Origin of the sequence: Corynebacterium sp. (genome assembly GCF_030532965.1) — a bacterium.
Classification (GTDB): domain Bacteria; phylum Actinomycetota; class Actinomycetes; order Mycobacteriales; family Mycobacteriaceae; genus Corynebacterium.
The window spans coordinates 1-57139 of the sequence record NZ_JAUNKC010000007.1; the positions used below are offsets into that span (position 1 = coordinate 1).

The 57139-nt window shown below is 55.1% G+C and carries 57 protein-coding genes (1 of these 57 cut by a window edge); 8 read left to right on the forward strand and 49 right to left on the reverse strand.

Going from position 1 to position 57139, the window contains the following annotated elements; genetic code table 11:
- Window positions 1–128: 128 nt before the first annotated feature.
- From rplQ to Q4D85_RS04925, 20 genes are all read right to left on the reverse strand, one after another.
- On the reverse strand, window positions 129–635 hold the full coding sequence (gene rplQ / locus Q4D85_RS04830) for a 50S ribosomal protein L17 (RefSeq protein ID WP_303198609.1): 507 nt from the start codon (window positions 633–635) through the stop codon (window positions 129–131).
- Between the two features lie 72 nt (window positions 636–707).
- A complete protein-coding gene (locus tag Q4D85_RS04835; protein WP_047261200.1) occupies window positions 708–1724 on the reverse strand; it encodes a DNA-directed RNA polymerase subunit alpha in 1017 nt (338 codons plus the stop codon).
- Between the two features lie 63 nt (window positions 1725–1787).
- Window positions 1788–2393, reverse strand: coding sequence for a 30S ribosomal protein S4 (gene rpsD / locus Q4D85_RS04840; protein WP_303198610.1), 606 nt, complete (start codon window positions 2391–2393; stop codon window positions 1788–1790).
- A gap of 22 nt (window positions 2394–2415) precedes the next feature.
- A complete protein-coding gene (rpsK, locus tag Q4D85_RS04845) occupies window positions 2416–2820 on the reverse strand; it encodes a 30S ribosomal protein S11 (protein ID WP_047261198.1) in 405 nt (134 codons plus the stop codon).
- Window positions 2821–2823: 3 nt separating this feature from the next.
- On the reverse strand, window positions 2824–3192 hold the full coding sequence (gene rpsM, locus Q4D85_RS04850) for a 30S ribosomal protein S13 (RefSeq protein WP_047261197.1): 369 nt from the start codon (window positions 3190–3192) through the stop codon (window positions 2824–2826).
- A 174-nt stretch (window positions 3193–3366) separates the two neighbouring features.
- On the reverse strand, window positions 3367–3588 hold the full coding sequence (gene infA / locus Q4D85_RS04855) for a translation initiation factor IF-1 (RefSeq protein ID WP_303198614.1): 222 nt from the start codon (window positions 3586–3588) through the stop codon (window positions 3367–3369).
- A gap of 135 nt (window positions 3589–3723) precedes the next feature.
- Window positions 3724–5190, reverse strand: coding sequence for a hypothetical protein (locus Q4D85_RS04860; RefSeq protein ID WP_303198616.1), 1467 nt, complete (start codon window positions 5188–5190; stop codon window positions 3724–3726).
- Window positions 5157–5600, reverse strand: coding sequence for a hypothetical protein (locus Q4D85_RS04865; protein WP_303198617.1), 444 nt, complete (start codon window positions 5598–5600; stop codon window positions 5157–5159). Before Q4D85_RS04865 ends, Q4D85_RS04860 begins: the two co-directional genes overlap by 34 nt.
- A 74-nt stretch (window positions 5601–5674) precedes the next feature.
- Window positions 5675–6403, reverse strand: coding sequence for a L,D-transpeptidase (locus Q4D85_RS04870; RefSeq protein ID WP_303198618.1), 729 nt, complete (start codon window positions 6401–6403; stop codon window positions 5675–5677).
- A gap of 176 nt (window positions 6404–6579) precedes the next feature.
- Window positions 6580–7374 carry a type I methionyl aminopeptidase gene (gene map / locus Q4D85_RS04875; protein WP_303198619.1) on the reverse strand — a complete coding sequence of 265 codons (795 nt, stop codon included), beginning with the start codon at window positions 7372–7374 and terminating at the stop codon, window positions 6580–6582.
- 95 nt (window positions 7375–7469) lie between these two features.
- The gene (locus tag Q4D85_RS04880; protein ID WP_303198621.1) at window positions 7470–8015 is read right to left on the reverse strand and encodes an adenylate kinase; all 546 of its coding nucleotides are present in this window, start codon (window positions 8013–8015) and stop codon (window positions 7470–7472) included.
- A gap of 1 nt (window position 8016) precedes the next feature.
- Window positions 8017–9336, reverse strand: a complete 1320-nt coding sequence (gene secY, locus Q4D85_RS04885) for a preprotein translocase subunit SecY (protein WP_303198622.1) — start codon at window positions 9334–9336, stop codon at window positions 8017–8019.
- Between the two features lie 242 nt (window positions 9337–9578).
- Window positions 9579–10364, reverse strand: a complete 786-nt coding sequence (locus Q4D85_RS04890) for a formate/nitrite transporter family protein (protein ID WP_303198623.1) — start codon at window positions 10362–10364, stop codon at window positions 9579–9581.
- 384 nt (window positions 10365–10748) lie between these two features.
- Window positions 10749–11195, reverse strand: coding sequence for a 50S ribosomal protein L15 (gene rplO, locus Q4D85_RS04895; RefSeq protein ID WP_303198624.1), 447 nt, complete (start codon window positions 11193–11195; stop codon window positions 10749–10751).
- A gap of 3 nt (window positions 11196–11198) precedes the next feature.
- Complete coding sequence (rpmD, locus tag Q4D85_RS04900; RefSeq protein ID WP_047261187.1) at window positions 11199–11384, reverse strand: 50S ribosomal protein L30; 186 nt, start codon at window positions 11382–11384, stop codon at window positions 11199–11201.
- Between the two features lie 5 nt (window positions 11385–11389).
- A complete protein-coding gene (gene rpsE, locus Q4D85_RS04905) occupies window positions 11390–12010 on the reverse strand; it encodes a 30S ribosomal protein S5 (protein WP_047261186.1) in 621 nt (206 codons plus the stop codon).
- Between the two features lie 37 nt (window positions 12011–12047).
- Window positions 12048–12452 (reverse strand): 50S ribosomal protein L18, encoded by a 405-nt coding sequence (rplR, locus tag Q4D85_RS04910; protein ID WP_303198627.1) that lies wholly within the window; start codon window positions 12450–12452, stop codon window positions 12048–12050.
- Between the two features lie 3 nt (window positions 12453–12455).
- Entirely contained in the window at window positions 12456–12992 is a 537-nt protein-coding gene (rplF, locus tag Q4D85_RS04915; protein WP_047261184.1) for a 50S ribosomal protein L6, read from the reverse strand.
- Between the two features lie 13 nt (window positions 12993–13005).
- A complete protein-coding gene (gene rpsH / locus Q4D85_RS04920; RefSeq protein ID WP_047261183.1) occupies window positions 13006–13404 on the reverse strand; it encodes a 30S ribosomal protein S8 in 399 nt (132 codons plus the stop codon).
- 319 nt (window positions 13405–13723) lie between these two features.
- The gene (locus tag Q4D85_RS04925) at window positions 13724–14935 is read right to left on the reverse strand and encodes a phosphatase PAP2 family protein (protein WP_303198628.1); all 1212 of its coding nucleotides are present in this window, start codon (window positions 14933–14935) and stop codon (window positions 13724–13726) included.
- Window positions 14936–15283: 348 nt separating this feature from the next.
- Here Q4D85_RS04925 and Q4D85_RS04930 point away from each other — a divergent pair, with 348 nt between their 5' ends.
- Together Q4D85_RS04930 and Q4D85_RS04935 are read left to right on the forward strand one after the other, a co-directional pair.
- On the forward strand, window positions 15284–17521 hold the full coding sequence (locus tag Q4D85_RS04930) for an HtaA domain-containing protein (RefSeq protein ID WP_303198630.1): 2238 nt from the start codon (window positions 15284–15286) through the stop codon (window positions 17519–17521).
- Window positions 17522–17601: 80 nt separating this feature from the next.
- Window positions 17602–18804: a hypothetical protein gene (locus Q4D85_RS04935; RefSeq protein ID WP_303198632.1), complete on the forward strand. Its 1203-nt coding sequence runs from the start codon at window positions 17602–17604 to the stop codon at window positions 18802–18804.
- Between the two features lie 59 nt (window positions 18805–18863).
- Here Q4D85_RS04935 and Q4D85_RS04940 read toward each other — a convergent pair whose 3' ends face one another.
- The 14 genes from Q4D85_RS04940 to Q4D85_RS05005 all read right to left on the reverse strand — a co-directional run bounded on the left by Q4D85_RS04940 (window position 18864) and on the right by Q4D85_RS05005 (window position 32681).
- A complete protein-coding gene (locus Q4D85_RS04940; protein WP_303198634.1) occupies window positions 18864–20150 on the reverse strand; it encodes an ABC transporter permease in 1287 nt (428 codons plus the stop codon).
- Window positions 20147–20872: an ABC transporter ATP-binding protein gene (locus Q4D85_RS04945; RefSeq protein ID WP_303198770.1), complete on the reverse strand. Its 726-nt coding sequence runs from the start codon at window positions 20870–20872 to the stop codon at window positions 20147–20149. The genes Q4D85_RS04940 and Q4D85_RS04945 overlap by 4 nt, the downstream gene beginning before the upstream one ends.
- 167 nt (window positions 20873–21039) lie before the next feature.
- A complete protein-coding gene (locus Q4D85_RS04950; protein WP_303198635.1) occupies window positions 21040–22893 on the reverse strand; it encodes an efflux RND transporter periplasmic adaptor subunit in 1854 nt (617 codons plus the stop codon).
- A 363-nt stretch (window positions 22894–23256) separates the two neighbouring features.
- Window positions 23257–23892, reverse strand: coding sequence for a hypothetical protein (locus Q4D85_RS04955; protein ID WP_303198636.1), 636 nt, complete (start codon window positions 23890–23892; stop codon window positions 23257–23259).
- A 137-nt stretch (window positions 23893–24029) separates the two neighbouring features.
- The gene (locus Q4D85_RS04960; RefSeq protein ID WP_303198637.1) at window positions 24030–26033 is read right to left on the reverse strand and encodes a sucrose-specific PTS transporter subunit IIBC; all 2004 of its coding nucleotides are present in this window, start codon (window positions 26031–26033) and stop codon (window positions 24030–24032) included.
- 121 nt (window positions 26034–26154) lie between these two features.
- Window positions 26155–27624: a GH32 C-terminal domain-containing protein gene (locus Q4D85_RS04965; RefSeq protein WP_303198639.1), complete on the reverse strand. Its 1470-nt coding sequence runs from the start codon at window positions 27622–27624 to the stop codon at window positions 26155–26157.
- Window positions 27625–27670: 46 nt separating this feature from the next.
- Window positions 27671–27892 (reverse strand): hypothetical protein, encoded by a 222-nt coding sequence (locus tag Q4D85_RS04970; protein WP_303198641.1) that lies wholly within the window; start codon window positions 27890–27892, stop codon window positions 27671–27673.
- Window positions 27893–28076: 184 nt separating this feature from the next.
- A complete protein-coding gene (locus Q4D85_RS04975; protein ID WP_303198643.1) occupies window positions 28077–29273 on the reverse strand; it encodes an alpha/beta hydrolase family protein in 1197 nt (398 codons plus the stop codon).
- A gap of 71 nt (window positions 29274–29344) precedes the next feature.
- Window positions 29345–30421 carry a pentapeptide repeat-containing protein gene (locus Q4D85_RS04980; RefSeq protein ID WP_303198644.1) on the reverse strand — a complete coding sequence of 359 codons (1077 nt, stop codon included), beginning with the start codon at window positions 30419–30421 and terminating at the stop codon, window positions 29345–29347.
- A gap of 8 nt (window positions 30422–30429) precedes the next feature.
- Window positions 30430–30930 carry a DUF4303 domain-containing protein gene (locus Q4D85_RS04985; protein WP_303198646.1) on the reverse strand — a complete coding sequence of 167 codons (501 nt, stop codon included), beginning with the start codon at window positions 30928–30930 and terminating at the stop codon, window positions 30430–30432.
- A 154-nt stretch (window positions 30931–31084) separates the two neighbouring features.
- On the reverse strand, window positions 31085–31645 hold the full coding sequence (rplE, locus tag Q4D85_RS04990) for a 50S ribosomal protein L5 (RefSeq protein ID WP_303198647.1): 561 nt from the start codon (window positions 31643–31645) through the stop codon (window positions 31085–31087).
- A gap of 2 nt (window positions 31646–31647) precedes the next feature.
- A complete protein-coding gene (gene rplX, locus Q4D85_RS04995) occupies window positions 31648–31962 on the reverse strand; it encodes a 50S ribosomal protein L24 (RefSeq protein WP_303198649.1) in 315 nt (104 codons plus the stop codon).
- Between the two features lie 3 nt (window positions 31963–31965).
- Window positions 31966–32334, reverse strand: a complete 369-nt coding sequence (rplN, locus tag Q4D85_RS05000) for a 50S ribosomal protein L14 (protein WP_047261173.1) — start codon at window positions 32332–32334, stop codon at window positions 31966–31968.
- Window positions 32335–32546: 212 nt separating this feature from the next.
- Entirely contained in the window at window positions 32547–32681 is a 135-nt protein-coding gene (locus tag Q4D85_RS05005; RefSeq protein ID WP_303198651.1) for a hypothetical protein, read from the reverse strand.
- Between the two features lie 1095 nt (window positions 32682–33776).
- On the opposite strand from Q4D85_RS05005, the gene Q4D85_RS05010 reads away from it, so the two are divergent.
- Window positions 33777–35225 carry a sugar transferase gene (locus tag Q4D85_RS05010; RefSeq protein WP_303198652.1) on the forward strand — a complete coding sequence of 483 codons (1449 nt, stop codon included), beginning with the start codon at window positions 33777–33779 and terminating at the stop codon, window positions 35223–35225.
- Here Q4D85_RS05010 and Q4D85_RS05015 read toward each other — a convergent pair.
- From Q4D85_RS05015 to Q4D85_RS05025, 3 genes are all read right to left on the reverse strand, one after another.
- Window positions 35222–35932, reverse strand: coding sequence for a WecB/TagA/CpsF family glycosyltransferase (locus tag Q4D85_RS05015; RefSeq protein ID WP_303198653.1), 711 nt, complete (start codon window positions 35930–35932; stop codon window positions 35222–35224). The genes Q4D85_RS05010 and Q4D85_RS05015 overlap by 4 nt on opposite strands.
- On the reverse strand, window positions 35932–39258 hold the full coding sequence (locus Q4D85_RS05020; RefSeq protein WP_303198655.1) for a fibrinogen-like YCDxxxxGGGW domain-containing protein: 3327 nt from the start codon (window positions 39256–39258) through the stop codon (window positions 35932–35934). Before Q4D85_RS05020 ends, Q4D85_RS05015 begins: the two co-directional genes overlap by 1 nt.
- A gap of 214 nt (window positions 39259–39472) precedes the next feature.
- The gene (locus Q4D85_RS05025) at window positions 39473–40948 is read right to left on the reverse strand and encodes an oligosaccharide flippase family protein (protein WP_303198658.1); all 1476 of its coding nucleotides are present in this window, start codon (window positions 40946–40948) and stop codon (window positions 39473–39475) included.
- Window positions 40949–41052: 104 nt separating this feature from the next.
- On the opposite strand from Q4D85_RS05025, the gene Q4D85_RS05030 reads away from it, so the two are divergent.
- Window positions 41053–41610, forward strand: a complete 558-nt coding sequence (locus tag Q4D85_RS05030) for a hypothetical protein (protein WP_303198659.1) — start codon at window positions 41053–41055, stop codon at window positions 41608–41610.
- Here Q4D85_RS05030 and Q4D85_RS05035 read toward each other — a convergent pair.
- From Q4D85_RS05035 to Q4D85_RS05060, 6 genes are read right to left on the reverse strand one after another with little or no spacing between them, the layout of a single operon-like run.
- Window positions 41531–42832: an O-antigen ligase gene (locus Q4D85_RS05035; RefSeq protein ID WP_303198661.1), complete on the reverse strand. Its 1302-nt coding sequence runs from the start codon at window positions 42830–42832 to the stop codon at window positions 41531–41533. The genes Q4D85_RS05030 and Q4D85_RS05035 overlap by 80 nt on opposite strands.
- The gene (locus Q4D85_RS05040; RefSeq protein WP_303198662.1) at window positions 42829–43953 is read right to left on the reverse strand and encodes a glycosyltransferase family 2 protein; all 1125 of its coding nucleotides are present in this window, start codon (window positions 43951–43953) and stop codon (window positions 42829–42831) included. Before Q4D85_RS05040 ends, Q4D85_RS05035 begins: the two co-directional genes overlap by 4 nt.
- Window positions 43950–45125 carry a hypothetical protein gene (locus Q4D85_RS05045; RefSeq protein ID WP_303198664.1) on the reverse strand — a complete coding sequence of 392 codons (1176 nt, stop codon included), beginning with the start codon at window positions 45123–45125 and terminating at the stop codon, window positions 43950–43952. Before Q4D85_RS05045 ends, Q4D85_RS05040 begins: the two co-directional genes overlap by 4 nt.
- A 2-nt stretch (window positions 45126–45127) precedes the next feature.
- Complete coding sequence (locus Q4D85_RS05050; protein ID WP_303198771.1) at window positions 45128–46009, reverse strand: glycosyltransferase; 882 nt, start codon at window positions 46007–46009, stop codon at window positions 45128–45130.
- Window positions 46010–46013: 4 nt separating this feature from the next.
- Window positions 46014–46745 carry a CDP-alcohol phosphatidyltransferase family protein gene (locus tag Q4D85_RS05055; RefSeq protein ID WP_303198666.1) on the reverse strand — a complete coding sequence of 244 codons (732 nt, stop codon included), beginning with the start codon at window positions 46743–46745 and terminating at the stop codon, window positions 46014–46016.
- 5 nt (window positions 46746–46750) lie between these two features.
- Entirely contained in the window at window positions 46751–47185 is a 435-nt protein-coding gene (locus Q4D85_RS05060) for an adenylyltransferase/cytidyltransferase family protein (RefSeq protein ID WP_303198668.1), read from the reverse strand.
- Window positions 47186–47440: 255 nt separating this feature from the next.
- On the opposite strand from Q4D85_RS05060, the gene Q4D85_RS05065 reads away from it, so the two are divergent.
- Complete coding sequence (locus Q4D85_RS05065) at window positions 47441–48616, forward strand: HNH endonuclease signature motif containing protein (RefSeq protein WP_303198671.1); 1176 nt, start codon at window positions 47441–47443, stop codon at window positions 48614–48616.
- On the opposite strand, the gene Q4D85_RS05070 is transcribed toward Q4D85_RS05065, so the two are convergent.
- Window positions 48561–49196: a metallophosphoesterase gene (locus Q4D85_RS05070; protein WP_303198673.1), complete on the reverse strand. Its 636-nt coding sequence runs from the start codon at window positions 49194–49196 to the stop codon at window positions 48561–48563. The two genes, Q4D85_RS05065 and Q4D85_RS05070, sit on opposite strands and share 56 nt — an antisense overlap.
- Before the next feature lie 59 nt (window positions 49197–49255).
- Here Q4D85_RS05070 and Q4D85_RS05075 point away from each other — a divergent pair, with 59 nt between their 5' ends.
- The 3 genes from Q4D85_RS05075 to Q4D85_RS05085 all read left to right on the forward strand — a co-directional run bounded on the left by Q4D85_RS05075 (window position 49256) and on the right by Q4D85_RS05085 (window position 52445).
- Window positions 49256–49660, forward strand: a complete 405-nt coding sequence (locus Q4D85_RS05075) for a hypothetical protein (protein WP_303198674.1) — start codon at window positions 49256–49258, stop codon at window positions 49658–49660.
- 77 nt (window positions 49661–49737) lie between these two features.
- The gene (locus Q4D85_RS05080; RefSeq protein WP_303198676.1) at window positions 49738–51045 is read left to right on the forward strand and encodes a hypothetical protein; all 1308 of its coding nucleotides are present in this window, start codon (window positions 49738–49740) and stop codon (window positions 51043–51045) included.
- 11 nt (window positions 51046–51056) lie between these two features.
- The gene (locus tag Q4D85_RS05085) at window positions 51057–52445 is read left to right on the forward strand and encodes a hypothetical protein (protein ID WP_303198678.1); all 1389 of its coding nucleotides are present in this window, start codon (window positions 51057–51059) and stop codon (window positions 52443–52445) included.
- Here Q4D85_RS05085 and aldA read toward each other — a convergent pair.
- The 5 genes in view from aldA to Q4D85_RS05110 are tightly spaced (at most 22 nt apart) and all read right to left on the reverse strand, a layout consistent with a single transcriptional unit that may run on beyond the window.
- Window positions 52442–53878 carry an aldehyde dehydrogenase gene (aldA, locus tag Q4D85_RS05090; RefSeq protein ID WP_303198680.1) on the reverse strand — a complete coding sequence of 479 codons (1437 nt, stop codon included), beginning with the start codon at window positions 53876–53878 and terminating at the stop codon, window positions 52442–52444. The genes Q4D85_RS05085 and aldA overlap by 4 nt on opposite strands.
- Window positions 53879–53887: 9 nt before the next feature.
- Complete coding sequence (locus Q4D85_RS05095; protein WP_303198681.1) at window positions 53888–54862, reverse strand: LacI family DNA-binding transcriptional regulator; 975 nt, start codon at window positions 54860–54862, stop codon at window positions 53888–53890.
- 22 nt (window positions 54863–54884) lie between these two features.
- Complete coding sequence (locus Q4D85_RS05100) at window positions 54885–55304, reverse strand: RbsD/FucU family protein (RefSeq protein ID WP_303198682.1); 420 nt, start codon at window positions 55302–55304, stop codon at window positions 54885–54887.
- 20 nt (window positions 55305–55324) lie between these two features.
- Complete coding sequence (locus Q4D85_RS05105) at window positions 55325–55978, reverse strand: class II aldolase/adducin family protein (RefSeq protein ID WP_303198683.1); 654 nt, start codon at window positions 55976–55978, stop codon at window positions 55325–55327.
- 2 nt (window positions 55979–55980) lie between these two features.
- On the reverse strand, window positions 55981–57139 hold the 3' portion of the coding sequence (locus Q4D85_RS05110) for a rhamnulokinase family protein (RefSeq protein ID WP_303198684.1). The gene runs 233 nt beyond the window's last position; only the last 1159 of its 1392 coding nucleotides appear in the window; its start codon lies beyond the right edge, outside the window; it ends in the stop codon at window positions 55981–55983.

Genomic DNA, 57139 nt, shown 5'->3' on the forward strand with positions numbered 1-57139 from the left:
GCACAACACCGAAAAAACCACACAAAACCACCACCACCGGTAGGAAGTCAACCGCCAGCGAAGAATTCGTCGTAAAGCAAAAAATCCTTCCCAACCTCAATCGGTGGGAAGGATTTTGTTAGAGAGTTTTACTTCTCTTCGGTGGTTTCCTCAGCGTCGGTAGCTTCGGTTTCTTCAACCTTTGCTTCTTCTTCGGCTGCTGGAGCTTCCTCGGCCTTGTCTTCGGCAGCCTTGGATGCGGCTGCGCGTGCGGCGCGGGTAGCTTCGGCGGAAACGGTCTCTTCGAGAACCAGGGAGATCTGGCTCATTGGAGCGTTGTCGCCCTTGCGGTTTTCCAGTTTGATGATGCGGGTGTAACCACCCTCACGGTTTTCAAACTTAGGAGCGAGCTCGTCGAAAAGGTGAGCAACAACTTCCTTGTTGGCGATCAGCTTCAGCACGTTGCGGCGGTCGGCAAGGGTGCCAGCCTTCGCTTTGGTGATGAGCTTCTCAGCGTATGGACGCAGCATCTTTGCTTTTGCGTCAGTGGTTTTGATAGCGCCGTGGGTGAACAGCTGTTGCGCGAGGTTAGACAGAATGTGCTTCTGGTGGCTCGCGGAACCGCCGAGACGGGCGCCCTTCTTTGGGGTAGGCATTAGATGTACTCCTCGTGTACAGAATTAATGAGCGCGTAGGGCATAAAACTTCATGCCCTTAGACTTGGCGATTTACTCGTTGTCGTCCGGATCAGTGTCGATGTAGTCGCCGGTTTCGGCGTCGTAACCTTCAAGCTGAGTCGGATCGAAATCTTCAGGCGCATCCTTCAAAGTAAGACCCAAGCCGGCGAGCTTGATCTTGACCTCGTTGATGGACTTCTGGCCGAAGTTGCGGATGTCCAACAGGTCGGACTCGGTGCATTCGGCAAGTTCGCCAACGGTGTGAATCTCTTGACGCTTCAGGCAGTTGTAGGAACGAACCGAGAAGCGCAGGTCTTCGATTGGCATGCTGTAGGCGGCGATGTATTCGGTTTCCTGTTGGGAAGGGCCGATTTCGATGCCTTCAGCGGCGGTGTTCAGCTCGCGTGCGAGGCCGAACAGTTCAACGAGGGTTTTGCCAGCAGATGCCAGGGCGTCACGCGGTGCGATGGAGTTTTTGGTCTCCACGTCGATGATGAGCTTGTCAAAGTCGGTGCGCTGCTCAACACGAGTAGCTTCGACCTTGTAGCTGACCTTCAGCACTGGGGAGTAGATCTGGTCAACTGGGATGCGACCGATCTCAGTGGTGCCAGAGAAGGTGGTGGCGGGAACGTAGCCGCGGCCGCGTTCAACAACCATTTCGATCTCCAGGCGACCCTGCTCATTGAGGGTTGCGATGTGCATATCCGGGTTGTGGATTTCCACACCAGCTGGTGGCTCGATGCTGCCAGCGGTGACAACGCCGGGGCCTTCGGCGCGCAGGTACATAACAACCGGCTCGTCGGAGTCGGAAGAAATGACCAAGCCCTTGATGTTTAGAAGGATGTCGGAAACATCTTCTTTAACACCAGTAATGGTGGTGAACTCATGGAGAACACCATCAATCTTTACGCTGGTAACTGCTGCACCGGGGATGGAGGACAGCAGGGTACGGCGCAATGAGTTACCGAGGGTGTAGCCGAAACCTGGCTCCAACGGTTCGATGACGAACTTGGAACGAGCCTCGGATACGAATTCCTCGGTAAGGACTGGGCGCTGTGAAATGAGCATGTAACTCTCCTATGTGTGACGACCGCTATTTGACGTCTGCGTGGGCGGAAAGGATGAAAAAGATTACTTGGAGTAAAGCTCGACGATAAGCTGCTCGTTGAGCGGAATGTCGATCTGAGCGCGCTCGGGCAGCTGATGCACGAGGATGCGCAAGTTAGCGGGAACAACCTGAAGCCATGCAGGTACGATTGCGTCGGTCAGGTTCTCCTGTGCTTCTTCGAACCACACCATCTTCTGCGACTTCTCGCGAACGTCGATGATGTCGTACTGGGAAACACGGTAGGAAGGTACGTTGACCTTCTTGCCGTTTACCAGGAAGTGGCCGTGGGAGACCAACTGGCGAGCTTGACGACGAGTGCGTGCCAGGCCTGCGCGGTAAACAACATTGTCGAGGCGGGATTCCAGCAGGATGACCAGGTTTTCACCGGTCTTGCCTGGCAGGCGGTTAGCCTCGGCGTAGTAACGACGGAACTGCTTTTCCAGAACGCCGTAGGTGTACTTTGCCTTCTGCTTCTCCTGAAGCTGGAGCAAGTACTCAGATTCTTTGATGCGGTTGCGGCCAGCCTGCCCTGGTGGGTATGGACGGCGCTCGAATGCCTTGTCTCCGCCGACCAAGTCGACGCGGAGGCGGCGGGACTTACGGGTTACTGGACCGGTATAACGTGCCATTGTAAGTTACCTTTTCCTTTCCTTAAACGCGACGACGCTTCGGTGGACGGCAGCCGTTGAATGGCTGTGGGGTCACATCCGAAATCTTGGTGACCTCTAGGCCAGCAGCCTGGAGGGAACGGATAGCGGTCTCGCGGCCCGAACCTGGACCTTTAACAAAAACTTCAACCTGCTTCATGCCATGATCCATTGCCTTGCGAGCAGCGTTTTCAGCAGCAAGCTGTGCGGCGAATGGGGTGGACTTCCTAGAACCCTTGAAGCCAACGTGGCCGGAGGATGCCCAGGAGATAACAGCACCAGCTGGATCAGTGATGGTCACGATGGTGTTGTTGAAGGTGGACTTGATGTAAGCGTGGCCTTGAGCCACGTTCTTCTTTACAACGCGACGGCCAGTGCGGCGTGCGCTAGAGCGTGCTTTAGGAGGCATAGATTACTTCTTCTTTCCGGCGATGGTCTTCTTCGGACCCTTGCGTGTACGCGCATTGGTCTTGGTGCGCTGGCCGCGAACAGGCAGGCCACGACGGTGGCGCAGACCCTGGTAGCAGCCGATTTCAATCTTGCGGCGGATGTCAGCCTGAACCTGGCGGCGGAGGTCACCCTCGACCTTCCAGGTTGCTTCGATGACGTCACGCAGAGCAGCGATCTGCTCGTCGGTCAAGTTATCAGTGCGCAGGTCCGGGGAGATGCCGGTCTCCTTGAGCAGCTGTGCGGCACGGGCTGGCCCGATGCCGTAGATGTAAGTAAGTGCGACTTCCATGCGCTTATTGCGTGGAAGGTCAACACCAGCAAGACGTGCCATGAGGCGATACCTTTCCGGTTGTTACGGTGGTTTTCTCCAAGCTCGTCCTCACCAATTACCGCTTTGCCCGGACGGATGCCGGACGATGGGGCAAGATACATGAGGCTTCGGCCACCGTCGCCGAAGGTGTGGGTGGCACTAGAAAGCGCCACTAAAGCAAGGAGGCTTATATGTTTATTTGTAGCGGTAAACGATGCGGCCGCGAGTCAAGTCGTAGGGGGACAATTCCACTACAACGCGATCCTCAGGCAGAATACGGATGTTGTGTTGGCGCATCTTGCCACTGATGTGCGCAAGAACTTCGTGTCCGTTGTCCAATTCGACTCGGAACATAGTGTTCGGCAAGGGTTCAACAACGCGACCCTCGACCTCAATGGCGCCTTCCTTTTTAGCCATATCCTCTGCAATTCCCCAGCTTAAAAGCCAGTTCGTGGGTTTACTTCTACCATGATGCGGACACACGTATCCGACACCATTTGTCCATACTACACACAACCTGCATAAATGCCCAAAAATATGTGCCGAACTTCACTAGCCACCGCCGACTGGGAAACTGTTCTCATCCGCGTCACGGAAAAGCTCGTGAAGCATCACATTGTAACCAGCAACAGAATTGACATCAGTGATAGAGACGGTCGGTGAGAACGTGGTTCCGTTTTCATCGATGATCAACCGACGATGGTCGTAGATTTTTAGCGAGGATTCCTCAGTGCTAGGCCAGCGTCGCCCTGGGAATCTAGCCCCCTCCGATGTACAAGGTTCGGTAAGAACTGCATGCATTTCTGTTCCGAAGCTAACTACACTTTTATGGTCAGTTCCACAGATATTGGCTTCGGGAACAATATTGATTAATGGGGATGTATCCATGTGTTCCATTTTCCAGTGAATGTAAACATCGCCATTAACGGCCTCGTCGACAAGCGCTGCCTCGTAACCTTTTCCGTAAAGATTGTTGCGAAGGTGTTCAGCATCCAGCCGACATTTGTATTCCATCCTGCGTAGTGGCATTCTTTCATACGACGGAGCGGAACAATTAATAAGTAGGTAAAGTTTCTGCTGGTCTAGTTGCGGCATGAGGGTTTCCCACGTTTCTGAATTCGAATGCGCCACAAAGTCGAAGCTACGTGGTAACCCTGAGTAGTTACGTAGGGACAGACCTTCACCGTGTCGAATTTCGTAATCATAAAACTTCTTAATCCCAAACCCCGCAACGAGTAGAACGACGATGCTAACGAGGGAGAGAAATATCTTCGTGTTTCGTCTTCCCTTGCGAACTTCTCTGACTTTATGCTGGCGATGGACTCGTTCATGAAGATTATCTCGTGCAAAACAATAAAATCTGTTGACGGGATCAAGCACAAATTGAGCCACTTCATGTGGCGCTGCGTAAAACACTGGCACCGAATCGGGCAGGAAGTCTTTCGCAATAGACGCTTCTTTTTCATCAGAGTAAAAGACCCAGATTTCGCGTTCCTGCTCGGTACAAAGCGAGACGTGTCGCCGCACAATGGGCGGCAAATCAGCTTTCGCATTAAATGGTTGACGTCCGCCTGCTTTAGACATCACCTCGCCATGATCAAGATTGATCAAAACGACGCCAATATCTTGCGCCCTATCCTCCCAGAGATCATCGTCGAAAAATGTTTTCCCGGCGAACAAATAATGGTGCTTTCGAAAAACATCGATCAAGGAAATAAATCGAACGTCCTGATAGCGAAGATCGTATAATCTTGCCTTCCGTTCCAAGCGATTCTTTTCGTTTTCAGTGATCGCCAGACTTGGAACTATAAACACTAACCTGCGGAACTGGTAGGTGCCTGAGGTTTTCGCGCATTTATCGATCACATCAGGCAGATTTTCCCCTTTATGATACATGTCAATGAAGCTGGCGAAGGTGTAGTCAATTTTCCACTTTCGCCTAATCTCGGAAAATTGCAGACTTACAGCAGCCTGGACAGATTTTCCTACATAGATCGCGATGTCCCATTCTTTCGCCACCTAATCGCCGCCTCCTTGATCTTTGCCACCACGTGCGCTACTGCCATGACGATTCGCCACCGAAAATGGTGTCGTTGCTGCCCGTAAAACGGAAACCTCGATACCCGCACTGGAATATCGTCGATGAGCCACAGTTTAGCGCCCGATTGCAGCAAAAACAGCGCTTTATAGTCGGATACGGCGACGGAAACTGGTTGCGTTTTCAGCCGGTGGTAATAAGGCCCTATCCGCCACGGCGTACCTACCAGCCAGACCACCACGTTTTTATTATTCAGGTCTAGGCTCGCCAACCTCTTTGCAGCTTTATCTGGTTCGGCTACGTCAATCAGCACGACCGTCGCATCGCTTGGTTGGCCCTGCCGTACCCGCATGTCCACCACTGCTTGGTGGACTAGTTCTTCCGCTGTCATTTTCCGCCCCACAAAGTACAGAAAGGCCTTCCCGCTGGTGGCAGGAAGGCCAGTATGCTCATGTCAGCCGCAGATTAGTAGACGTAAACGATGTCTCCCGGCTTTAATTCGTTGAAGTACTGCACGGCATCGTTGTGGTTGAGGTGGATGCAACCGTGCGACCACAAATTCACGTCACCCTCATGGAAGGCAATGCCGTTGTGGGTGAAGTACACCGAGTATGGCATCGGTGCATTGTTGAATTCCCGCGAGATTTCGTCTTTAACTTTGCGGTTCACGCGGTGGGTACCCTTCGGGGTTTCCCAGCCAGGTGCGCCGGAGGACATAGGCCGTTCGCCGCCCCATGCGACACCGTTCTTCTGCAACCAGGTGCGCTGTTTGGTCAAATCGATACACGCCGCGGCGTGCTTCGGGCAGGAACCGTAGTCAAAGTTTGCGCGGGCTTGTTCCAGCCGCTCCGCCTCGGCACGCATCCGTGCTTCCTCAGCTTCGCGGTTCTTCTGGTCAATCATGCCTGGTGCCACTGCATTGGCTACGCCGTCGACCGCGTTCTTGGCGTTCTGGGCGGACTGTGGGTCAAGCACGCGTTCCGCTTCGGAATGCAGGTGATTGCGGGCGTTCCATACGTCTTCTTGCAGCTTCGCAGTCAGATCAGAGGAGCTTGGTACGCCTGGGATCATTTGGGCGGAAGCTACAGCTGGGGTGGTGACCGTAACGGCAGTAATGGAAGCGGCAATTGCTGCGGCTTTGGAAAAGCGACGGAGTGCGGAGAACACACGAGTAGAACGCGGCTTAAAAGACATGGTGACTACTATAGCCGTTGAGTGAGAAAAATCATCGCCTCGAAACCACATATGAATCGTATTTCACAATCACCACAGCCGTTCCCGCAGGCAGACACACTACTTAAGAAATTATTACATTACGGTCACAAAATTTTGACGCCCCCATAGCGGGGACGTTACGTGCACAAAATTTACTACCTGCGTGGCGTAAGAATCCGCGGGCCGCTGGAAGTAGCGGCAACCGTGTGTTCCCAGTGCGCCGCAAGCGAACCGTCATCGGTGACCACCGTCCAGTCGTCGTCAAGCACGATGGAATCGACGCTCCCCAGCGTCAGCATCGGCTCAATGGCAAGCACCGAACCCTCTTGGATCACAGGGCCCTTGCCGGGTTTTCCTTCGTTGGGCAGCCACGGCTCTTCGTGCATGGTGCGGCCGATCCCGTGCCCACCGTAGCCGTCGACGATGCCAAGTTTCACACCCCACCGGCTCTCGGCAGCTCGGGTGGCTACTTCTAGCGCGTAAGAAACGTCCGTGAGGCGGTTTCCGGGGATCATCGCTTTAAGCCCCTCCGACAGCACCCATTCGGTGGCCTCGTTTAATGCTTGCGCCTCGGTACTTAGGGTGCCGATCCCGAAGCTCCAGGCGGAATCCCCCACCCAACCTTCGTAGGTTGCGCCGCAGTCGATGGACACCAAATCGCCCTCGCGAAGAATCCGGGACTTGTCGGGAATGCCGTGGACGATTTCGTCGTTAACGGATGCGCAGATCGACGCCGGGAACCCCTCGTATCCTTTGAAGGTGGGGATCGCACCAAGCTCCCGGATGGTTGTCTCGGCGACTTCGTCCAGATCGCCGGTGCTTATGCCGGGTTTGGCCGCCGCCTTCACCGCCTGCAGTGCCTTACCGACGATCTCTCCTGCCGCCTGCATAGCGTCCAATTCCGCAGGTGTTTTAGCCGCGATTGCTTTTCGACGTTTCCGAAACCCCATAACCTCACTCTTCTTAAGTAAATAACGAAAGCCGGAGCCACAGCAGTAAAAGCTGCACTCCGGCTAAAAGCTTAGATCCGACCTACGCCTGAAGGCTACTTGCCCAATGCCTCAAGGGTACGTGCGTTGATCTCTTCTACGGTACCTTCTGCCTTAATCGCGATGATCTCGTCACCGTAGTGATCGATCAGCGGTGCCGTCTCGTCGCGGTAGACCTGCAACCGGGTACGGATTGTTTCCTCGTTGTCGTCCGCCCGACCGCGAGCCAACATCCGTTCCACCACAACGTCTTCCGAAACCTGGAAGTTAACCACACCGTTTAATTCAGTGCCGAATTCTTTCATGAAATCGTCCAGGATTTCCGCCTGTTCCACCGTGCGTGGGAAACCATCGAGCAGGAATCCATCACGTGCGTCATCCTCTTGCAGGCGAGCCTTGACCATGCGTGCGGTCACATCGGTTGGAACCAATTTTCCGGCGTCGAGGTATTGCTTCGCCTCTACCCCCAAGGGGGTACCTTCGCCAATATTCGCCCGGAATAAGTCACCGGTGGAAATGTGGGGAATGCCGAGTTTTTCGGAGAGGATGGCAGCCTGGGTGCCCTTGCCCGCACCGGGAGGGCCGAGGAGAACGAGTCGCATTTTACTTCAGAAGTCCTTCGTAATTACTTTGCAGGAGCTGGGATTCGATCTGCTTTACCGTGGTCAAAGCAACCGAAACCATAATCAGAATCGCGGTACCACCGAATGGCGTTGCTCCCGCTTGGGCGTTAACGCCGAGTTCCAACATGATGTTAGGCAGTACAGCGATAATTCCAAGATACAGGGAACCGACGAACAACAGGCGGTTCATAACAAAACTTAAATATTCTGCGGTTGGGCGACCCGGCCGAATACCAGGAATGAAGCCACCGTATTTCTTCATGTTCTCAGCCTGCTCGTTCGGATCGTACTGAACCGAAACGTAGAAGTAGGAGAAGAAGATAATCAGCGCGAAGTACAACACGATGTACTGCCACGAAGACGGCGTTTGTAAGTACTGAATGACGTTTCGCTGCCACCAGTTATCAGGAGCCTCGACGGACGAAGAGTTCACAATCTGGGTAATCAATACCGGCATGTAAATCAGGGAGGATGCGAAGATCACGGGGATAACGCCACCCTGATTAACCTTCAGCGGCAGGTAAGTAGAGGTGCCGCCGTACTGACGACGACCCACCATGCGCTTTGCATACTGAACCGGGATTCGGCGCTGACCCTGCTCGACGAAGACCACGCCCACCACGAGGATAATGACAGCGATGAGAACACCGGTGAAGACCAGCCCACCGGAACCGGACAGGATGTTCGCGCCGTCGGCAGGCAACCGGGTAGCGATACCGGCGAAGATCAGCAAGGACATACCGTTACCGACGCCCCGTTCAGTGATGAGCTCGCCCAGCCACATCACCAAAACCGCACCTGCGGACATAACCAGAACCAGCAGAATCAGATCAAAGATGGTGCGGTCCGCAACCAGAACCGGAACGCCCTGACCCAGGAGCTGTTCCCGGTCAGCCAGCGCGACGATACCTGCAGACTGCAAGAGAGCCAGCGCCAACGTGAGGTAACGGGTGTACTGATCCATCTTGGCTTGGCCGGTTTGGCCTTCCTTCTTCAGCTCCTCGAAACGCGGGATAACCACGGTGAGCAGCTGGACGATAATGGAAGCCGTAATATAAGGCATCACACCGATGGCGAAGATGGACAATTGCAGCAACGCACCACCGGAGAACAGGTTAATCAGCGAGTAAACGCTGGAAGAATCTGACGTAAGGTGCCGAATACGGTCAGAGATCGACGCGTAATCAACGCCCGGGGACGGGATTTGGGCACCGATGCGGTAGAGAATTATCAACGCAATAGAAATCAGAATCTTCTTGCGTAGATCCACATCCTTAAATGCCTGAAGAATGGCGGACACTAAAGCCTCCTGGCTCCCACCAGCACCGCTCACATGGGTTTCGTTACACGCTGCAGTAGGAAAAATTCGACTGTGAAATTTTTCCGAAAACTTCCGGAAAAAGTGGACAAGATTGACCTTGCTACTCTACCACCTGTCACAAACCAAATCCCAGTCAGCAAAACCGAAAACATCCGAAGAGAAACCTTAACGCGGAATAAATATATCTTTTCGCCCCCAAAAGTGGCCGACGAAAACCACCCTTAGTCGCGATACGACGCGTCGGTGTTATTCAACCACGCGTACACCAAACCAATGAGCACACCACCGCCCACGAAGTTACCCAACCACACCAACGTCCAGTTGATAGCGATATGGGACGCCGTGAAAAACTCCGGCAGCGGATCGGCACTGAATCCGACGATATTCACCAGCGAAAAATTGGCGATGACGTGCTCAGTACCCAGCCCCACGAACATGCCAATCACGAACATCAACATGAAGAACTTTGCCGTGTAATCCTTAAGCACGGCGACCCCCACCATACCCATGTTGACCACAAAATTCGCCACTATGCCCTCCACAAATAGTCCCATCGGATCTTTGTGCAGCTTTTTATTAATCAGCGTCGACACAAACGACGAATCAGTCACGGCGGAAAACGCCTCGGCAAAACCTAGGGCAAAACCAACCAATAGCGCCCCCACCAAATTGAATACGGTGCAGACCACAAGAAGCTTCACCGCCACCGGTGCCGCCACGGTTTTGCGGTACAGCCCATAGACCATATACATCATGTTTCCGGTGGCTAATTCCGCGCCCAATAACACTATGGTGGCAAGACCGATAAAGAAGAACATCGCAAATACGGGCCCGCCTAGGCCTGGCGCTAAGTTTTCTACCCGCTGCGCCATCACCGCTGAGAACGCGGTGCCAAGCGTCAAATACACCCCGGCCAGAACACTTCGCACCGCATAACGGCCGAATTGGCGTTCCAGCAACTGCGTTTTCTTTACTACCATCGCATCTGCGGTGTCGTTGAGGCTCATGTGGTTCTACCCCTTGTACGCGAAAAGCCATAGCGCAACGAAAGATTGCACCAGGTTCAAGTCTTACCGCACCGGCAACATAATAGAAAATTTCCGTCGCCTAGATCGTTAAATCATTGACTACGGAAATTTTCTCAAGCTTTTAGTCGTCTTTTGATTCTTCTGAGAACTCAAAGCCAAACCTTGGTCGTGGATACTGACGAAAATAAGCCTCTGGGTCAGCGCGCAGAAAAGCCAAACGCTCTTTGTACAGCACGTCAGTGATTACGGACTTTGGAGCGAAGCGGAGCTTTCTTACGCACATCCCTCCACCGCCCCGTCGACAAGCAAAAAACGCCAAGCGGATCATACCAGCCTGGCGTTTTACGTGTCCGAGTATCTTAACTACTTGGTGGTTACGGAACCACCAGCAGCTTCGATCTTCTCCTGTGCGGACTTGGAGAATTTATCAGCGGTGACGTTGAGCTTAACGGTCAGTTCGCCTTCGCCAAGAACCTTAACAGGCTTCTTTGCGCGAACCAGGCCAGCTGCAACGATGTCAGCAACGGTAACGTCGCCACCGTTAGGGAAAGCCTTCTCGAGGTCAGCAACGTTGACTACCTGGAAGATAACCTTGTTGCGGCTCTTGAAGCCCTTCAACTTAGGCAGACGCATGTGGATTGGCATTTGGCCACCCTCGAAAGCAGCCGAAACTTGCTTACGAGCCTTGGTACCCTTGGTACCGCGACCTGCGGTCTTACCCTTGGAAGCTTCACCGCGGCCTACGCGGGTCTTAGCTTTGTTTGCGCCTTTAGCTGGGCGCAGATCGTGGAGCTTGATTACATCGCTCATGTTTTACTCCCCTGCCACTTCTTCGACAGACACCATGTGACGTACGACCTGGATCATGCCGCGGGTCGAAGGTGTGTCTTCGCGGACGACGGAGTGGCCGATGCGCTTGAGGCCCAATGCAGCGATGTTCTTACGCTGCTTAGGGTTAGCACCAACCAGTCCCTTGTTTTGGGTGATCTTGAGGGCCATTAGCTTTAAGCCTCCTGTCCTGCGCGGATGCGCAGCATACGAGCTGGGGCAACCTCTTCGAGGGTCTTGCCGCGACGGGCAGCGACCTCTTCAGGGCGAACCAGCTGCTTCAAGCCAGCAACGGTAGCGTGCACCACGTTGATAGCGTTGTCGGAGCCAAGCGACTTACACAGGATGTCCTGGACGCCTGCGCATTCGAGCACTGGACGTGCAGCACCACCAGCGATAACACCGGTACCGGCGGCAGCTGGGCGCATCATAACGATGCCGGCTGCTGCTTCACCCTGAACTGGGTGGGTGATGGTGCCGCCAACCATTGGGACGCGGAAGAAGTTCTTGCGAGCCTCTTCAGCACCCTTTTGGATTGCAGCTGGGACTTCCTTAGCCTTGCCGTAGCCAACGCCAACCATGCCTTTACCGTCGCCAACGATGACGAGAGCGGTGAAGCTGAAGCGACGACCACCCTTAACAACCTTGGATACGCGGTTGATGGTTACGACACGCTCGATGTACTGGGAGCGCTCGTCTTGCTGCTGGTTACGACGATCGTCGCGGCGACCGCCGCGGCGCTCGTTCTTGTTCTCATCGGCGGAGCGTCCGCCGTCACGCCGTTCACGTCCGGACATTAGGCGTTCCTTCCGTTGTTGTTGATAGAGGTGATCATTAGAACTTCAAACCACCTTCACGAGCTGCGTCGGCCAGTGCGGCAACACGGCCGTGGTATTTGTAGCCAGCACGGTCGAAAACGATCTTTTCGATGCCAGCTGCCTTGGCGCGCTCAGCAATGAGTTCGCCAACCTTAGCTGCCTTTGCCTTCTTGTCACCGTCGATGCCAGCAACAGCTGCTTCCATGGAGGAAGCGGCAGCCAGGGTGTGACCAGCGAGGTCGTCGATAACCTGGACGTGCATGTGGCGGGAGGTACGGTGAACGACAAGACGCGGTGCCTCTGGGGTGCCCCGCAGCGTCTTGCGGATACGGTTGTGGCGGCGTGCGCGAGCTTCGCGACGGCGGGTGGAGATGTCCTTGCCAACCGGCGTGCGCTTGTTGTTGTTCTCGTTGTTGCTCATTGCTTACTTACCCGTCTTTCCGACCTTGCGACGGATCTGCTCGCCTTCGTAGCGAATACCCTTGCCCTTGTAAGGATCGTCCTTACGGAGCTTACGGATGATGGCGGCGATCTGTCCGACCTTTTGCTTGTCGATACCGGAGACGGACAGCTTGGTGTTGCCGTCCACGGCGAAAGTAATACCCTCCGGTGCCTTGATCAGCACTGGGTGAGAGTAGCCGAGGGAGAACTCCAGGTCCTGGCCCTTAGCCTGAACACGGTAACCAACACCGAAGATTTCCATCTTGATGGTGTAGCCTTCGGTCACACCAACAACGAGGTTGTTAACCAAGGAGCGGGATAGGCCGTGCAGAGAACGGTTCTTGCGGTTGTCATCCGGACGGGTGACAACGATCTGGCCGTCTTCGAGAGCAACTTTGATTGGCTCAGCAACAGTGTGGGACAGGGTACCCTTTGGACCCTTAACCTCAACGAACTGGCCGTCAATCTTGACCTCTACGTTTGCAGGGACAGCGATAGGCTGCTTACCAACACGTGACATTATCGCTCCTCCCTTACCAGACGTAGGCGAGAACTTCTCCGCCTACACCCTTCTCGTAAGCCTGACGGTCGGTGAGCAAACCTTGGGAGGTGGAGATGATAGCCACACCCAGGCCGCCGAGAACCTTCGGCAAGTTGTTGGACTTTGCGTACACACGAAGACCTGGCTTGGAAACGCGGCGAACACCAGAGATGGAGCGCTCGCGGGATGGGCCGTACTTCAGTTCAAGGGTCAAGGTCTTACCAACCTTGGCGTCCTCAACGGTGTAATCAGCAATGTAGCCTTCGGACTTCAAGATCTCAGCAATGTTTGCCTTGAGCTTGGAGGAAGGCATGGATACGGAGTCGTGGTGTGCGTGGTTTGCGTTACGCACGCGCGACAGCATATCCGCAATTGGATCTGTCATGGTCATAAAAGTGACCCATAAGCCTTTCTCGTCGCGGTTCCTCCCACCTTCAAAAGCGTCACCGCATATTATCGGCCACTTTTCGCGCCCCAAGCTCAATAGCTGGGGTGCTCGCTGCCACATTTTAAGCGGTCGCACAAGGCGGGGGGCCTACAACAATGTAGGTGAATAAATGTCTAAACTCGGATGCGATTAAACCCAGGAAAAGGGCATAAAAGTCCGAGGGGATACTTTACACTTGCAGCGCCAGCTATTGCAACTAGCGTCCGCTTGTCGACGCGACCAGCGCCGCGGCCTCCCCCACTGCCTTGGTTTCATTACGCGGTTACGGGGTCACCTTAAGATTTCCGTTCGCGTCAATGGTGTAGTTTGCGGTGAAAGCCCGTCCGAGATTAAGCCGCTGCCAGGAACCGGTGCCTCGTTGATTATCTAGAGGGTGGCCTGCTGGAAGTGCGGTCTGCCGCAGAATTTCCGCACGCTGGTGATAGTTAAGCTCCGGAAACCGTTCCGATAGAAGGTCCGGCGCTTGTTGCGGCACCACCATCGGCGCATCGGGTGCCCAGATGGTCGGGAAATTGTAGTGCAGTTTTTCCGTGTAATCGGTTAACAAATCGGCGTTGCCTGTCGGCGCGGGCAGGCATTCTGCGAGGGGTTTTCCGCAACGCCACTGCAATTCCGCCCGGATTTCTTCGCCCGCAGCACGCAATGCGGCTTTCATCTTGGGATCATTCCACCGATCCGCAGCCGCGGCAGTTCCGGTCATCCTGCCGCCAATCACATCGAGTGGATAATGCACCCCCAGCACGATTCGGCTGTGCCCGGCAGATGTCGCGCGAGCCAAAAGTTGCGGGGCTGCTTCCGGCAGGATGACGGCTAATAGCGTCGCAGCCCAGGTCACCTGGTTGGTGTGCCCGGACGGGAAGGATTGGGAGGTTGGGTAGATGTCGCGTTCGGGGATGGTCATGCGATGTACCTGCTCCGGCGCAACGATAAACGGACGCTTATAGTTAAAGACCCGCTTTTCGACGAAGGTGGAACTGGCGATCCCACCGGCACGGGCGAACCAACCGCCGTCGAAAAGCATTTGCGTCTTAGGCAGTCGGTTATCCCGAATCGCCGCCCTAAAATGCGCCCCTACCTCAGGGCCAAACGCCTCCGATAGCGGCGTTAACACCCCGGAGAAATCCGCCAAAGCATCCTGTTGCGCTTGGGCTACTCGTGCCGGATCGGCCAGTGCTGCATTATTCTCCGCGATTACGAGCTCGAGGTTCCGGCGCAGGGTCTCTGGATGCTTGGAACGAATCTCATTGAACACGTCCACCACCGGAACGTAGCCGCCGCCAGGATAGGAAGAGACGTCGGAGACGTATCCCACATAGTCCGCGACCGTGAAGGGAACCGGAACTGGTGCGTGCGGAAATTCGACAATAGGGCCCTGACCTGGCAAATGTTGTGGAAGTTGCGGAATTTCCACCGCTGCCACCGGGGTGGTAAACGCTACGAGCCAAACCGTTAACGCGGCCGCAATCGCACGCACTGGTACTCCTTTTGAAGTCTTTAGTTTTTAAAGCTGCCTCATTATGTCACGAAAACCGGGGGTATCAATTCAATACAGAACCCGCCGCGTAAAAGCTCTGAATTTGTAATTATCCATCACGAAATTTTGGCGGCAGCCATATCACTTACAGATTCGTCGAAATCTACAATTCTCAATATCACTTATAAGATTGCTTACCCCCACTTAAAAAAGGTTAGCCAGACCTATATTAATTGGCTAAGTTTTTTATTGGATAAGTAGTCTCAAAGAACTAATTTCTGACCACTTTTTCAATAAATCCGTGACGAATGTTCAGTGGAATCATACCGAAAGGAAAAGGTAACCACAGTGGGAATCTTCAGTTTCCGGCACCGCGTGGTCATTGCCGCCGCAACTGCCGCTGCGCTACTGCCTATTCAGCCGGTGAGCTGGGCGCAGGACGCCCCAACTGGCTCACTGTCATGGGGTATCCGCGCAAGCTTCGACAATTACACCGGTGGTGCCACCTTCATTGAAGACGGAGCAACCCGCGAGAATAACGCTTTCAGCTTCCCGTTAAAGTCTTATTCTTTTGATCGCGAAGCTGAGCACACCGAGGCACAGTTCAGCGGAACCGTGCGCTACCGCAAATACTGTAGCGGTGGTAGCGACAAAGACCCTCAATCCGTATGCCAATTGGATTTGACCTTTAAAAATCCAAAAGTCGTAATTGACAAAGATGGCTCCTACGTAGAAGCCACCGTTCGCTCCCGACAATACAATAAAAACTCGTTCTACGAGCCCAAAGAACCAGTAAAGATCGCCACGTTGGCTACCGTCAGTGGCAACTTCACCCAAGCCAACGGTCAGGTTAACTGGTCGCGGATCCCAACCCGGTTGACCGAAGAGGGCGTTTCCATGTTCTCCGAGTTCTACGAGCGTGGCGAGGGTCTCGACCCACTAAGCTTCACCGCAAACGGCGATGGTGCCCGCCCTTCCACAGATAAGGGCTTGTCGGTCTTCCCAACCGCCTGGTCCGCCAATGCTGAATATGATGAACTACACTCGTTGTATCCGGTGGGAAATAATGTGTTGGTGGCAGTCGCTAAAAAAGGTCTCTTCTTGGTAAGCCCCGAGATGAAGACCATTAGCTCTGTGGAACTACCACTAAGCCAAAATGGAATCGGGGCATTTGATGCTTCATCAGACTACTATTACTACACCGAAACCAACAACTCACCGTTATCCAACGAGTTGAAGCGAGTAAAGGTCAACGCTTCTGGTTTCAGTGCGGCCGAAATCGTAGGTACAGTTCCTGGCAGTATTTATGCCGTCGGGATTCACCCAAAAACCAATAAAGGTGTCGTCATTTCTGCCGAGCAACCTGCGTCATTTAGCACCCCTCCCGATCAGCAAGCTGCTTATCTCACGCCAATAATCGGCGCGGATTTGGGAACCTCGATTACTTTGCCAACATCATCCGACATTGTTGGTAATCCCGTTTCTGGCGATTCTGTCTTCGCGCCACGGTTTTTCCCTCGAGCCGCGCGCACCCAATTGTTACCAATGGATGATGGAACTTTCACATACTATGCCAATAGTGAGCCTGCCATTTTTCCTGGCGATAGCAAAGCTGCAAAGAACGTACTAATTTCCATTGACCCCACCGCTACTTCGCCGGGGGAAGCTGCGAAGTTCATGCCTCAGTCTCAGCCAGAAATCAGCACAGCGTACATGGAGGGCTATGCAACCAATGGCCGCCAAATCATCCGTTGGAATAAAAATAGTGTCGCGGCTTACGCTATGATTGAGGTTCTCGATTACGCAAACCGTGAAGTAACTACTTCCGGCAGGAAACAACCTCCCGTTGCGGGTCTCGCTGGTGTCGCCTGGGATGCCGATAACAACCCCGTGATGTATTCCGGCAATAATTCCAAGCTCATCTGGTTCGACATTAATACTCTCGCCCCGATCACCGAAGACGGTGCACCAAAAGAAGCCGTGATTCCTAACGGCCGGGAAACCAACAACATTTACCAGGCAAATATGATAACCACGCCTAACGGTAGCCTCTACGTCCCTTCACTGAATGAGTCGCGCGGCGACCACGTAGAATACTACGAATTGGTTCGGCTGTACGACACTAAGAAGCAAGTTCAGGACGAACCTTCCGAGGAAGACAAGCAGCGTCAAAAGCAACGGGAAGAAGAAGCTCGCAAGAAGCTCATCAAGCTCAATTATGACGAAGCCAAGGCTCGTCTCGACAAGGCGAAGGAAGATCTGGCTAAAGCCGAGGCTGACAAAGATACCGCAGCCATCGACAAAGCGAAGAAGGCCGTAGCGGAGGCAGAAAAGAGCTACGAAGAGGCCGCAGCGGAATACAAAAAGGCATTCCCGGACCAGCCAGGCGATAACAACACCCCTGGTAACCCAGGCGATAACCAGAAGCCTGACGACGACACCAAACCAGGTGGTTCTGGAAGCTCAAGCCCGGGTGCCATCGCCGGAATCGTGATCGGTGTTCTAGCACTCATCGGCGCTGCAGTTGCAGCAATCTCGAATTTCTTGCCACAACTGTCCGGGATGTTTAAGAACTTCCGGTTCTAAAATATCCCACTCCCCTAGTTCACTTTGTGCTGTGGCTAATTTGCCAAGCCACAGTACATTCTTTTTCAGAGGTAGCAACCATGAACCCACACAATAATCGTTTCTTCCCGTTGCTCATCGCAGCTGCAGTCGTCATCCCGGCACCAGTGGTTTCCGCCACTGTTGTCCCAGACATTGCCCTCGCGCAAGAAGCCCCCGGCGGACATCATGATCCAGCTGGCGGTGATGATAACTATCAAACAACAGACGCAATGCCGCACAAGTACTTCTATAGCCCAGTAGCTGACAGCGCAAAATACGAGGGTGAAGTAAAAAGCTTCCTTGCCGTGAGTCAGATACGGCATCTATTTCACACTGCAGCCTACAACGAAAAGTATGCCAACTACCGAGGTAAGTCTCCTGAGGAAGCAGCTCGGATCGGTGTAATACATCAGCTTTCTGAGGACAACTGCTATATGGCAAAAGCACGTTTGTCACTTTCTATCATGAAGTACGAAGGCGATGCCGAGGCCCGCTCCCTGGATCTGACGAAGGTCGGATTCGATGCGGTAGAAACCGAAAAAGCGTTTGCGATTTTAAAGCGTGGCGGCGATGAAACAGAAGCAGCTCGTGATGCCGCCCGCGCCGCGGGTGCCGATGACAAAACGATCGGCCTACACAATAACCGACTGAAGATTTTCTCCGATGGTGAAAACCGATTGAGTACCGTTGTCAATGTGCTTAAAGCTGGTAAAGTCACCGAAGAATACGATGCCTTCGCTGTCACAGACTGGGGGGTTGGAGAAGATTTCGTCAAGTGCGAATATGGTACCAGTGATGACGATACATGCAACCGGATCAATGAGATCCAGCCTGATCGACGCAAGCACTTCGGCGGGCACCCATTGTCAAACGTCGCCAAGAGCCTAGACATTGCCAAGGTTTCGCCTTCCGATAACTCCGCCGCAACCGCTATCAGCGCTTCCGGAACGGCCAACCGCGACAAGGTTCTCGACTCATACAACTTCAATGCGGATCAGGCACCAGCGCCAGATACCAATCCCGCGCCAAAGCCGAACGAACCAACCACCACTGCTCCTACTCCGAAACCTGAAGACCCTACTTCCACAACGACTCCAGCACCGAGCACCGAGCAGCCACCAGGATCTAATGATAAGAAATCATTCCCACATGCCGCTGTATGGGGATCGTTAGCCGCCATCATCGCTGTCATCGCTGCTGTGATCGCTGGTTTCAGCCAGTTTGGACCACAGCTCATGAAAGCACTGAACATCAAGTTCTAAGAACCAAAAAATCCTTGGGGTTGCAGAATCTTCTGCGACACCAAGGATTTTTCTTATGCTTATTCGTACCGCAGCGCCTCAATAGGATCGAGCTTCGCCGCGCGGTTGGCCGGGTACCAGCCGAAGAATAGTCCGATCGCAAGACAGAAACACAGCGATATGAGGACTCCCCAAACAGGTGGCGCAATAATGGCCCCTTTAAACATGAAGTAGCCGATCAATGAACCAAGCGACCCGCCTAAGAGCACGCCGATTATTCCGCCAATGGTACAAACCACCATCGCCTCAATGACGAACTGGCGGCGGATGTCGCCCCGGTTTGCACCAAGCGCCTTACGGATGCCAATCTCCCGGGTACGTTCGGTCACCGTAATCAGCATGATATTCATAACGCCGATGCCGCCAACCAGAAGCGAAATCCCGCCGATGCCAGCGATTACGACGCTAATGACGTTGATGATTTTATTAAACTCGTCCAGGCTCCTACGGTTGTCGCGAACCTTCGCTTCATACATCGTGTTGCCTTCAACTTTTTTATCAAAGTACGCCTGAAGTTCGGATATAAGGCGATCAGTATCAGCTTCTGGATTGGCACGAACCGAAATGTTCTGCCACATACCCGCACGATCACTTAGCCTGACTTCAACTGTATGTGGAACATAAATGGAATTTGAGCTACCACCAAGGCCAAACAGCCCTAATTCCTGCGTTTTTTCAATACCGACTACCGTGTAATAGGTAATCCCTTCTTCACTTTCATGACTGATTTCAGAGCCTAACGCGGCCTGAACGTTACCGTCGAAAAGCAATTCAACAAGTTTTTTGGGAATTATTGCAACCGGTCGGTTATTAGCTATATCTTCCTCGGTTATACTCCGACCCGCCTCAACTTTAATATTCTGCATTGCAAGCAAGTCAACATTTACGAACTGCAGGCTGGCGTTTGTGGTTTTTCCTTCGTAAAAGACCTCACCCGGGTAGCTATTACCTTGTCCTAATCCGATATGAGATATTTGGGAACCAAATTGATTCTGAAGTTGTTCAATATCATCACCGTTGATTTCGTATTCAGGATCGTCTAATCGGCCTGAAAAGTAATAAAACTCTTCTCCGCCGTATTGTTCTAATTCTTCCTCGGTGAGTTTAGGCCGCATCTCCACACCTAAATCCGTCCCACCGACTGAAGACAAACTCTCTTGAGTCGTTGATTTCAAACCACTACCCAGAGTTAAAATCACGATCACTGAGGCAATACCAATGATGACGCCCAACAGGGTGAGCGCGGATCGCATTTTATTGCCCTTAAGGTTGGAAAGGGCTAGCGAGAGAGATTCATATACGCTCATTGGTTTCCGCCCCCAATAGAAGTCCTTTTCAGTTCGCCGCGAATGCGACCCCGAGGTGCCCGCGGCCCAGTGATAACTCCATCAACCATCGTGACTATTCGGGAGGTTTCCTCCGCCAGTTCCGGGTTGTGGGTAATCAGGGCGATGGTAGCACCGTGCTCTTGGTTCAACGTGTGAAATAGATCCATGACCATCCGGCCGGTGGCGGTATCGAGGGCACCGGTGGGTTCGTCGGCCAGAATGAGGTCTGGTTCGTTTGCCAATGCCCGTGCGATGGCGACGCGCTGCTTCTGGCCGCCGGAGAGTTCGGCGGGTGAATGGTCGGCGCGGTCGATCATGCCCACCATTTCGAGCAGGTGGTTGGCGCGTTCAGTGCGTTCTTTACGACCGACGCCGGCGTACATCATCGACATTTCGACGTTTTTGCGTGCTGAAATGCGGCCTACCAGGTTGAAGTTCTGGAAGACGAATCCGATGTGTTGTGATCGGTAGAGGGCGGATTGTTCGTCGGTGAGCCGTAGGACGTTTTCGCCAGCTAAGTAATACAGCCCGGTGGTTGGGCGATCAAGCAACCCGATGATGTTCATCAGCGTAGATTTACCGGAACCTGAGGTACCCACCACGGAGAGGAATTCACCATGAGCCAAGTCAAATTCGCAGCCGTGGAGGACTGTCAATTCGCTTGGGCTACCAATATTGAAAGTTTTGGTAATTCCATGCATTTCGATCAAGAGGTCTTCCCGTGGAACGAAAACGGGCGGCTCTTGGTGCGGCGGGCGTTCGGAAACCGCTACTGGTTCCGGCGTTTGTGCTGGCTCATTGGGTGGCTGGACAGCAGGATCAGTTTCCTTCGATGGTGTTTCAGACATATCGCTTCACCAGTGATCCTTTAGCCAGCGCTTGTGGAGGTCGTGGTTGGGGAGCTGGAACTAGGAAGCGGTTTTTGAACGTCCACCGTGTTGCCGATCTGTTCCCGATATTTCTCTGCCTCCACGAGCACTTTGGTGCCCTTCTTCACGTTGGTGCTGGTCAGTTCAACGTCGAATTCGGTTTTCTTCCCGAGGGTGACCTCGCGCTCGGCGATGACGGCGGAGCCGCCCTTGTCTTCGACAATCAGGATCTTCTGCTTTTTACCATCGGTGAAGACAGCGGTTTGCGGGACGACCAGTTTATCGGAGGCTTCCTCCACGATGATTCGGGTCTTCGCGGTGGAACCAAGCCGAAGCCCCTCCCGGTCCCCAGTTACTTCGATTTCTACGGGGAATACAACCTTGCCGCTGCTTGTGCCACCGCCGCCCGCTGCGGCCGCACCAGCTCCGGCACCTGCCGCACCAGTTGTGGCGGGTACTGCTGGTTCGCTGGCCGCTGCTGGGGACACGAAGGTTACTTTGCCCTTGAATTTCTTGTCCCCGGTACCTGGGGTGGTGAATTCGGCGGTCTGCCCCACCGCAATCTTGGCAACGTCGATTTCTTTCACTTCGGCGTGGATGATAAGCCGCTGATCGTCAGCCACTGTCAGCAAGGACCCGGCTGCCGGGTTGCCTTGCTTGGCGATTACTTGGGTAACCAATCCGTTGAATGGGGCCCGTACCTCAGCTGATGCAATGTCCATGGTGAGCTTACGGTCGCCCACCCCGGCTGATGCTTTGGTTGCCCGGGCCGACCGAACTGCATCGTCGATTGCGGCACGGTGGTTCGTTAATTGGTGATTGGCCGTCATGTTCGCAGTCTCTAACGAGGTTGCTGCTTCTTTCTTCGCTTCGAAGGCTTGGGCCACTGCCCGCTGGGAATTGGCGAGTTTGTGGTCGATCTGTTCCAGCGTCACTTCGTAGTTACGTTGCGCTTCTTCCAGGGTGCGGGCCGCGGTTGCCGCGCGATTTGCGCTATCAGCGGCGTTCAAACCAGCATCGGCTTGGGTGCGAGGGTGCCGGGCGAGGTTTTGTTCCCGGGTCGCGATCTTCGCCTGAGTTTCGGCGATCATCGCGTCGATGGATCGAGCGGCATCACCGGTGGCATTTGCGCGCTGTTCTTGTAGTTCTTGTAGTTGCGCCTGATCTTGGGCTAGGGCATTGCGCTCCGTGTTTTCGTCGAAAAGCGCGGATTCGATATTAACGGTGGCACGCACCGCATCGACGGCGGCACCAAAGGCCTGCTCCCGAGCCGCCTTCACTGCGGAATCTTGGGCGGTGATCTGCGGATCGCGGGTTTGGAGCCGCAGGTTCCGCTCAAATTCGAAATCGCGATTGAGCTGGTCGTACTGCGCTTCTGCATTTCGCAGTGCCGCTTGGGCGCTGTTGATCTCTGGATTATGCCCGGAGTCTAACAATTCCTTGTACTGGTTGTAGTTGCGTTCCGCGTTTTGAATTTGGCCGATGGCAGTCGCGTCATTGGCTGCCGCTTGGGCTTGTTTATCCAGTAATTCCTGTTCCAGTTCGCTCACATCGAGCCGCGCCACCACCTGGTCCGCGCTGACGCGATCGCCCACCCGAACGTCTAAGGCGGCAACTGGAACGGTTAAGCGAGTAGCAAGGGTAAGGGTTTTATGCGCCTCAACGTTGCCGGATACGGATACTCGCTGCGCATTGTCGCGCACGTCAAGAACGCGGTAATCGGCTGTGGTTATAAGCTGGCCGCTGTCTCCGGTGAGGAACATTGTCAGCCCTCCCGCGATAGCGGCAATACCTACAACGGCTGCGGCAACAATCGCGAAGATTTTTCCTTTGCTGGCTTTCTTTTCGCTCACCGTGTTCCTTTCAGTTGCGGCAGATATGAGCACGACACCCACATCATTTCTGCTATCTTTAACTTCTTGGCCATACAGTAGCTGAAGTTAGTGGTTTTGAAGATAAGGTTACTTGCCAAAATACCACTAGGTGATGGGGTGATTACCAACTAATTTTGACATCGCGGAAAGGTTGTATCCTTTAGTACCCAATTCGAAATCCACCCCTGGTATGACACCCAAATTACCTCTAGTTGGGCTGTCATCAATCTTTCAAGCTCAAACTAATCACCAAAATGCCAGAGTCATACCTAAGTTGGAAGCACTACCCCTTTTATAACGAAACAGCATCAATTGGATGGGGTGAAATAATACTACCCCCGGTTAACAAGGATTTGTGAAGTCAGTAGTGCTATTCATCGTGCGTGGATTACCGCCATATTGACGGGCGGCGGCACACAAAGCGTAAGTGTCAAAACCATAATCGATAACAACTGGCCAAATCGTCCGACCGTCAACCTGTGCCCGCAGCGAGGAACACGCACCCGGCGATAGCACCTGCGAACCCGGATACTTCGCCAGCGCTGATTGCGTTTCGGCCGCTATATCCTGTCCATAATCAACAACAGAATGCACGATTAGCACCCCGCGGCCATCACAGGCAATGCTGCCCGCCTGCTGTGCGCTCGCCTTAGCATCCGCCTCCGTCGTCACAGTGGTGGTGACTTCAACCGCAGCTGAGGTGGTGTGCGTCGCCGTCACCGTGGTTGTTTCCGTCACCGCTGCTTCCGACGCGCTTGTCGACGTCGGTGCCAGCGCTGAAGTCTCCGAAGAATTCATCGCGGAATACGCAAACACCCCAACCGCAACCACCACTAGCGTGGCGATAACCGACACGATGACAATCGGAATCGCCGTGCGTCGATAAGCAGTAGCCGCAACTTTTTTCGTGTCGGGCAGTAGCCAGTCAGCCGATTCATCGTGGGCATGTAGTGGCGGTTGGTGGGGGTTCGTGTTCATAAACTCAAAAAAGATGATAGGAGCAGAATAGTCACCGACATTGTCTCACATAACAGCTGGCCACACACAATAATGACGAACCCGGCCGGCCCTGTGATCATCACACAGCAGACCAGGTAGCGCTCACGAACTTTGGATTATTGCGGGACCGCAACCTCCTTGGGATCGACAGTGAGCAGCTTGTCGCCGATGGCAATAGCGCCGCTAGCCGTTGCCGGAATAACCGGGCCGGTGCGTTTGGAATTAGAGATAACAATCGGAGTTGTCACCTCATAGCCAGCCGCCGTGATCCCGTCGATGTCGAATTCGCCCAGCACGTCGCCTACTGTTACCTCGTCACCCTGCTTAACGCGAGGGTTAAAGAATTGCCCCTTGAGATTCACCGTGTCAAAACCGATGTGCATGAGCACTTCTACGTTTTTCCCATCCGTGCCCTTCGCACGAATCGCGAAAGCATGCCCAGACGGAAACGCAACCACAACCTTGCCGGTTACCGGGGCAACAATCCGCCCTTCGGTTGGAATAATCGCCAACCCCTCCCCCAGTTTTGCCTGCGCAAACATCGGATCGGAAACTTTAGCGAGAGGTTGTACCGTCCCCGTCATCGGCGCGAGGATCGAAAGCGCATCGGCCGCCGGTGTCAGCGCCGGTGCGGCCACGCCGTCTTCTGGTGCGGCCGCATCATGTTCCTCCGCAACCGGGACCGCACCGACGTCATCGGGATCGATGCTGCCGTTTCGCTTCCGGAGATAGCTACCGTAAGCAAAGGCAGAAATGAACGCGATGGCGAATGTCACGAAGCACAAGACGATGAATACCGGCATATCTTCCGCACGGATTGAAACCACGCCGATAAAACCAGCGGCCCCCAGTGCCGTAGCTTTCACGTTAAACAGAGCGATTAGTGCGCCGCCGATTGCTGCGGAACAAATACCGATATAGAACGGCCACCGCAGCCGCAAGTTCACACCGAAGATAGCCGGTTCCGTAATACCCAGGACCGCAGAAATACCCGATGCACCAGCCAAACCCTTGAGTTTTTCGTTTCGGGCCAAGAAGAAGACCGCAAGGGTGGCTGCGCCTTGGGCGATATTTGCCATCGACGCGGTGGCGAAGATAAACGATCCGCCTTGGGCGAAAAGTTGCAGCTCGACCGGCGGGAATGCCTGGTGGAGACCAGTGATGACGATCGGTGAATATACCAAACCGAAGAGGAAACCACCGATTGGACCGCCGAAATCATAAACGGTTTGGATTCCCTCCGCCAGTAAATCACCAAGCCAGCGCATTGCTGGTCCCACCGCGATAAACGTTAGGAAACCAGTGATCAGCAACGTCAAGACTGGCGTAATCAGGAAGTCCGCCGTGCCCTTGAGTGTGCGGTGCAAGAACTTTTCTATGGTGGCCAAAATCCACGACACCGCCAACACCGGCAACACTGTGCCCTGATAACCGGCTTGAGCCACAGAAAGACCAAAGAGATCCCAGGTTGGCATTTCACCGGCAGCGATGGTTTCCGCCACGTTGTAACCGTTGACCAGCGATGGGAACACCATCGCCATACCGATACCGGCGCCCAGGTATTCATTGCCACCGAATCGTTTCGTTGCGGTAAAACCAACCAGGATGGGCAAGAACGCGAATGGTGCGGCGGCCAAGAGGTTGATCATCTCCGCCATTCCCGTGATCTGCGGATACATACCTACTAAGGACTCCGGCCCGAAGAGCTTTTCCGCGGTAAGGACATTATTGATGGCCATCAAGAGACCGCCACCAACCAGGATAGGAATGAGCGGCACGAAGATATCCGCCAGAACCTTAATGGCGCGGGTGAAAACGCTGCCGCTTTGGGCCGCGACGTCCTTCAATTCCTCCGCAGTGACAGCGATGTTCTTGCTGGTCTGCTTATCAAGTTCGCTAAAGACGACGTTGACGTCGCCGGGACCAACGATGATTTGGAACATGCCGCCGGTTTCAAAGGTCCCCTTCAAATCCGGGTCATTATCCAGGGCTTTGTGGTCAACTTTTTTGGAATCGTGGAGCACCATGCGCAAGCGTGTCGCACAGTGCGCCGCAGCAACGACATTTTCTTCCCCACCGACCGCGCGTAGCACCCGGGCGGCAACTTCTGAGTGTTGCATTGGAGCCTCTCTATTTTTGGTTATTTCCGATCAGACTTCCCAAAAGCACAGAAACTCACATTCGGGAAGTGCATGTAGCCTCATTTCCCATTAAACAGTGCTTTTAATCCAAAAACAATACTTAATCACATTCTTTATGGAATGTGACCCACCTCTCGCCATTTGGCGGGAAAACGGCGGTAGAAAAACAGGCGTCGCCGCCGTTAACTTCCACCTCCACCACGCAGCCATCAACATAAACAAGCAGCTCATCGACATTAATGGCCAATCTCCTGAGCCCTATGTCACCCGTGATGGCAATTGCAGCCGACTCGCCAGATTCCACGCGAATTTCCAACCCGCTACCCCCGTTTGAATCCACCAGCGTCCATGTGACATTCTGCCCGTTCGGACATAACCGGGCCGACCAGGCATTCCCCGCCGAGACTTTTGGAATGTTTTTATTCTGTTGGTTTTCCACAGGCACAGCGTTATCCGCAGTGGGCAGGATCAATTGCTGCCGAAGCTTGCCATCATGGATCGATAACCGACGTGGCGTGCTCAAACAGTGCACCCACCCCTCACTGTCTAAGCTTGGCATGTCGTCTTGGCCCGGCAACCCCAACCAGCCAATAAGAATGGCGTTATCGGCCACAACGTGCCGGTCATCGGCAAAAGTCTCCCCAATAATCTGCGGCGCATAAAAATGGTGGCCATTATCCAATTCACTAAAGCCAGAATGAATCTTCATGGTTGTTCCAGCCACGCTGCCCACAAGATACCCGCACTGATCGCTATTGGCGTAATGAGTGGTTCCTGCCGAATCAGTAGTCGCCGCCAGCCCCTGCGGACACACTATTAAAAGATCGAGGATTTCACCGGTTACCTGATCGCGCATGGCAATCAAATTTGGACACTCCCACATGTAACCACCCGGCACCAGGTCGGGTGCCCTGCCGGGAATTGCCGTGGCCGTGTCGAATTGCAGCTCTCCGCCCCATTCCCACTGGTAAAGATCGGTGCTTCGATAAAGTACGACCGCGCCAGTTTCGTCGTCGCGCTGTGCCCCTAGAACCATCCGCCACCCGGATTCGGTTTCCGGATCAACGGTGATCATCGGGTCACGGTAGTGCGCGGTATAGCCCGCATGTGGTGCTGGAATGAGTGGGTTAGCTACGTCTTTTCGGTACACCCCGCCCATATAGTCATCGGAAACAGCATCGGCATGAACCATGTTCTGCGTGGCGTGGCGGATCTGTTCACCGGAAGATGGATCAATCGTTTTCCGGTTGCCGGTGTAAAAAAGCTTCACGTCCCCGGCGGCATCCGTGACGGCTCCCCCGGAATAGCAACCGTGGCTGTCATATTCCGCATCGGGATATAGGGCATCGGGAAAGTGGCGCCAACGCAGGGCATCCGGACCACTCAGTGCCGCGGCGGTATGCGCCCAGCCGGTGCGCTTCGGCGCATGGGGAAACCCCGGGTCGTGTTGGTAAAACACATGAATGATGTTGCGATCCTGTGGATCAAGGAAAACCCCATTGGGGTCATTGAGCCGACCTTGCGGCGGTGTGATGTGGAACTGGGGTCGGCTACTATCTGCAGTGCTCATAACCGCCATAGTAGCGGTTATTTTTCAACCTAACCGTGGCAATAATTTATGCCACATCCCCCTTGAAACTGATGCTGCGCGCAAAGGAGCGAAGTGTGTCCAGGCCTCGGCCAACCGTGGCGCGTGCCCGTTGCGGGACGTAATAGCCGCCTCGATTGTCGTATGGGGTGGGATCGGCGAGCACGTACACGTCGGTAGTGTTGAAATCCTGAGTGTTGTAAATGTCGGTGGTTGCTGTGCTAGGTGCAGCGATAGTGAGAACAGACATTGAAAATTCCTCCGGCTTGGCTTTGTGTACCTATCAACACCGAAAGGTAGGTGCCGTCCCTGGAATTTGGTTGCACTGAAGCTGGCAATTGCCTGTACGTTTACAGAAAATTTTAGTAAAGCACTATCGCGCCCGAAGCATTCCCCCGCTTTTCGACGCCACCTAGGTCGCGTCGAAAAGCGTCCTAGTACAGCGCTGACTTCACCGATGCCCAGGCTGGGCCCAATTGCTGCGCGAACAGCAACCAGTTGTGCACGCCACCGTTCTGGTACACGACGGTTTGGTGCGTCATTCCGGCGTCTTTCATCGCCTGCTCCAGCTTTTGGGTGCAGCGGAAAGTGCCTTGTTCCAGCACCGCAGCGGCTGGTAATTCAAAAAACGGACGTCCCTTGTGCAGCTGCTTATCGCCCTCAGTAATATGCCCATCGGCGGTAAACAGATACACCGCCATATTGCGCAGACCTTCCGGGTTAAGGGTCACGTCATTCTTCGCCCACTCCGGGCTAGTTTCCGGACCCCACATGTTTGTCGGGTTGCCGCCACGGCCCTGCACCATGATCTTGCTAATCGCGCGCCCGATCGGATCCACGGTGGAATAGCAGCCGGACATGCCCATCGTTGCATCAAAGACCTGGGGGTTCTTCGCCGCGATGCGCACTGCGGAACCACCACCCATCGACAAACCGCCAATCGCCCGCTTGCCGTTAAAATTCACCCCGTCCTGACCGGATTCGAGGATCTGTGGCAATTCCTTGGTAATCAAGGTTTCCCATTTATTCCGCCCCAAAGCCGGATCGTCGTTCACCCAATCCGCATAAAGCGACGCGCTTGCCTGGGTAGGGATTGCGATGGTGACGTTCTCATCCGCCATCGTCTCGATCAATTTGCCTTCCCGCAACCAACCCGGATAAGACGGGGCACTGATACCGTCCAGCAAATACAGCATCGGTGCCGGGGTGCTTGGGTCTTTTTGCAGCATTACCTGAACTTCCACCACCCGCTGCATGGCAGGTGAGGCGACATACCACCGCTGAATCCGCAGGCCAGGTTCATCGACGCGGCGCAGCAACTCAAGCTTGTCAATCTTGGGGTCAGTCGCCAAGGGGTATTCACCGTCGGAACTAGTCAGCCCTTTCAGAGCCTCCGAATCGGTAACCCCCAATCGCTGAGCCTTCTTCAATGCGTCTTCTAGGCGGTGAGGGGTCGAACCTGGCGAGTTAGCGATGGCGGTAACCAGATTGTGGAAAATCGATTCGGTGGAACCGGAGCTCACCAACGCCTGTTCGGGAATCTCCGGAAACGACGATTGGGCAGTTGCTGGAACCGCACACATGGCCGCCCCTATCGACACGGCGGCCACGAAAGATGAAAAGAGACGCATCTATGAAAACTTTCTTAGAAATTCTTAACTTATTTAAGCCACACCCTTCATCGTTGAAACGGCAACAATCGTTACACACTCTCCGGAAGGCCAGACGGCCAATCCCCCGGCTGGCATAAAATACCCGCAACTACCGGGAGTTCCGCAAATTTAGGCGGATGTGGTTGGTCAGCATCATCGTAGAAACTAAAGTCGGCTCCTCGATCGAACAATGCCCCAGAAAAGCTTACCGAACCATGAAAAACTACAGAAATAAACCACGCACTCTCACCGAATTGCACAGATTCAAACTCGGCACCAGGCCCAAACTCGGCGCGCGCAAACGACACGTTGTAGCCAAAGACCGCCTCGTTGAAATCAGCTCCGTCACCAAAGACACTTTGCTCGAATGACACAAAATCGCTGAATTCCGCGCCGCCCCACCTAGTTACGCTTCCGAAAACCGTTTGGTCGAAACAGGCATTATCTCCAAACCGCGCCTTGGAAAAATCAGCTCCCTCACCAAATCTGGCCCCGTAGAACCAAGAATCAACCCCGAAAATCGCATCGGTAAACGAAGCGCCACGGCCAAAAGCTGCCTTAGAGAAATCCGCCCCGGGGCCAAAAACCGCCGAATCGAAACTCACATCGTCGCCGAAAATCGCACCTGCGAACATCGCGTCCTCGCTAAACACCGCCGAATCAAAGCGCGCGCAATGGCACAGTTCCGCACCGACGAATAACGTATTGCCGCTAAAGCTTGCCCCTCTAAAATCCGCTCGTACATCAAAGCGCACTTCCCGAAAATCCACGTCACAGAAAAAATGCGTACCCCGAAAATCAAATTCCGCCCCACACCACCGGGTACTGGGTGGCCTGTTGTCTCGCAGATGATCGGCTATTTCCGTAACGATCGCCGATTGGATTTCTTGGGTACTGCGATCCTGCGTTTCACCGCGCAGATAGCCACAGAGGACATTAACGACTCGTTGTTGATAAAGCTCCGGGAAGTCGTCGGCAAGCGCCGATAGCGCATGCACCGCCGCTATTTGCTCCCATAATGTAGCCGAATTAAGCCGTTCCACCGCCGCAACAAATCGTGCCCGCAACCGGGAATTGTCCGTGACGTTGTCTTCGTTTCGGCGACGCCCCCACTTACCAAACAACAAATCACTTCCTAAGACTCATCGCATTCATCAAGCCAACGATCCAATAATTCACCTGGTGGATTAAGCCGAATCATCCGCTCGGTATTTGTGGCGTCCGGCGGCACAACCAACACTCCGATAAGCGTCTTCTTCCGCTTCTCACCGATACCAAAAAGCCCCTCACTATCAAGTTGCTTCAGCGCTTCCTCCATCGAACGGTACCGCGCATCACAATATGCGTCATAGTCCGTGTCCAGACGATGTGGATTGCAACGCGCATCAAAAACGTCGTGCAACTTTGACATGTATTCCTCACCCCACAACGCAAAGGGGCCATCAAATAGATCCCACCAATCCATCCCGGGCTTCGTCGCCGATAAATACGGCCGCAACGCCTCACCCGTGGTACACAAACTGTATTGGCAAAAATCCGAACCATGTGCTTCATGCAAAGTGGTAACCGCGCACCGCGTCGCTTCCGCAATTGCCGCCGTCAGCTCCGGGTCCGCCACAATACCAGTTGCACTCATAGCACCACATTGTAACAACGTGCATTCAGCTTCGCCGCTGGTCAAATGTGCTATCGGCGTTGTGGCTAAGCACCACCAAGATTCAACGCAAAATCAAGAACCCCCGCCGCCGCCGGTGAGGGCGTGCAACGGGGGTTCGTCGAAAAGCTAAAGCTTAGTCGTTCTTCTTGAACGGGAAGCCGAGTTCGCGCAGAAGCGCACGGCCTTCGTCGTTGTTGGTTGCGGAAGTCACAACAGTGATGTCCATACCGCGTGGGCGGTCAACCTTGTCAACGTCGATTTCGTAGAACATGGTCTGCTCGGTCAGGCCGAAGGTGTAGTTACCGTGGCCGTCGAACTGCTGGTCAGAAAGGCCGCGGAAGTCACGAATACGTGGCAGCGCGACGGTCAGCAAACGGTCCAGGAACTCCCACATGCGGTCGCCACGCAGGGTAACGCGGGCACCAATTGGCATACCTTCACGCAGCTTGAAGTTAGCGATCGACTTCTTAGCGCGACGCAGTTCTGGCTTCTGACCAGTGATTGCGGTGAGGTCTTCCAGTGCACCGTTGATGAGCTTGGAGTCACGTGCAGCGTCGCCCACACCCATGTTTACAACGACCTTCACAACGCCAGGGATTTCCATAACGTTGTCGTAGGAGAATTCTTCGTTGAGCTTGGTGCGGATTTCCTCGCGGTAGCGAGTCTTTAACCGTGGAGTGTAGTTCTCGCTCATGTTTAGATGTCCTTCCCATTGCGACGGGAGATACGGACCTTCTTGCCGTTCTCATCAAACCGGTAACCAACGCGGGTTGGCTTGCCGTCGGAATCCAGAACCATCACGTTGGAAACGTGGATTGGTGCTTCCTGGGTCACGATGCCACCGGAAGAAGCGCCACGCTCCGGAGCGGAGTTAGCAACGTGCTTCTTGATGCGGTTAACACCTTCGACCAAAACCTTGTTGGTCTTTGGGAAAGCCTGGATGACTTTGCCCTGAGCGCCCTTGTCTGGGCCGGAGATTACGACAACCATGTCGCCCTTATGGATCTTCATAAGTTAGATCACCTCCGGAGCGAGAGAAACGATCTTCATGAACTTCTTGTCACGCAGTTCACGAGCAACTGGGCCGAAGATACGGGTGCCGCGTGGCTCGTTGTCATTCTTGATGATGACGGCTGCGTTTTCATCGAAACGAATGTAGGAGCCGTCCGGACGACGGGTTTCCTTCTTTGCGCGTACAACGACGGCCTTGACGATTTCGCCTGCCTTGACGTTGCCACCTGGGGTTGCTTCCTTGACAGTCGCGACAATCACGTCGCCAATGCCAGCAAAACGTCGAGTGGAGCCACCAAGAACGCGGATGCATAGGATTTCCCGTGCACCGGTGTTGTCGGCGACCTTCAGACGCGATTCTTGCTGAATCACTATGGGTCTCCTTGACCTAAATATTATGTGTGGCAGATTTCCGAACTGACACACGCGGTCTATGTACATGCTGCTTTCCATATTCGCGCCGGTTAGGCTGAACAACGAACCTTATATTGCTAAGGTCGAGGGGTTTCGCACTCAAGCAGCTCCGGAAACAGCAGCCCAAATGCGACCTATGAAAGGCAACCCGAAAATTAAACCATAATTTGCTAGCCGCGCGCAAACCCCTTGAGCGGGCAGCCATTGCTTTTCGACACCACCCCGGCCACAATCCCATCGGACCGCGTCACCAGCACCTTGACCATATGTAAAACATGTTGCCGCCACTGATGTCCATCCTCCACGACTCACACACCCCTGATGTACCTGACGTTCTCACCCCGAAAACTAACAGAGCCCTTCGGCGCCATCTGTCCAACTACACCCCGAACCTTTCGGGCGCTCAGCCAATTGCCACCCCGAAAGCACCGAAAGCACACCATCTATTAATTGCCCCCAATTAATCTAAAAATAGCTACAACCAAATCCTATCGGCCACCGTATCCGCTGCAATAAGCTCAATTCCAGCGATCGACGTCTACGTTCCCGCCTATTTCCCCGCGTCCCAACTTCGCAATACTCACGAAAATCGTAGGATAACTAAATATAATCAAAGAAAATCAATTTTCACGAGTCGAAGATGCCCCTATTTTCGCACTTGTCTGACCTCCACTGAGCTGCAGAATCTCTTTAATCGTGGGCAAGTTTTTAGGTAAAACCTAAAAAATCGAAAGTAATTCACACGCAAAACGCCAACACATCAGACGTTCCTAATGGATGACAGCCAGAGAAAAAAGCCCTTTTCAAAAGGAATTTATCGGAGACTTGACACACGCAACCAAACCGGCATCCATGCTTCACATCCGATAGTTTCTTATTTATATAGCGCATTTGCAACTTTGTTATAAGTCTAGCCTTAAATCTCGTGCGAATGGCTTAGTTTTTCGCAAGATAATTAATAGCCTTAACCACTAAACCGGAATTTTTATAAATAGCAATCGTTTGAATAGGAAATTACTCAGTCGATATTGCAGCCCACTTAACATGCGAAAATACCCATCGCGCCCTATGGTCACACCCCCGCTACCCGCCCCCATTTACCGATTGCTTACAAATTAACGTGCAGCATGTTTGTAAATTTCTTACGCAATTAACCGCTTAGAGATTTCTAAGTAATTTATCGTTTCGTGACTTATATATTTCGGTGGCGAAAACCGCAGTTAAAAAGGTTTTAGAAAATTGCAGAAAGTGTGCTTTACCTGCTGCAATACCGCTTTTATTAACTAAGAATCTATTAGAAATTAATAATCTTTGATTTTATTCAAATTACGGGGTAAAAGTTGTCCTAAAGGCTTTAGCGACTTAAAAAGTCGCCCCAAAAAACGAAGAAAGTTCCCGTAGTGTCCACATATTTCTCTTTGGACGATGTGACCGGACGGTGGTTCCACACCACTGCCCGGAGAAAGCAACGCTCATCGTCGGCTTTTATCCTGGTATTCAGCGATTTAGCCGTGATTACAATGACGATTATCGTTCCATTGTGCGTTAGCCTCTACGTTCAGGGCTTCTCGAAAGCTGAAGAAGCCACGCTTTCATTCGCGGTAGCCGCAGTTACATTGTGTACAACCTGGATGATTCTGCTGACCCTGTCCGGTGCTCATTCTTCAAGTGCTGTTGGTAACCGGTCTATACCGGTACAAAAGATTGCTTCAGCTACGTTATTAACTTTTGGCCTGTTTGCTATCGCTGACACGATTTATTTCGATTCGTTGCCGCAATGGCTGTTTTTTGCCACCATGCCAAGTGGCTTGCTCCTACTCATTTGTTCCCGAATGGTAATCCAACAGATTGGGGCCGGGCTGCCCACAACAAAGCAACGCACCCGGAATGCGGTTGTCTTATCCGCCAGCCCGACAACTGAATGCGAGCTGGCGTACCTACAAACCGCTCAGAAATATGGCCTTAACCTCGCCAGTTGGATTGATATTAACCACGCATATAACTCGACATCGTTTGAGAATTACGTTTTAACCGAATTGGCACGGCACAAAGCCGACACGTTATTGGTTTCGATGTTGTGTGGTCTCGATGCCCAACAAACCCAGCGGCTCAAGTGGGCGCTAGAAGGCTCGAACATTCGCCTCATCTTTATTCTTCCTGTCAATGGCGTCGCCACCGGGCGGATGAGTGTGCGTTCGGGCGTCGAAACTGCATTGCTCGAAATTAAAACTAGTCGATATACCGGCCTCTATTTCTCCGCGAAACGGTTATTCGACATCGTCGCGGCGTCTCTTGGTATTTTGCTCTTATCCCCGGTTCTGGCCGCAATAGCGATAATAATCAAGATGGATGATGGTGGCCCGATTTTCTTCCTCCAAACGAGGGTCGGGCATAATCGCCAGCCATTCGAAATGATCAAGTTCCGGACAATGAAAACCGATGCCGAATCGCAGTTGGCAGCACTTGCCCATTCTCACGATGCCGGTAACGAAGTGTTGTTCAAATTGAAGAACGACCCCCGCATTACGGCACCGGGCCGGTTCCTGCGTCGATATAGTTTGGATGAATTGCCGCAGCTATTCAATGTATTGCTGGGTGATATGACCCTCATTGGCCCTCGTCCGCCATTGCCGCGGGAAGTTGCTCAGTTCGAGCCTCACGTATTGCGGAAGTTCCTGGTGAAGCCGGGAATTACTGGACTGTGGCAAACAATGGGCCGATCAAACCTGTCATGGGAAGAATCGGTGAAATTAGACCTATATTACGTCGAAAACTGCAGCGCAGCCTTGGATTTTTCCATCCTGGCACGCACCTTCAAGGCAGTATTGTCTAAAGAAGGCGCGTACTAGAATTCCTTCTTATCCAATGAATACGGTGTAGCAATCCGATTCAACTGGTCTAGTTTTGTTAGATACCGGCGGTGGCGAATCACAAACGCCACCGCGTCAATCGTGTATCGGCGGAGCAAGCGACGGGGCTCGTGCGCAATCCGCCAGGCCCACCCCAACCGCAACCGATGAACCCAGTGCGGAAAGTACTGTTCGTTCTTCGCCAACTGGTCGATCCAGCCGCCAGCCGTGCAAATAATTGCCTCAGGGAACGCCTGATGCAGCTCAACGGCAACGTCATCTTGAAGCAGCACGCCGAGGCCTAAAACAATAACATCCGGTGCAGTGACACCGATGTGAGCCGGGTTCTTTCGTATTTCTGCCAGATCATCGAAGCCATTGAACGCGTGAACGGTGTGCCGAGAAATGCGCTGCGCGGCGGTTGCGGCCACCCCTGGCGCGGCACCGATGAAAACAATGGTTTTGCCGGGCGCTAAGACTTCATTAAACAACACTGGTAAAACCAGATCGGCGGATGTCCGCCCGAGCGAATACCCATTCCTATTGAGCACAATTTGCAACAACGTGCCGTCGAAGCCAATGGAGGTGGTTTCGGCGAGCGAATCCCAATGTGCGTGTTGAATAGACCAATGGTTAAGCCAGGTAACCACAGTACCTGGCTTAACCATTGCGTGTGCGAGCTTTTCGACGGCAGGATCGTGAGTCATTATGAGACTAGCGTAGCAGACATTTCAAAGCTCATCGTGGGTGTTGAACGGTAGTTAAGATGGGTCTCCACCACTATTCGATTCTGGCCGTTTCGCAACACATCAGCCGGAACAGTGATCTCTAACGGATCTGCAATTGCGGTGGTGAGATTGACTGATTTATCGGCGTAGGAATTGTGGCCTACTGCCCCATCGCCTACCCGCTTCCGGCCGACTTCAACGCCATTGATCTTCACCACGACTCCATCGTCAGCGCGAACCGAGAGCTTGAGGGTTTTCCTTTCCACTTCGGATAATTCCAGATCACGGGCGAAATAGGCTGTCCGGGCGCGCTGTGCCACTGGTACATCCAATGGCGTGGCCGCATGTGGATCGCCCCAACCAATCGGGGTGACACCCGTCTGCCAATCCGCTAAATCACCGTCGGTTTGCGGTTCGGCAAGATCGTACCAATACCGCCATTCTGTTCTTTCAGCGATCACGACATCATTTTGTGGAGCAGGCGGTTGCTCAGGCGCCGGGTTGGCATTCGTGATCCGCAGCATCGCATCAAATGTTAGTGAGGAGCTGGACCGGTAATTCAGGTGGGTTTCCACCGACACCGTGTTTGTACCCGGAACCAGAAGCGAAGAAGGTATCGCCACTTGAGTCCGCTCTGCGGCCGCCGCGGTGGCGGATATCGCCTGGGTTGCACGAGTGTCTGGGCTGATGCGTCCATCCGGCATGCGCGTGCGGCTAACCTCGGTACCGTTGACGTAGACCACCGCACCGTCGTCCGCGACGTATTCAAGAACTGCCTCGGTAAACGACTTCGGATCGGTCACGGTGAAATCGTGTGCAAACTTCGTGGTAATGGGTCGACTTGAACCCCGTGGTGGTGTGATCGTGGTGGCCAGATTGTTGCCACCATAGCCGATAGGTGCCGTTCCGGTTGCCCATTCTGTGCGGTCGAACTCTGGTCGATTCCAGTTTGCCGTTGGTTCCGGCTGGTCATAGAGGTAAGACCAGGTGGCTCCTTGATCGATGAGGAAAGGAGATGCTCCGCCTTCACCGGGGGTAAAGACTGGAGTCGATGCAGAGCGATTACCAGCTGCGTCGACAGCACGAACAAAGTACCGGTCATCGCCGCCGCGGGGCACGGTGACGCTTGGGGTCGTAGCGGTAGCTATAACCCGGTCATCGCGCAGGATGTCGTAGGAAACTGCGTCGGCGACCGTTTCCCACCGCAAGTCGACGGACGTGTCGGTGGTCGCACCTGCCCGCAATGAGCTTGGGGTTTCTGGTGCAACCGCGTCGCGGGCAGGATACCGCACCCAACCGCCATTCCACTGGGCGGCATTCGGTGAGGTGCGCGAGCCGACGAAATCGCCACCGACCCACAAGGCACCGTCTGAGGCGAGGAATAGGCTCCATGCACCAGCATTATTCGAGCGCAACATGTACGGGGAGAATTGCCCTAATTGCGCGCCAGTTTTCGCATCCCAGGCACCGACCCATTGGATGTTGTCTACTTTGGTCCATTCCCGATTCAGTGCTGGCCATGTATACGAGTTTTCGTACACGCTATCCGAGCAGTGGCAGCCTGCGTAGACGATGTCGCCGTTTGTTGCGATCGCCTGCAAATCGCCGCCGATGTTCTTGGTAATGGAACCAGACACCCGATTGAGGTTGTGGCGATCGTAGCCGAATAGGTTGTGTTCGGAACCACCGACGAAAAGCAATTCGCCGGAATCGTCGATAGCTTGCTGGTAATTCTTACGGCTTGGGGTACTGCCCACGAATTCGAAACCAGGCACGACGGGTGCTCCCGCCTCGGTGGAGATGATGGCTGCATTTGAGGCATGGGTGCCGCTGGATTTTGTGAAGTAGCCTGCGGCATAGAACCTATCCCCAGCAGGTGAGGTATCGATGTCGACGACCGTGCCGTTGAATTCGGGGTTCCAGGATCGGTCCGGGTTTCCATCAAGCCGGACCCGGCCAGCGGCGCGGGCGTATACGTTGTTTACCCGGTTGGACGATAGGTGCGTGAAGTTGCCGCCGATGTAGACGAAGTCGCCAGAAACGGACAAGGATGTCACGCTGACGATGCCGGAGGACAGGCGGCTGGAAACCTGGAGTGTCCAGTTGGGGTCGATAGCGCCGGTATTTGGATCGACTGCAACCGTTCCGACGTGGCGTTCGCCGTTGGCGGTTTTGAAATCACCGCCGATCAGGAGCCGACCATCGGGTAATGCAGCTAGTGATTTCACTTGGTTATCAAGCGTAAGGCTAAACGATTCGCGAAGATCGCCGGTGGTTTTATCGAAAGCGGCCACCGCAGTACGAGGCACCTTGGTGCCGGTGGACCGTTGCTCCGCATGGGTGAAATTTCCACCCACGTAGACCGTGTCGCCGATTTCGGCGAATGCTTGAACCGGTGAGTTCCCCTCGGCTTTGCGGCCGTTCAGGTTTCCCGTCACACCCCAGGTGGTGCGGGCGGCGAAGTTAGCTGCCAACGCACGATCCACTATCGCCGGGGTTCCGCTGTCCGGAATCTGCTCAAAGTTGTTAGAGGAGATTTCCGGGCGAATGTAGAGTTCGGCGTATGGCAGTGGCGCTAGCCCATTGGTGCTCCACAGGTAGCTTGAAGGCGATTCGTTACCACCCGCTGCCGACCTGCCGTAGCCGAAACCCATGTGATACTTGCGGGTATGGGACATGGCTAGATCCATCGCATACCAGGCGGAATCGTGACCGAACTGGTTGGACATGGCACCGCTTGTTTGCCAGAAGGACTCATTAAACCGGTAAGTGGCGATGTCGTCAGATGCAAGCGCCCACGTCCACTCCCGCATTTTGGTCGGCCGCATATCGACGGTTTGCCAATCGGTACCGCGTTGATTGGTTGCGCGCACGACCCGCATGCCGTCGGTAAGCGAATTGACCGGGGTTCCGCCAAGCAAGCCGTTAATCGTCGCGGTAGACAATTGCACGGTAGCAAAATCTTCCGTGCTGCGGTTGCGGCTATGCAACGCACTTGGGTTGCCCTTTCCGTCTGGGTACCGGTCCCAGCCTTCACGACCCCGACCGATGAGAACCCAGCCGCCACCACTCATCTCCTGATCGCAGAAAAATTGCTGGGGTGCGCGCATCTGTGGCGTTAGCAGCCAGTACGTACCGGTGCGGCTTTGGGGGAACCGCTGTTTAATCTCCCAACACGAACCGGCAGCCGTAGCTTCGGTTCGACCATCCCGAACACCGACAGGTTCTGCGGCGACAGCCAAGGTTCCGGGGAACAGACACAAGACGCTAAATAACAAGGCCAACAGGCCGCGATTCCGAAGCACGTAAAACACCTTAAAATGCTTATTTAAGACTTAAAATTTTTAGTCAGGAACTTCATCATTACACAGGCGTAGTTTTAAAAACGAAGTTCCAAAAAACGCCGATTTTCTACTTGCCCCCTCGCGTCGATCTTTTGGACCAATTCCGCATGAAAATGCCAGAAGCACCCATGCTACGCCGGGGGTAGTAAAAAGTTTGATGTAGCACTGTTTTTGCTTATCGACGCGACCGCAACATCTCCACCAGCCCATCAACATGCACCGCACTACGCCATACCCGACACGCTGCTAACCATGCAATTCCACCGACAACAACAGTAGCCAAAAATGCAAGAGCAGTCTGCCCCGCAACCGCGACCGCGATCGCCGCCGGAATTCCAAATGTGACCCCCACAATACCTAACGGGATCACGATTTCAGTCAGTTCCGCCCGAATATTCAAAAACACTCGCACCTCGATCGCGGCGAGGAGGGCGTCGACAAGCATACTCAACGCCCACACGGCGGCCGCGCCAACAATGCCGTAATGCGGCAATACCAGCAGGTTACCGACAATATTAATCGCTAAAACCAACGCTTTGTTTACCGCAGCCCAACCGCTGCGGCCGCTCATAATTAGAAGCGAATGAATATTCCCAGCCATAAACGTCAACATCATTCCGACCGCGAGGATGCTTAAAACCGCAGCACCCGAGACAAACTCGGGCCCTAACAGCGCCAAAAATACCGGCGAGAACACAGCCAGGAGCACGTATGCGGGCGACGCAATCAGTACCAGCCACATCGTGGCCGTCACATACAGATCCCGCACCTGCTCGGTTTTAGCTTGATGCAGCAACGACGAGAATTTCGGCGACACCACCACGCGCAGCGCAGCGTCCACCACCAAACCGGCCTGAATAAACCGCGCCGCGCCGCCATAAACACCCGCCGCCTCGTCGCTGACCAGCCACCCCACCAGCAGCACATCCACCCAGATCAACGCCTGTTCCAACCCTGCCGACAGGGTACGTGGTGCCGCAAAACCCGCGATCGTTCGCCACTGGTCGCGGCTCGGCAGCACCACGCCGCGAGTCCCCTCCTCAAGGCGATGTATATGGCGCGACACCAAAACTCCTGCAACCAGCACCAATAATGCCAACGGCAGCGCCCACGCGACCGCCACCACCACGATCGAACCGGTAGCCACAGCAGCCACGGCCACCAGCGGCGGCCGCAGCGCGGGCAGAGCGACGTTAGACACCAAAACGTATTCCGTCACCGAACCCAGCGCACGTAAAACGGCTGACGCTATGAGGAACAACGCGCCCACTGGCACAAAAACCATAAGAACCCTAATGGTATCGGAGACGGTATCGTCCCAGATTAACGGTGCGATCGCCTCCAGCACTCCCACTAAAACAACGCTTGCCGCAAGCGCTGCCAGCACAAAAGCGGTAATCGTGGATCGGATCTTATCCGGGGAATCCAGTTTTAGGCGAGGTAATAGATAAATCGCGGTGGAATCAAGCCCGAGCTTTGCAAACGCCAACACCATGGCAAACACACCCGTGGCCTGAAAAATCACCCCCGCCCCGTGGGCGCCCATCAGTCGGGAAAATACGATTGTCAGGACAAAGCCCAGTAACGCGCTCGTCGCGGAACCTAAGAAACTAATCATTCCGCCACGTGCCAAGTCGCGGCGCTGAGTCATATTATCTTTCATCTCTACCCGATTTCATGTGGTGAATATAAAAACAAACAATGGTCGGTGTTAACATGTGCTCAGTTACAACTTAACCTCATGACTGGAGAACCATGAACAAAAAAATGGCGGCGTTAATAGGTATTTTGCTACCTGCGATCACGGTAGCCGCCTGCGATGATACTGCACCAGCTCCGGAAGCGGAATCGACTAAAACTTCGACAACAGCAACGACAACCACAACAATCGCAGCACCCGAACCAACCCAGACCGGAGCGTTGGATGCCGATTTAGCAAACCGCATTCTCCGGAGCACCTGGAGCAGCCTTGCAGATCCCACCACGGAAGTCGATCTCTCCCAAATTCTCACCGAGACAGCCCTAGAAGACATCGAAAACCAGCGGTTAGAGTGGGCAACCAATGAATTCCGGCAAGAAGGCAACGCCAACATCGTGAACACCACGATCGAACCGGGCGAGACCCCAGACACCGCCATCGCTCGGGTATGCATCGACGCCACCCGCGTGGAAGTGCTCGACGAGAACGGCAGCACCGTCAACGATGACATTCCGAAGGAAGAGCAGCGTTCGCTCATGATTGCAGTATTTTCGCTTGACGACGGCGTCTGGAAGCTGGCGGAACAACAATTCCCGGACGATCCGCGCTGTTAACCACAGTATCATTGCGCAAAATCAAACCCACCGCCACCATGGTCACCATAATCCCCGTCATCATGCCGTAATACGTGGTTTCGACAATGGTGGCGGCCAAGACACCGCCCAATACCGCCCCCACGGGATCCGTCCGCTGCATCGAAAGCAGAAACAGGACGATGAAAAAGACCATAAAGAGCAGCAGGCCAACAAAACCGTGGGAATACAGCACCGTCCAAAGCTGCCCCTGGGTGCCCATCGACGGCAACCACGGCACCGCCGCCGGGCGCGGCGAACCGTAGCCGAACAGCGGCGAATCCACCACCGCATAGAACGTGCTTAAATACAGCTCCCCCCGGTCGGCGGTCGAATTGGTCACCTCAACGCGTTCGAAAAACGCAGCCGCGGCCGGGGAAAAATACCAGATTACCGTCGCCAAGACGCCCGATACGCCATAACCGATGACCTGGTTTATCTGGCCGCGTCGAATAGCTTGGATCGCTACCCACAGCGCAACCACGCCCAGGCCGATAAACATGCCCCGGTTCAAGGTGCTCAGCGCCGGATAAATACTTAGCACCACCACCGTGATGATCCACCACCGCCGCCGTGTATGCCACGCCAGCCACAGGTGTAAAAGCGCGAACGGCAACACCAAAGAATAGACATTGCCCCAGGTATTTGCATATAAAAACGGTGCCGCGGGCCGCACCGCCTGTGGAATCCACGCGTCCGCCTTCCACTGAGTGGTGCGGCGGACGATCATATCGCCGATCAAATCATTTCGGGCCAAAACCTCCGGCATAATCCAGGCCATGGGGGTCCGGATCGACAGCTCCGGCAAGGCCAAAGCAAGGTACCCGCACGCCGTCATACCAGCGAGAAACCACACCATAGCCCCGGACACCCGCCACACGGTGACGTGACGCCGGGCGTTGAAGACATAGAGAGCGAACACCGTGGCGGAGCCATAGAGCAGAAGCCGATAGAGTGCGCCCAATAACCGCCCCGGGGTATCCGTCATCGGTAGCGATGCAACCACCCACAGTAAAAACAACAGCCACACCAACATCACGGTGGGAAGCCGAAGTCCCCGCACCCCAATCCAGGCAGCTACCATGATCAGGGCGGCGAGGATCCAAACAAAGTCGCCGATGCCGAGCACCCACCACAACGCATAGGCGGCAAACGGAAGTACTATCGGCCAGGCGGGCAACCGGTTACAAGCTTCGGCTTTCACGAGCGCAACCACCGTTGCCGCAGATACAGCGCAGGACCTAACACGAATCCGCCTATTTCCAACCAAGTCAACAGCCGGGGAGCCTCTCCAGCCATGCGCTCAGAGCTGGGCGCGACCCGCGCTAACACCTGCGGAACTCGTTTCAACAACGCCGCCACAGTGCGTGGCTTATGGAAGACTGTTTTTAGCAACAAGGCCGACATGCCAGTTCCATTGCCGTAGATTTGTTTCTTCAGCCCGGCCATATCGCGGCGATGAACGTGGTGGACTATCGCATCCGGCGTGTAGGCGATGCTGAGGCCAGCAGCAATCACCCGGGCAAAGGCGTCAAGGTCTTCCCCACCGTTGGTGAATGTTCCGGCCCCTAAATTGGTGTCGAAGGTGGTTAAGATTTCCCGGCGAAATGCCATATTCACCCCGGCGCCGACCCTAGCAGTGGTGACTGGGTATAGCGGGCCGCCGACCGACATCGGTGTCGTCAGATCCCACATGATCGGTTCGAGGTGTTGAGGAAAACCCCCGCGCGCCTCGAAATAGCGTTGCGACGGTGTTTGTAGTTCTTTCGGAAAAACGGGGCCAGTAACGCCCGCCACCGGGAGAGAGGCGAAAACATCGAGGATTTCGGCAAGCCAATGCGGATCGGTGATGGCGTCGTCGTCAGTAAACGCCACGATCTCCCCCGTTGCGGCTCGCAATCCCCGGTTGCGCGCATGGGATAGTCCTTTTGTCGGTTCCGCCACGATCGTCACATCAAGATCCGATAGCAGTCGCTGGGTGTCGCCGGAATCCGGATCATTGTCCACAACGATAACGTCGAAATGGCGGTGAGTCTGGTTCAAAGCGGCGGTGACGGCGTCGACAAGCAACGGCGTCTTCCCCAATGTGGAAATAACAATGCTGGCGGTAAGCTCGGCCCCCGAGCCGCGAACCCACTCGCGCTGTGGCGTAGCCGCGGGGCAGGCGGCCACCGCGCGGTCAACAATGTGGTCGGTACCAGACAGTTCCACATAACCTATCGTCCGCCCAGAGTCGCGCACCACGATCCGCGCCCCGTCGGTCGAACCCGCACCAGACAGCACCGTCAACGTACGCGATGGGCGATCCACAATGCCGATAATCATGCTTTAATGCCCTTCTTCGCATCGACCACAATGATTCCGATGAGCGAGACGTTAATGGCCTCAATGTCCGAAACGAATTGCTGCAAATCAACCTTGTGCCAATTCAACGGAACCACCAACACCGCCGATTGAACGCCAGCTAATTCCCGCAGCACCTGAGCCCGATTATTGTTCACATCGATCATGGTCGCCACCGTCGACTGCGATAATGCCGCCGCGGCTGCCATCGCATCCGAAGCAGACCAATCCACGATGATGGCAAGCGAATCGTCATCCTTCTTCGCATATCGCAGCAGTTCAGCCGCCAAATCCCACCGCGTCTTATCACCCACGCTGGCGATTGGCCGCCACACCGGGGCGTCAAGCAGCTCTTCCAGATCCTCCGGCTCCAGCGGGCGCCGCGCCGCGACATGTCGAACCAGTGCCAAAACAATACCTAGGAACATGCCGCTGAGCAGGCCCAGCGCCAAGATTTTGCTTTTCGACGGATTCGTGTCCACCAAATTCTCTTTGGCGGGAGTAATCACCTGGCCGGATTCAACCGAAACATCATTCCACGTGGTACGACGCTGTTGCAGCGCCTGGATCGCCAACCGGACTGTGTCAATCCGAACCGTCACCGACGTGTTGTAGCTGTCCTGCACCTGCAGCAGCCGCTCCAGTTCCAGCTCACTTTCCTTGATCTGGCGGTCAATCGATTTGACCACGCTTTCGATGCGATCAATAACCAAGGACGAACGCACATCCAAATACGCCCGCGCCAACTGGTCCGCACCTTCAACCGCGCGCTGTTGGTCGGTATCCGTATAAGCAATCCGCAGCACCGTACCGTCTGGGTCACCGGTGACCGAGATGCCTTCCATCAACATCTCGCTGGTCCAGTTGTCCCCCAGATACGCCGCCGCCAATTGCGCCGTGCTTGACGACGCCGCCAGCTGCCGCTCCGTTGACAAGTCAACCAAACTGGAGGCTGAACGCCCCTCCGTTACCGGTTCCGAACTCACTGCGGTGATATTGACCTCGGCGGTACCCGTGTACGTCGTCGGAACCACCAGGAGATAACCAACCGCAATAACCAAACCCGCGACGGTACCAACCAGGACCCACATGCCCCGCTTCAGTACGATACGAAGCAACGCAGCAAAACCAATAGAGCCATGTTCCTGATTCATAATTATCCCTGATGATTCGAATGAGAAGTATTAAAAGATTGTGCCCAAGCTAACCGCTCGGCAAGACGCCGCCGCAGCAAGTAGCGATGGGCACGTGGTACCGCCGCGATCTGGGCGTCGACAAGCGAGGCGAACTCCGACAACCCAGAATCGCGCTCGGCCACAGGTAGCTGCGCCAACGCAACGATACGCCGTAACCGCACACCGCACAGGCGCTCGCTGAGATCCGCAAACGCCTCAGCCTGCAATGGATCGTTCCATGACGACGCCCGCCACTGCGCCGAAGCCGTCACTTGATTCGGATGCAACCGATACAGCAAACCCCACGTCGCTAACCGACGCATACGCCGTCCCGCCGCAGCCAACCGTAACCACAAATCATAGTCCTCGGCAGGCACCTGCCGATAACCATCAACAACGTCGCGCCGCGTGATCATCGTCGGATGCGACACCGGATTTGTTAACAACAAGTGCAGCGGGAAAACCTCAGGCGGAATACCCACCGGCGGCAACGGCTGAATCCTACGCCGCCGAAAGTACACGACCTGCGAAAACAACACATCGATATTCTTTTCAATTGCAGGCAATGCAAGACGAAACCGCCACGGCAAGCTCACATCATCCGCATCCATCCGCGCCACCAGCCGACAATCAGCCTCCGCCAGCATCGAATTCAACGCCAAGCCCAACCCGCCGGAAGCAGGCCGCGACTCCACCCGCAGCCGGGAATCCCCGCGGCCTGCCGCCGCAGCTATAGCAGCGGTATCATCGGTGGACCCATCATCCAACACAAAAAGCTCGGCATCCTGCGGCAATGCCCGCAACGTTGACGAGACGGCGGAAAAAATCGTGCCGGCGGCATTACGCGCCGGCAACAGCACCATCACATCAGGCACCATCCACCGCCAGCAAATCCCGATACCGCCGCCGCAGCGACATCGCGGAATGAGCCACCGCAACCGCCGCCAACGCCGCATATCCGACAGCAAACACCGGCGCTATCCCCCACAACACAAACGACCAGCACAACGTGCCCGGATCAGTTGGCAACAACACCCACGACCGCATATCGCCACCCCGCGACTGCGCCCTGCCCGCGCCCCGCACGAAAGCCTCGGCCAGGATCTGGCTCAAGAACTGGCCGCTGGTAACCAGCGCGTACACCAAAGCGATCACAGCCAGCCAAATCCAGTCCGGACGGTACAAATACACAGCAACCGCAACCGACAAATGAATCGCGGGCGATCGAAATGCATCCACCACATGGTCGATCCACTCGCCCGTCTTCGACGACACCTGCGACACCCGAGCCAATTGACCATCCGCAGAATCAAAAAGATAACCAGCTGCCAGCAACGATGCCGCAACCACCCCTACCCACCCGGCAGGCGGGAAAGCCAGCAATACGATCATTCCGGCAACCGACAGCGCCGCAGACATCGCCGTAACCATGTTAGGAGTCCAGCCGGAAGCAAAACCGATCGCGGCAATAAACCGCGCACCACGCCGGTTTACCCAGCGAGTATAAGCAGGAACCCCCTGCGCGGGCTTCTGCGCAGTATCCAACGACTCCCGCGCCCACCGATAGCGGGCAACCCAATCAAAATCATTCAAAGACATAACAGTTACCGAGTCAAAAATTCCCGCAAAATCGTAGAAGAGGTAGACGGAGTATACGGCAAATACACTACCCGCGCGCCGACTTCCGCCAGCTCAGCCTCCAACCGATGCCCCTTCGGCGTATCTTTCCAATCGTCGCCCTTGAACAAGACATCAAACGGATGGCGCTTCCAGGCCACCCGCTTATCCTGATCGGTGTCGGTTACGACATCATCCACAAATCGCAGGCTCGCAATTAATTCCATGCGCTCCGCGTGCGGAATAACCGGCAGCCGACCCTTCATCCGCAATAATGACTCATCGGTAGCCACCCCGACAACCAACCGAGTACACCGCTGCCGAGCCGCACGCAAAATATTCAAATGCCCAATATGGAGCATGTCGAAACCACCAGGGACATACCCGACAACCTCTTCAGTTTCGTCCGAAATCTGTGACACCTTCTGCAACTTTCCAAAAAGAACCCAAACAGAGTATGTAAATATCTTATCATGCACCAATTTTTATTTGATGACCGAAAAGTGCTACCCCTGTGGACAACCCACCCAACCACCCCGCGCACCGCCTCACAATCCGGTATCATTAATGGCCGCCCGAATGAAAAAACGCCGCGAAAACCGCCACCAGCACAAAAGCTATCCACAGGGCGGCAGTAACCCTTGCGGCGTCGAAAAGCAGGCGCAAAAGTAGACAGTATGAACCTCACGGACTACCTCACCGCCCGCGCCCAATCCGGCATCCGGCTACTCCGTGACATCCACCGCGAAATAACCGCAACAACCATCGAACAATTCGCCACCGACTACGGCTACCGGCTCGCCGAAGTCAAACAACTCCAACGCACCTGGGACACCTTCAGCCACCCCAAAATCCAACAAGCCGCCGACGAAGCCAACCTATCCCTTACCACGCTACGGGACATCGCCACCGTCGCCTGGCCACTACGACGAATAAAGAACAAAAACGAACACCTCCTGCAACTATGCAGGTTAGCCGCAGGACAAACCGCCGACAACGCCAAAAACGTAGCCACCCGTTACATGCGGGAGCTAACAGAAAACACCTCCCGCTACGCGCCCGACTCCGCACGCTGCCACCGCGCGGTAGGCCGCGACGGCAAACGGCGACTCGTTGCCTGCTTCAACGAACACACCGCCGCCCGGATCGACACCATTCTGGACGCAGCCGCCCGGAAGCTCATCAAGAAAACACCCAAGCTAGCCTACGACCACGCCTACGCCACAGCCCTCCACAACGCCATCGTAGGCAACCAACACACGCCCGAACGCTTCAGCCCCATGTTCATGATCGCCACCGACCTGCGATTCCACGCCGACGGCACCATCGCAACCACCGACGGGGCACTTGCAAACCTCAAAGATGTCATCGACACCGAACTCGCCCCAACCGGATGGGCCGCGGTTATAGCCACCAACGACAACAATCAACCCGTCGTCGCCACCCTGGCGCAAACCCACATCACCGACCGCTTTGCCGGAACCGATATCCGCCTCAAATCCATCATCGAAACCCTCGTGTGCGCCTGGCCGGGATGCGACACCCCCGCTATCCAATGCCAGGCCCACCACATCCACCCCTACTACCTGGGCGGGCCAACCACTCAAGACAACATCACGCCACTGTGCCACCGACACAACGGCCTCAACGACGACAACCCACACAAACCACCCAAAAATGGCCGAATCGAACGCCACCCGGAAACCGGAAAAGTAGGGTTACGCCGAAAACCAACAGCGCAGTTGGAATACAACGAACACCCCGTCACCAAGAAAACCACAGCGGCATACGCGCGTTTTATTTACGACGCGGATGATGGTGAAACTTCACAATCTGCTCCAGCTCCGTCTTAGAGATCGGCGCTGAATTCGGGCATGCCTCAACACAAACACACACCTGCAGCGAGCCGCGCTTCGACCATGAAAGCTGCTCCGCGCTGTGGGTGTGCCCGTGAATAATCGGCTGCCCTAGATCACGCAGCCGGAACTGCTCAACCCGATCCGAATCATGGTGATCCCCGTCGTACGGGAAATGGCTCAGCATGACCGTCGCACCGGCCATCCGCGTGGTAGCCGCGATCTGCACCGAATCGTAGGTTTTCAGATAGCGGGGCAGCTGCTTATAGCTTTTCGACGATAGCGGGTGGGCGCTGTCATGATTTCCCAGAATTCCGTGCAACTCCAAATAGGAATTCTTCCGGTTAGACATCTCCTCCCGAAACTTATACAGCGTTGCTAATGCGGCATCCTCCGCTTTGGGAGAGCCGCAGTAGTTGTCTCCCAGAATCCACAACCGGATTTCCGCATTCGCAGGCAATGCCTCAAGCCAGGCATTGTAGAGAAACCGGTCGTGGGCTTTTGGGTCGTCGAAACCCCGCAGCCGGGACACTAATTGGTGCCCGAAATGCGGGTCAGAGATATAAAAGTCGTGCATATGTAACACTCCTATCCATACAATGGGGTAAGGCACGTTTTTACGAAAGAGGTTGTCCCATGCCCACTTACCGTGACCTGAGTTCCGCAACCGATGGCGTAACCGACCTGATTGATGATCTATCCGGTGGAAATACTAGTCGTTTCGATGTCACCGCGATCATTATTCATACGGTTAGTACCGAAGAAGACGGCAGTTTTTCCTGCCCGGACGATCTGGGCCCCTATTTGGAGGCAATGCTGTACTACCCGTGCACCGAATACCGGGCAGAGATTACGTGTGAGGCCGGAAAACTTACTGGCCACATCGATGTTTACGGGTGGAATAGCGAGTATGTGGAGAAGTTGAGTTTCAAAGTCTCGTCCGTGGAGTTGATCAGCACCGTTCGGGAGTGCCTCCGGGAGGCGGGTTACCGCGTGGAGTCCCGGCATCCGCATGGTGGGTTGCTGTTACGCCCCATCTAACCCCACAAGTTAATAAATCCCTTAAAAAATAGTAAAGTAGCTACCGTTATTTTCTTATACTACGAGGGATTTATGACATGCGACCGTCACTCATATCCGGACTGGTGCTGGCGCTATCCGCGTCCAGCCTCAGTCTTCCAGCCGCGGCTGATACGCCGCTAAACCAGGGCGACACGATTCCGGTTGGGGATCGTCAATGCATTATCAGCTTCATCGACCCAGCTGATGGCCGAGTTTTCACAGATCCCCACTGCGCGCCTTCTGGGCTTGTCGCTTCACCCCCAGCACGGCTGGGCACCAACGTCTTTTCGGGGGATCGGATTCATCTACCCAGGGTGTCAGAGGCGGTGTGCGCGGTTGTCCATGGTTCGCAGATCACCTGCACCACGATCCTTGCCGTGAACGGCTCGGCGTTCGTTACCGCACCGCTGAACGTGTCTCCCGGCGCGCCGGCGTGGGTGCCGGGCAGCGGGTTCATTGGATTCGCCACCGATTCTCCTGACAGCTCTCGTTCTGTCTTTGTGCGGGAAAACGTTGGTGCTTCCGGCTTGGGCACGGTGACTGTTCCGGCGGTGGCGTCGGAAAGCATAGCTCAGGCTGAGGTTCGGCCCGGTCACCTGCCTGCAGATTTCGGCGCGAATGCGCTGGGGGTCGCTGGCTATGCCGCGCAGGAGCATGAGTTGGCGGCTCGGTTGGCGAAGCTGGAAAGCGACATCAAAGATGCGAATCGGGAACGTGGTCAGGCGATTACGGTGGCGCGGCGGATTGAGTCGAACTTGCCGTATTTTCAGTCTCAGGTGGACAGGCGCAAGAAGATTGTGGGGTCGTTGACGACTGAGGCTGAGCGGCTGCGAGGGATCCTTTCGGAGCAGGATGAGCAGCGGGTGGCGCTTTCTAATCAGCTTGCGGCTATTGAGGGCTTGTCGGCGGAGATGCAGGAGTACCTGGAGAAGAGCCGCGAGCTGCGGTTGGCGCAGGAGCAGTTGTTGGTGTCGCCGACTCCGGAGGTGGCCGCCCAAGCGACCGCGCTTAGTAACCGGCTGGTTGAGCTTCAGGCGCGGTTGCACGATCACGTGACGCAGGTGGATCGGTTGGGCAAGTCACAGGCGGATGTGGCGCTGCTGGTGGCGGAGCATGAGTCGTTGACTAGGCAGTTGTCGGAGGCGACGGCGGTTTTGGTGCGGTTGCAGCAGCAGCGGCAGCAGGTTGCGTCGTTGTCGGCGGAGGTTGAGCAGTTGGCTCGTACTCGCGATGAGTTGCTGGAGTCTAATCGTCGACAAGCGGAGCGGATTGCCCAGTCGAAGCCGCATTCGGTGTCGACGAAGATGGTGAATTTGTTGTGGCTATTGGTGCCACTTCTTGCCTTGTTATTGGCGTGGATTTAAAGGAGCGTGTGATGCGATTTGTCATTGCTGTTGTTGTGGCGTTGAGCCTGGTGCGCGCGCCGTACGCCTTGGCGGTTAATCCTATTAATCAGGGTGACCCGATTTATTTGGGCAATAGTGTGTGCACTGCGGGGTTTATTGACCGGGAGAATAACCGGATTTGGACGGCGGGGCATTGCCATGATCATGGTGCCACTGTGACTAATCGGTGGCGGCAGAAGGTCGGAACGTTGGTGTACCGGTGGAGTGATGTCGAAAGTAATTTGAATAAGGGGCTCACGGGTGCGGAATTGAATGAGGCGATTTTCCGCTTCTTCCCATACGATCTGGCTTACGTGGAGCTTAGTAATCCGGCGGCGGCGGGTCAGAATGGGTTTTCCGGCGATCGGGTGTACCGCCCGGAGGTTGGGGACACGATGTGCCGCTGGGGCGATACGACGAAGCAGATTACTTGCGGCCCGGTGCTGAAGCTGGATAGTCAGTTAATTTATGGCGGTAATTTGTCGTCAAAGCCGGGCGATTCCGGCGGCCCGACCTGGGTGCCGGGCAAGGGATATATCGGCCAAACGTTGGGTATTCGTTCCGCTAAGCTTTACGACGGAACCGTGGCGGCCAGTGCGCTGGTACACCGGCATGATGTGGCGTTGAAGTTAGAGAAAACGGGCGTTACTCCGGATTTCCCGGAGATTGACGATATCCTGGCCAATCCGCCGAAGTATTACTCCGATAAGCTTGCAACATTCGGGGCGGAATTGCCGACTTCGGCGGAGATGTCGCGGCTTTTGAAGGAGCATGAGGCTAAAGAGCAGAAGCTGACGGAGAAGCTGGATCGTTCGACTGCGAATCTCTCGAAGGCAAATGAGCGGCGTGCTCGCGCTGCTGCCGAATTGGAGCAAGCGCAGGCCGATGCGGTTCGGTTGGCGGGTGAAGAGGGAAATCTGCGTACCGAGATTTCTGAGCTTACCGGTAAGATTTCCGATTCGTATTCCGAATTGGTGCGGCTTAACGACGAGCTGGCGAAGAACAATAAGCCACGTGAAACCGGCGAGCTTTTCGACGAGCATCAAAGCGAATACGACGCAACTGTGCTGCGTAACCGCAATCGTAACGCCGAGCTCCAAGCGGCAATCGATAAACAGCAGGAAGAATTGCAGAAATTGGGTACGGAGCTCGACAGTATCGACGGCCTGCACGATGCCATCGCCCGGCTGAAGCGCGAAATTGCCGAGGCGCGAGAAATTGAGGCGCAACAAACGCTGCGCCTCAAGGAACTGGAGACTACAACCACCACTCCCCCACCGCCGCCGCCTGCGGCAATGAATACCGGGAAGATTTTTGCCGTTGTGTTGGCGATCATCGCAGCGATCGGCGGCGCGGTGGCGATGTTCTTCCGTCGTTAGTTGTGGGTTTGGATGTAGGTCACGTGGGTTTCGACGTATTCCATCAGTCCGTGCTTGCCGTCGGCACCGCCGATGCCGGAATTGCGTCGGCCCGCGTGGAAGCCCTGCATCGCCTCGAAGTTTTCCCTATTGATGTAGGTCTCGCCGTACTGTAGTTCGTTCGAAGCCTTCAGCGCTTTATTGATGTCATTGGTGAACACGGAGCTGGTGAGGCCGTATTCCGAAGCGTTTGCGATGGCAATGGCTTCGTCTAGGTCTTTGACCTTTACAACTGGCAGCACCGGGCCGAAGATTTCTTCCTTCGCAATGGCCATGTCGCTTGTGGCGCCGGACAAAACGGTCGGCTGGTAGAAGTTGCCCTCGCCCTTGTCTGTGGCGCGGGCGCCACCGGTTTCGACGGAACAACCAGCGTCCACCGCGGCAGCGATCATCTCGTCGAGCTTATCCATGGCTTCGGGGTTGATCAGCGGTCCCATATCAAGATCGCCTGTTTCCGACGGGTTGCCGTAGCGGGTGTCCGCCATCTTGGCGATGAGCTTTTCCATCAGCGCATCGTGAACGGATTCTTCCACCAGGACCACTTCCGCACAGTTACACACTTGCCCGGTATTGATTACCCGTGAGTTCCAGATCGCGGTGGCGGCGAGCTCCAGGTCGGCGTCGGCAAGCACGATGGCGGGAGCCTTGCCGCCTAGTTCCAGATTGACCCGGGTGAGATTCTGCCCGGCTGCCTGCATGATGCGTTTGCCCACTTCGACGGATCCGGTCATGGAGATCAAGTCGATGTCAGGGTGGGTGGTCATCGCTTCACCGACGACGGAACCCCGGCCGCCTACCATGTTGAATACGCCTTTCGGCAGCCCTACTTCTTCCACGATTGAGCAGAATTCGAAGGCGTTGATGGGGGTTTCTTCGCTTGGTTTGATCACGATGGTATTGCCGGTGAGCAGGGCGGGCGCCATCTTGCGGGCGATGAGGAAGAACGGGAAGTTCCATGGCAGGATTCCGCCCACCACACCAATTGGCTGGTAGGTGAGCATGATGGTTTCACCGGGCCGGTCAGAGGGGATGACTTCTCCTTCGATGCGGCGGGCAAACCCGGCCATGTAGTCGAGGTAGTCGGCGGTGAAGTTGACTTCTACTTCCGCCAATCCCCGGACTTTGCCTTGCTCTTCCACCAAATAGCCTGCGAACCTGTCGACGTTTTCCCGCAGCTTTGCGGCAATCGCCACCAGGTATTCTGCCCGTTGGGTATTGGTCAGTTTGGCCCATTCTTTTTGCGCCGCACGAGCGGCTTTCACTGCGGCGTCGACGGCGGCGGCATCCGAAGCAGGTGCCTGCGCTAACGCTTCGCCGGTGGCCGGGTTGGTGACGGTTTGGGTTGCTACCGCATCCACGAAAGCGCCATCGATGTAGTTTTGGTAGGTTTTCATTTGTTCTCCTTATTCTTTGTTGGTTGATTCCCGAACCACTAGCTCGGGAGTAAGAATGGTGTGGCTGGGTTGGTTGCCTTCCAGGATTCCGGTAAGCGCGGTGAGCGCCGCGGTACCTAACGCTGTGAAATCTTGGGTTACGGTGGTCAGGCTTGGGCAGCTCCACTCGCACATGGGTGAATCGTCGAAGCCGGTTACCATCACCTGTTCCGGAACGGTGATGGCGTGTTCGTGGAGCGCCCGGAGTACGCCGAAAGCAATATTGTCGTTACAGGCGACGATGGCATCCGGGGTGCCTGCGGCGATGATGGCGTTGGCTGCGTGGTACCCAGCTTTCGCCGACCACCCGCCGCCTTGAACAATCCGCCCTAACACGCCGCGTTCCCGGCAGTAGTTTTCGAAAACGGTGGCGCGGATTACCGCATCATCCCAACTCATATCGCCCGCTATATGGACAAGACTGGTAGCCCCCTGCTCGATCAGGTGGCTGACCAATAGCCGAATGCCGGTTTCCTGATCCACCGACACCACGGCGGTGTGCGCGGTAGCCGGTTGCCCAGTGAGCACGAGGCAGATAGGCAATTGGGGTGCGTGTTTAGCCAGGGCGGATAGGACGTCGGCGGACCTGGCCAAGACGACGCACCCGGCTACCCGCTGGTCGACCAATTGACCCAGCGCCATGCCGTAGCGGCTAGGTTCAGCCGCGGTGGCGACACACAGGTAATATCCTTGTTCCCGCGCCGCGTGTTCGACGGCGCGGAATGCACTGGACATGCCGTAATCCACGTCCCCGGTAAGCAGGACCCCTAAGGCGCTGCTTTGGCCCGCCGCCAGGCTGCGGGCGGCGAGGTTGGGGCGGTATCCGAGGGTTTTAATGGCTTGGGTTACTTTCCGGCGGGTGGCGTCGCTTACCGCGGCGGACCCATTAACCACCCGCGACACGGTTTGTAACGATACGCCTGCCAGTTCAGCAACGTCAGACATTAATACCCGGTTGGACATTGGATTACACTACCCCTTTTTTCAGAATGATATTCCCGTACAGTGCGGTTTCTCCGGTCATAACCACCAGCGCGGCGGAGCGGGCTTGCTCATAGAAAGCAAAGCGTTCTACCTCTTCGCCGGTTGCGTCTTCGTCGTGCTGCGCGACGATCCTGCGGTATTCCGACCAGATCGGCGGGGTTGGGTCGTCCCCGACGGTGGCCATGAGGAAATACTGGCTGGGATTGTAGTGGTCTAGCGGCATGAGGGTGCACATGGCGTCGAGAAGCTCCGGCACCCCGATGCCATCGGCGCGGATGACGGGAACGCCTAGACTGTGACCGGGGAAATTGGCGTCGGCAAGCACGATTTCGTCGCTGTGCCCCATTTCCATGAGTTTTTTCACCAGTTCGGGGGAAAGGACTGGTGGAATGTGCTTGAGCATCTAAATCACCTTTTCAGTAGCTAGCAAATGCCGTATTGGGCACGCATTCCGATGAGTTTTTCCACCTCGTCCTCCGGTAATTGCCGATCCACCCCAAGTTGGCGGGTGAGGAACGTCAGCTTACAGGTAAATTCTAGGCGTTCCATCGCCTGGTAGGCACCAAGTAGGCTGTCGCCCCAGGCCAGTGCACCGTGCATCTCCATTAGGCAGGCGGAGTGGGAGTGGGTGAATGGCGCGATGGCCTCGGCAAGTTCATAGGTAGATGGGGTGGCGTAGGGCGCGACTGGGATTTCCGGCATGGCGATGATGTTCTCCGGCATCATTTTGGAAATGATCGGCTCGCCCGCGATGGCAAACGCCGTGCCATATGGTGGGTGGGCGTGCACCACCGACCGTACTTTTTCACTTTCCTGGTACAGCCGCAGGTGCACCTTGACTTCGGAGGACGGCTTATACGGCGCGTTGGCGGCCAGCACGTCGCCGTCGATACTGACTTTGCAGATTTTCTCCGGCGTGAGGCTTCCTTTGCTTACCCCGGTCGGGGTGCACAGCACGTCGCCGTTGGGAAGCCGCACCGAAATATTGCCGTCATTGGCGGCAACCATTCCGGTAAGCCACACTTTATAGCCGATGTCGCAGATTTCTTGCCGGAGATCTTTTTCTATCTGGTCCATGATTAGTCTTCCTTTCGCGAAGGCAAATAGGTGGTGGTATCCACGTGGCGCAGAAGCGCTGAACGTTCAATGCCGTGGATTTCCAATTGGGCGATCGCCGAGCCGGTGGCGGTGCCTTCCGCAGGGCCTGCGACAACTGGGATGCCGCATTCGTCGGCAGTGAGCTGGCATAACAAGGTGTTGTGCACTCCGCCGCCGATCATCCGCAGGCTGTCGAACGTGGTTCCGGTTACCTCTTCGAGGTGTCGCACCGTCGCCGCGTGGGTGCGGGCTAAGGAGGCAGTCACAACCCGCACAATCATGGCCTCACTGTCATGCTTTTCGACGCCCGCCGCCGCCAACTTCCCAGAGATTATCGCCGGATAATCGCCCGGTACGGCAAAAACCGGATCGGTGGTGTCGATATACACCCCCGGGTCGGGGCAATGGGCAGCCTCTTTAGCCAGCAGCGCAATGTCGCTCGGTCGACCTTGCTCGGCAAATACCCGGCAGCACTGTTGCAGAATCCACAATCCGGTCAGGTTGCGCAGTAACCGGATCTTGCCGTTGGTGCAAACCTCGTTGCTTAACCCGGCGCGGTAGGCGGAGCCGTCAAGCACCGGAGTATCACGCACACACCCAACGAGCGACCACGAGCCGCAGGACAAAAACCCCTGGGTTTCGGTAAGCCCCAGCCCATGCACCGCGCAAGCGGTATCATGCCCACCAGCGCGCACCACCGTGAAATTCTCCAGACCGGCGACTGTGACCGGCCCGATGTCGGTCATTTCCGCGCTGAGGGGGCCGACGAGTGTCGGTGGGATTGCATACGCGGTGAATACGTCCTCAGCCCAGTTGGCACTGCCAGGCTGAGTGAGCGCGGTTGTTGAGGCGATGGTGGGCGACCACCCCATGACCCCGGTGAGACAAAAAGCCACATAGTCAGGCAATAGCAGCATTTTGTCTGCGGTTTCCAACCGGCCGTGCGCAAACAATTGGCGTGCGGTGGTGATGGTTTCCGGCTGCACACCAGTGAGGGCAAAGTGTTGTGCAGGGGCAAGTGCGGCTTCGGTCGCAGCTTGGGTGGTGTGGGTGCGTTCGTCCCGGTAACAAATAACTGGCGCTACGCGGTTACCTGCGGCGTCGACAAGCACGTAGTCAACACCCCAGGTGTCGATGGCG

What these genes read in the sequence shown, in the direction of transcription:
- rplQ (WP_303198609.1), bottom strand. Translation starts at nt 635, where the DNA reads ATGCCTACCCCAAAGAAGGGCGCCCGTCTCGGCGGTTCCGCGAGCCAC.
- Q4D85_RS04835 (WP_047261200.1), bottom strand. Translation starts at nt 1,724, where the DNA reads ATGCTCATTTCACAGCGCCCAGTCCTTACCGAGGAATTCGTATCCGAG.
- rpsD (WP_303198610.1), bottom strand. Translation starts at nt 2,393, where the DNA reads ATGGCACGTTATACCGGTCCAGTAACCCGTAAGTCCCGCCGCCTCCGC.
- rpsK (WP_047261198.1), bottom strand. Translation starts at nt 2,820, where the DNA reads ATGCCTCCTAAAGCACGCTCTAGCGCACGCCGCACTGGCCGTCGCGTT.
- rpsM (WP_047261197.1), bottom strand. Translation starts at nt 3,192, where the DNA reads ATGGCACGTCTTGCTGGTGTTGACCTTCCACGCAATAAGCGCATGGAA.
- infA (WP_303198614.1), bottom strand. Translation starts at nt 3,588, where the DNA reads ATGGCTAAAAAGGAAGGCGCCATTGAGGTCGAGGGTCGCGTTGTTGAA.
- Q4D85_RS04865 (WP_303198617.1), bottom strand. Translation starts at nt 5,600, where the DNA reads ATGACAGCGGAAGAACTAGTCCACCAAGCAGTGGTGGACATGCGGGTA.
- Q4D85_RS04870 (WP_303198618.1), bottom strand. Translation starts at nt 6,403, where the DNA reads ATGTCTTTTAAGCCGCGTTCTACTCGTGTGTTCTCCGCACTCCGTCGC.
- map (WP_303198619.1), bottom strand. Translation starts at nt 7,374, where the DNA reads ATGGGGTTTCGGAAACGTCGAAAAGCAATCGCGGCTAAAACACCTGCG.
- Q4D85_RS04880 (WP_303198621.1), bottom strand. Translation starts at nt 8,015, where the DNA reads ATGCGACTCGTTCTCCTCGGCCCTCCCGGTGCGGGCAAGGGCACCCAG.
- Q4D85_RS04890 (WP_303198623.1), bottom strand. Translation starts at nt 10,364, where the DNA reads ATGAGCCTCAACGACACCGCAGATGCGATGGTAGTAAAGAAAACGCAG.
- rplO (WP_303198624.1), bottom strand. Translation starts at nt 11,195, where the DNA reads ATGAGCGATGTAATCAAGCTCCACGATCTGCGCCCAGCTAAAGGCGCA.
- rpmD (WP_047261187.1), bottom strand. Translation starts at nt 11,384, where the DNA reads ATGGCCCTCAAGATCACCCAAAACAAGGGACTGGTTGGTGCTAACCCT.
- rpsE (WP_047261186.1), bottom strand. Translation starts at nt 12,010, where the DNA reads ATGTCCGGACGTGAACGGCGTGACGGCGGACGCTCCGCCGATGAGAAC.
- rplR (WP_303198627.1), bottom strand. Translation starts at nt 12,452, where the DNA reads ATGAGCAACAACGAGAACAACAACAAGCGCACGCCGGTTGGCAAGGAC.
- rplF (WP_047261184.1), bottom strand. Translation starts at nt 12,992, where the DNA reads ATGTCACGTGTTGGTAAGCAGCCTATCGCTGTCCCTGCAAACGTAGAG.
- rpsH (WP_047261183.1), bottom strand. Translation starts at nt 13,404, where the DNA reads ATGACCATGACAGATCCAATTGCGGATATGCTGTCGCGCGTGCGTAAC.
- Q4D85_RS04935 (WP_303198632.1), top strand. Translation starts at nt 17,602, where the DNA reads ATGAACCCACACAATAATCGTTTCTTCCCGTTGCTCATCGCAGCTGCA.
- Q4D85_RS04940 (WP_303198634.1), bottom strand. Translation starts at nt 20,150, where the DNA reads ATGAGCGTATATGAATCTCTCTCGCTAGCCCTTTCCAACCTTAAGGGC.
- Q4D85_RS04945 (WP_303198770.1), bottom strand. Translation starts at nt 20,872, where the DNA reads ATGCATGGAATTACCAAAACTTTCAATATTGGTAGCCCAAGCGAATTG.
- Q4D85_RS04955 (WP_303198636.1), bottom strand. Translation starts at nt 23,892, where the DNA reads ATGAACACGAACCCCCACCAACCGCCACTACATGCCCACGATGAATCG.
- Q4D85_RS04960 (WP_303198637.1), bottom strand. Translation starts at nt 26,033, where the DNA reads ATGCAACACTCAGAAGTTGCCGCCCGGGTGCTACGCGCGGTCGGTGGG.
- Q4D85_RS04965 (WP_303198639.1), bottom strand. Translation starts at nt 27,624, where the DNA reads ATGAGCACTGCAGATAGTAGCCGACCCCAGTTCCACATCACACCGCCG.
- Q4D85_RS04970 (WP_303198641.1), bottom strand. Translation starts at nt 27,892, where the DNA reads ATGTCTGTTCTCACTATCGCTGCACCTAGCACAGCAACCACCGACATT.
- Q4D85_RS04975 (WP_303198643.1), bottom strand. Translation starts at nt 29,273, where the DNA reads ATGCGTCTCTTTTCATCTTTCGTGGCCGCCGTGTCGATAGGGGCGGCC.
- Q4D85_RS04985 (WP_303198646.1), bottom strand. Translation starts at nt 30,930, where the DNA reads ATGAGTGCAACTGGTATTGTGGCGGACCCGGAGCTGACGGCGGCAATT.
- rplE (WP_303198647.1), bottom strand. Translation starts at nt 31,645, where the DNA reads ATGAGCGAGAACTACACTCCACGGTTAAAGACTCGCTACCGCGAGGAA.
- rplX (WP_303198649.1), bottom strand. Translation starts at nt 31,962, where the DNA reads ATGAAGATCCATAAGGGCGACATGGTTGTCGTAATCTCCGGCCCAGAC.
- Q4D85_RS05015 (WP_303198653.1), bottom strand. Translation starts at nt 35,932, where the DNA reads ATGACTCACGATCCTGCCGTCGAAAAGCTCGCACACGCAATGGTTAAG.
- Q4D85_RS05025 (WP_303198658.1), bottom strand. Translation starts at nt 40,948, where the DNA reads ATGACTCAGCGCCGCGACTTGGCACGTGGCGGAATGATTAGTTTCTTA.
- Q4D85_RS05030 (WP_303198659.1), top strand. Translation starts at nt 41,053, where the DNA reads ATGAACAAAAAAATGGCGGCGTTAATAGGTATTTTGCTACCTGCGATC.
- Q4D85_RS05040 (WP_303198662.1), bottom strand. Translation starts at nt 43,953, where the DNA reads ATGATTATCGGCATTGTGGATCGCCCATCGCGTACGTTGACGGTGCTG.
- Q4D85_RS05045 (WP_303198664.1), bottom strand. Translation starts at nt 45,125, where the DNA reads ATGAATCAGGAACATGGCTCTATTGGTTTTGCTGCGTTGCTTCGTATC.
- Q4D85_RS05050 (WP_303198771.1), bottom strand. Translation starts at nt 46,009, where the DNA reads ATGGTGCTGTTGCCGGCGCGTAATGCCGCCGGCACGATTTTTTCCGCC.
- Q4D85_RS05055 (WP_303198666.1), bottom strand. Translation starts at nt 46,745, where the DNA reads ATGTCTTTGAATGATTTTGATTGGGTTGCCCGCTATCGGTGGGCGCGG.
- Q4D85_RS05065 (WP_303198671.1), top strand. Translation starts at nt 47,441, where the DNA reads ATGAACCTCACGGACTACCTCACCGCCCGCGCCCAATCCGGCATCCGG.
- Q4D85_RS05070 (WP_303198673.1), bottom strand. Translation starts at nt 49,196, where the DNA reads ATGCACGACTTTTATATCTCTGACCCGCATTTCGGGCACCAATTAGTG.
- Q4D85_RS05075 (WP_303198674.1), top strand. Translation starts at nt 49,256, where the DNA reads ATGCCCACTTACCGTGACCTGAGTTCCGCAACCGATGGCGTAACCGAC.
- Q4D85_RS05080 (WP_303198676.1), top strand. Translation starts at nt 49,738, where the DNA reads ATGCGACCGTCACTCATATCCGGACTGGTGCTGGCGCTATCCGCGTCC.
- Q4D85_RS05085 (WP_303198678.1), top strand. Translation starts at nt 51,057, where the DNA reads ATGCGATTTGTCATTGCTGTTGTTGTGGCGTTGAGCCTGGTGCGCGCG.
- aldA (WP_303198680.1), bottom strand. Translation starts at nt 53,878, where the DNA reads ATGAAAACCTACCAAAACTACATCGATGGCGCTTTCGTGGATGCGGTA.
- Q4D85_RS05095 (WP_303198681.1), bottom strand. Translation starts at nt 54,862, where the DNA reads ATGTCTGACGTTGCTGAACTGGCAGGCGTATCGTTACAAACCGTGTCG.
- Q4D85_RS05100 (WP_303198682.1), bottom strand. Translation starts at nt 55,304, where the DNA reads ATGCTCAAGCACATTCCACCAGTCCTTTCCCCCGAACTGGTGAAAAAA.
- Q4D85_RS05105 (WP_303198683.1), bottom strand. Translation starts at nt 55,978, where the DNA reads ATGGACCAGATAGAAAAAGATCTCCGGCAAGAAATCTGCGACATCGGC.